Here is a 55,690-nt window from a genome sequence, read left to right as displayed (position 1 = left end):
CGCCCTCGGCGCGCTGTTCACCCCCGCCGAGCAGCGCAGCCCCGAGCAGGCCGCCCGCGTCGCCCTCGACGACGCGCTGATCGCCCAGCTGCAGTCCGCCGACGCGATCGTGCTGGGCGTGCCGATGTACAACTTCGGTGTGCCGGTGCAGCTCAAGACCTGGATCGACGCCATCGCCCGGGCCGGCGTCACCTTCCGCTATACCGAGAACGGCCCCGAGGGCCTCGTCAAGGGCAAGAAGGTGTATGTGGCCCTGGCCCGCGGCGGCGTCTACCGCGACACCCCGGCCGACTCCCAGGTGCCCTACCTCAAGGGCGTGCTGGGCTTCCTGGGCATGACCGACGTGGAATTCATCTACGCCGAGGGCCTGGCGATGGGCCCCGAGGCCGCCGACAAGGCCTTTGCCGAAGCCGAAGCCGCGATCGCCGCGCTGGCCTGACCGGCCGGCAGCCCCGGGCAGCGGCTTGACGGCCGCCCGGGGTGAAGACCTTGCAGCACGACGGGCCGCCTGCGCGGCCCGTCGGCGTTTACAGGCGGCGGCGTCGCGCCTCGTCAGCCAAACAGCTTGTTGGCCGTCTCCGCGATCAGCCGGCCCTGGTGGCGAGCGCCGTCCAGCTCGATGGCGCTCGGCTGGCGCTGGCCCTGGCCGCCGGCGATGGTCGTCGCCCCGTAGGGGCTGCCGCCGACGATCTCGTCGATGCTCATCTGCCCCTGGAAGCTGTAGGGCAGCCCGACGATGACCATCCCGAAATGCAGCAGGTTGGTGATCACCGAGAACAGGGTCACCTCCTGGCCGCCGTGCTGGGTGGCGGTGGAGGTGAAGGCGCCGCCGACCTTGCCGTTGAGCGCGCCACGCGCCCACAGCCCGCCCGCCTGGTCGAGGAAGCTGGCCATCTGCGAAGGCAGGCGGCCGAAGCGGGTCGGGCAGCCCACGATGATCGCATCGTAGTGCTCCAGGTCGGCCACGGCGGCCACCGGCGCCGCCTGGTCCAGCTTGAAGTGGGCCGGCCCGGCGATGGCCTCGGGCACCGTTTCCGGCACCCGCTTCACATCGACGCTGGCGCCGGTGGAGCGGGCCCCCTCCGCCACGGCGGCGGCCATGGTCTCGATGTGACCGTAGGTGGAGTAATACAGCACGAGGACTTTGGACATGGGGCGTCTCCTGGAAGGTTGAAACCGCGGCATCGCCCACCCGTCTCCCCTGGCGGGCACCCGGGTGGCCCTCGTCTGATAGTAGCCGCTGCTTTCCAGAGGTAAAGGACGCAGCCGGCGGGGACGGCCCCCGCCCCGCTCAGAAAGGCCGCCCGCCGGCCAGGCTGACACGCTTCAGCAGCCGGCGCTCCGACGGGTCGAAGGCGCGCCGCGAATGCAGGGTGGTCTGGTTGTCCCAGTACACGATGTCGCCCACCTCCCAGTCGTGCTCGTAGCGGTACTCGGGGCGCGCGAGGTGGGCGCGCAGGCGCTCGACGAGGCGCGCGCCGCGTTCGTCGGGATAGCCCACCACCTCGACCTCGGTCTTGTCGCTCAGGAACAGGCTGCGCCGCCCGCTCTCCGGGTGGGTGCGCACCAGCGGATGCGGAAAGCCCTGGCCGATGCGCGGCTGGTCGGCATAGCGGTAGAGCGGCCGCGGGCTGCCGTCGAAGGGGCGCAGGAAGGGGTTGTAGGTGATGAGCTGGAGCTGGTCGATCTCGCTGCGGGTCTCCGCATCGAGGTCCGCGTAGGCCTGCACGGTGTTGTACCAGCTGGTCTGGCCGCCGCTCTTGGGGATCTCGATGGCGTAAAGCAGCGAGCCGCTGGAGGGCTGGGGCGTCCATTGGTGATCCACGTGGGCGGTCAGCTCGCCGTGGCCGGTGTAGTCGCCCTGGCCCACCGCGTTGGAGACCGGCACCACGTCCGGCGGCAGGCCGGTGGCGGCCTGGCTGGCCAGCACCGGCACCTCGGCCGGCGGACGGAAGATGCCGCCGAAGTAGCTCGCGAAGCGCAGGAAAGCCTCGTCCTCGAGCTGCTGGCCCTTGAAGATCAGGATCAGGTGGTCGTGCAAGGCGCGCTTCAGGGCCAGTACCAGCTCGCCGGAGAGGGGTCGGGCGGCATCGAGGCCGGTCACCACGGCGCCGAGGGCCCCGCCGGTCGGGGTGATGGTCACGTCGGCGAGGGTCTGGGGCTGGGTCGCGACCCAGGTCGGAGCGGCGGCGAGCGCGCGGAACAATTGGGAAACATCGGTCATGGCAAGTCCTCGGGTTGAATTGAAATGAGCGCCGGAGTGGCGGCTGAGCCAATACAGCAGCAAGCGTGCCAGCCTCGAAAAATCCTTTTTATTCAACGGATTCCGCAAATTACCGGCGCGCTCGCGCGGCCCCGCTGTGCAAAACCCCGCGCCCCCCCGCGCAGGCTGCCGGAAATCACACAGAAGAAAATCGGATATCCAATTCAGGAAAATATGGTTCGCCCGCGCAATGCCGTCCGGTAAAGTGAGCCCATCGAGAGGCACTTCGGCCTTTCATCCAGCCAATAAGGAATCCGCCATGTCCATCAAATCGATCAATGTCCGCAACCAATTCCGCGGCACCATTTCGGAAATCATCGAAGGCCCGGTGCTTTCAGAAATCGACGTCGCCACGCCGTCCGGCATCGTCACCTCGGTAATTACCACCCGCTCGGTGAAGGATCTCGAGCTGGCGGTGGGCAGCGAGGTGATCGCCTTCGTCAAATCCACCGAAGTATCGCTGGCCAAGCTGTAAATAGAAGGATCCACCATGACGCAGCCCGCCGTACTCACCTTATCGGAGGAGGAAAACCTGCGCCCGGACATCCGGGCCAAGGCGCTGCTCTTTGCCGATCCGGCTTCGCTGCAATTGCTGCAGCAGGCCCGACGCATCGCCGCCAGCCATGCTCCGGTATTGATCCAGGGGGAAACCGGCACCGGCAAGGAATTGCTCGCCCGCCACCTCCACACCGAATCCGGGCGCAAGGGGCCCTTCGTCGCGGTCAATGGCGCGGCGATCACCGAAAGCCTGGCCGAGGCCGAATTCTTCGGCTTCGAGGCCGGCGCCTTCACCGGTGCCACCGGTCGCCGGGAGGGCTGGTTCGAGGCCGCCCAGGGCGGCACGCTGTTCCTCGACGAGATCGGCGACCTGCCCCTCGGCCTGCAGGTCAAGCTGCTGCGCGTGCTGCAGGAAGGCGAGATCGTGCGGGTCGGCGGGCGCCGGCCCATCCCCATCGACGTGCGGATCGTCACCGCCACCCAAGTCGACCTGGCCGGCGCCATTGCCGACGGGCGTTTCCGGCAGGATCTGTTCTACCGCCTGAACATTCTCGGGCTGCGCATTCCGCCGCTGCGCGAGCGGCCCGGCGACATCCTGCCGCTGGCCCGGCATTTTCTGGAGCGGCACGCCCTCAGCCACGGCCTCGACGTGCCGGTGCTGACGCCGGCCACCGCCAGGCTGCTGGTCGGCCACCGCTGGCCGGGCAATATCCGCGAACTCGAAAACACCCTGCTCCGCGCCGCGCTCCATGCCGAAGGCGGTGTGATCGAGGCAGACCAGCTGCAATTGCACGCCGAAACGGGCAGCCCCCGGGCAAGCGCCGCCACGCCCTCTGCCAATGACCCGGACAGCCTGTGGGAGAATATCGAAACTTCCCTCCGACAATTGCTCGAACACGCGCCGGACGACCTGTGGGCGCGCTGGGAGCAATTGCTGCTCGAAAGCACCCTCACCCGCCACCGCTACAACCAGGTGCATAGCGCCAGCCGTCTCGGCATCAGCCGGCACGCGCTGCGAACCCTCATGAAACGCCATCGACTGCTGCCCGACAATTCCCGCGGCGAAGCGCGCATTTCGGCGTAAGGGCGTTTCATTCAAATAGCCGACGCTTCCCCGGCGAGAGCATCGGCCCTTCTCTGCTTCCCATTCCAGAATCGGCTCCGCTTCACACAGGAACGGCAGGCCCCGCGGCCTGCCGTTGTTCATTTGCTAGGCGGCGACGTTCAATTCGGCCGTGGCGCCATTGGTGCCATTGGCGGCCTCCGCATTGCGCGGCGTGACGCTCAGGCTGCGGCTGAGTTCGCCGTCGACGCTCACCGGCACGTCGCCATCGACGGTCACCCGGCGCATCACCCGGTGGGCGTCGCCGTAGTCGTTGATCGCATAGTGCTGGGTCGCGCGGTTGTCCCAGATTGCCACGTCGCCAGCCTGCCAGCGCCAGCGCACGGTGTTCTCGAGGCGGATCACGTGGTTCTGCAGCACGCTGAAGAGCTGGGCCGAATCGCTGGCGTTCAGGCCCTCGAAGCGCTTGATGAAATGGCCCAGCAGCAGGTTACGCTCGCCGGTTTCGGGGTGTACATGCACCACCGGGTGCCGCGTCTCGTACACCGTGCGCCGGAAGACCTCGCGATAACCGCTGCGCTGATGTTCGTCCGGGTCCTGGTAGAAGGCCGCGTAGTCGTAATCATTGGTGTGAATCGCCCACAATTTGTCGGCCAATACCTTGAGATTCGGCGGCAGGTCGGCGTAGGCCGTGGCGGTATTGGCCCACACGGTGTCGCCACCGGCCTCTGGGACGATGATGGCGCGCAGGATTGAGGCCTTCGGATAGGCCACATCGAAAGTCACGTCGGTGTGCCAGCTATTGGCGCGGCCGCCGCGGTGGGAATCGAGTTCAAGGATGAACCGGCTGTCGGCGGCCACCGGCACCGTCGGATGGGCCACCCCGTCACCAAACAGGCTGGCGAGCGCTTCCTGGCTGGCATTGTCGAGGTGATCCTGGCCGCGGAAGAAGATCACCTTGTACTTTCTCCACGCCTCGCGGATCGCCTCGGCGACCTCGTGGGGAAGATCGGCCGACAGCTTGACGCCGCAGATTTCCGCACCGATACGGCCGGCGACGGGAACGATTTGAATCTGGCTCATTGGATTCTCCTGAAAGATTGAAAGGGGGATTTCCCTCGCCCAACGCTTCAGCAGAAACCGTGCCCGCTTTTAAAACCAAGGCTGGGCACTGTTTCAAAAGAGAAATTCGACCAATATCGATTCCCGTCCAGGACACCCTGTCGCAATCCGGACAGCCCCGCCCGCAGCCTGCCGCATCGGCGACAGCGAGATTCTGGAAAAGAATCCAATGAGCACCCCATCCGGCGCCCTGCCTTATCCAAATAAATGGATTGCTTTGGGGCACCTCGAATAACCCGAGGTTTTCAGTAAATCCCGCCGCGCAACGATGATCGCGACCGAATCTGGTTCAATTCCTTCGGCAACTCACCGCCTTCTTCGGCGGTGCCGTCCCGTTTTTGCCTCGAATCGCCTCGGGCTGCGGCGATTCGGCCCATTTCGGGCGTCAGAAGGCCTTGATTCCGGCTTTCTGGAAATAAACCAGCCGCTTCAGGTTGTAGCAGGCCGCCATCATCGTCAGCGCAAAGTTCGCCCGCGCCTGGCCGATGGTGCGAAGCAGCTTGCCGCCCATCTGGTCGATGGCCCCGAACACGTGCTCGACCCGCGCGCGTCTTGGCGATGCGCTGGTTGCGCCGCTGCTGGCAGTCAGACAGCGGCTTGTTGCGATGGCCCTTGCGCTGGATCTGGTTGCGAAAGCCGTTTTCCTTCAGCCAGGCTTCCCGCTCCGCCGACGGATAGCCCCGGTCGGCATAGACGTCCCGGCTGGTGTTGACCGTGTCGAACACGTTGTCGAAGTGCTGGCTGTCGTGGGTGCTCGCCGTGTCGGTCTCGATCTTGCGGATGATCTTGTACTTCGCGTCGACGTTGATGGAGAGCTTGTAGCCGAAGTGGCTCTTCCCGTGCTTCTTGGTCCAGGTGGCGTCCAGGTCCTTCTGGCGCCGCTTGGCGGGCTTCCAGCCGGCCGGCATTGCGCCTTGCTCGATGAGCGCCTTCTCGCCCCGACTGGTGTGCTGCTTGGGCGCCGGCACCAGGGTCGCGTCGATGATCTGCCCGCCCCGGGCGATGAAGCCCTTCTTGAGCAGCTGCGCCGAGACGCCGTCGAACAGCGCCTTCGCGCCCGCTTCGCCGATGCGGTTCTCGAAGGTCCAGACCGTGGTGCGATCAGGAATGTTCGTCGCGTTCGCCAGCCCGCAGAAGCGCTTGTAGCTCATGCGGTCGAGCAGTTGATACTCCATCTGCTCGTCCGACAGGTTGTACAGCCGCTTCAGGACCAGGATGCGCACCATCGTTTCGGTTGGATACGGCGGGCGGCCACCCTGAGGGCTGACCGGCCGGGGCGCGATGCGATCCACCTCGGCTGCCAGTGTCGCGAAGTCGATGTACGACTCGATCTCGGCGAGCGGGTCGCCCAGGGTGTCGATCTTCTTGCGGTGGTGTTCGTCGGCGAACAGGTCGGTCTTGATGGCGCTGCGCGGTTTCATCGGAGTCGGCTCGGGGCGGATTCAGAACGGTGTAAGTTTACCAAGGGTGGGCGAGTCGAGGTTTTTCGAGGTGCCCTTTGATCAAATTCCAATTGTGCGGCGCACGACAATTTGTGCGGTGCAACTGTGCAAAACCCGACAGCGCCCCACTGGAAACGCCCATTTACCCCCTATTTCCCGCCAAATCGAGCTGGCACGCGACGTGCTATTAAAAAACGGCCACCCGCAATTCCGGACTCAAACCCAGGAATTGGCGCAGATAAAACGGCTCACGCCAGCCATTACCCCAAGGGAAAATAAAATGAATACCCCGCATCGCCAGCGCCTTCTTGCAGCGCTGATCTTCTCCGCCTTCGGCGCGCCGGCAATTGCCGCCCCCAGCACCGCCGAACTCGAAAAACAGCTCAAGGCCCTGCAGGAGTCCGTGCGCAGCCTGCAAAGCCAGCTGCAGGCCGTCAAGGAGGCCCAGCCCGCCACCGCCCCGAGCACTGTCGCCGCCGCCCCCGACGAGAACGTGGCGAGCAAGGACGACATCAACGGCCTGCAGGCCGACCTGGAGAACTTCAAATACCAGGTACAGCGCGACCGGGATACCCGCACCGCCCTGTCGGCCCGCGCCCTCAACGTGAGCGGGGTGATCCAGGCCCGCTACGGCGCCACCGACACCGCGGTCAACACCAACGGCAACAGCGCCAACGCCGTCAAGGGCCGCAACAACTCCTTCGACCTGGGCGCCGTGCTGATCGGCTTCAACGGCAACCTTTACAAGGACTACGAGGACGGCCGCAACCTCGACTACACCCTGCGCTTCGGCACCTCGCCCCAGCAGGGCACCAACAACAGCTTCCTCAACCTGATCGACGCCAACCTCACCTACAACATCCTGCCGACCATCAGCGCCGACACCGGCCGGCTGTCGGTCACCTTCGGCCAGCAGCTCTTGCCCTTTGGCCAGGAGGTGCAGGCCACTGAAGACCTCAAGCCGACGATCAACAACGCGCTGTTCACCTCGCTCGGCAACCTCGACCTGGCCCGCCGCCAGGTGGGCCTGATCTTCCGCGGCGACGCCTTCCCGGTGGTGGATTACGGCTACAACTACCGCGCACCCATCCTCACCTACGCCTTCGGCCTGGTGAATGGCAACGGCCCCAACAAGTCGGACGACAACAACAACAAGGATCTGGTGGGCCGCGTCGCCCTCACCCTGCCGGCCGACTACAACTCGTGGCTGCGCCAGCTGAGCGTCGGCGCCTCGATCTACCGGGGCAAGCAGAACGTCTTCGTGAACAGCGGCGCCGACCTGGTGGACAAGGGCAAGAAGGACCGCTACGGCTTCGACGTGGCCTACAACCACCACCCCTTCGGCGTGACCTACGAATACACCGACGGCCGCGACGAATACGCCACCGGCACCAAGGCCACCTACAGCGTGGCCGAACGCCGCAGCCGCGCCCACACCGGCACCTTCTTCTACAACATCGGCGAACAGTTCGTGAAGGGCTACCGCGCCCAGGGCCGCTACGACGACTGGTGGCCGAAGTCCTACCAGCCCTTCTACCGCTACGACCGCTTCGACCCCAACACCGACGCGCCCCGCGACGCCGTGAAGGTGCACACCGTGGGCCTCAACGTGTTCTTCGCCGAGACCAGCAAGTTCCAGCTGAACCTCAACCGCACGACCTTCGAAGCCACCGACAAGACCACCAACGACCTGCTGGCCCAGTTCCAGTTCGGCTTCTGACCCCCAACACAAGGAATCGCCAAAATGACTTCACGCACCCGCCTTATCACCCGCCGCCTGATCCTCGCCGGCCTCGCCGCCTCGGTGCTGGCCCCGATCGCCGCCCTCGCCGCCGATGCCCCCAAGGTGATCCGCATCGGCCTGCCGCTGGTCGGCACCGGCAACCGCCCGGTGGGCGGCAGCTGGAACTTCGCCACCGTGCAGATCAAGGGCTCCCTCGAACAGGAGTTCAAGGCCGACGGCATCCGCATCGAGTGGAACAACTTCAAGGGCGCCGGCCCGGCCCTCAACGAGGCGATCGCCAACAAGCTCATCGACGTGTTCGCCATCGGCGACCTGCCGGGCATCGTCGGCAAGGCCAGCGGCCTGAAGACCCGGCTCGTCGCCGCCGACAACCGCCGCGCCGCCTACGCCATCGGCGTGCCGGCCGACTCCCAGGCCCGCGGCATCGAAGACCTGAAGGGCAAGAAGGTGGCGGTCTTCAAGGGCACCGCAGTGCAGCTCGGCTTCGGCAAGTTCCTCACCCGCCACGGCCTCAGCGAGAAGGACTTCAAGGTCATCAACATGGACACCAACACCGCCACCGCGGCCCTCGCCACCAAGGACGTGGACGCGGTGTTCACGGCGCCGTCCCAGCTCTTTCCGCTCGAGGACCGGGGCGTCGCCAAGGTGATCTACAACGAGCGCCAGGACCCGGCCGCCGCCGCCGACCGGGCCCAGGCCTACATGGTCGCCACCGAGGAGTTCGAGAAGGCCCACCCGGACATCCTCCAGCGCGTGGTGAATGTCTTCGTGCGCGAGGCCGCCTGGTCCGCCGACGACAAGAACCGTACCGCGTTGCTGCAGCTGTGGGCCAAGTCCGGCACGCCTTACTCCGCCTATAGAAAGGACTACGACGGCCAGGGCTTCAAGGACGCCCTCAGCCCGCTGCTCGACGAGGAGTTCATCGCCAACATCCAGCGCAACGTGGCGGAATCCCAGAAGCTCAAGCTGGTCCGCGGCAACGTGGACGCCGCCGGCTGGGTGGAGCGCAAGTACCTCGACGCGGCCCTCAAGAACAACGGCCTCAGCAACTTCTGGACCCCGCTGGATGCCGGCGGCAAGCCCAAGAAGTAAGCGATGGGCGCCATCGACTCCAGCTCCGGGCGGCGCTTCCTGGCCGGCTTCGTGACCCTCGCGGTGATCTCCGGCATCACGCTGGGCATCGCCAAGGTCACGACCACCCTCTACGCCCTCAGCCTGCAGGCCACGCCCCTCGAGCTGGCCCTGCTCGGCGCGGCGCAGAGTGTCGGCATCCTGGCGGTCAGCCTGCCGGTGGGGCTGATGGTCGACCGCTACGGGGCGCGGCGGCTGTTCGTCATCGGCAGCCTGCTGGTCACCGTGCTCTACGCGCTGATCCCGGCCTGGGGCCGGCTCGGTTTCCTGCTGGCGTGCACCACGGCGGTGAGCTTCGCGATGCCGCTGCGCTTCATCTCCCTGTCGGCGGTGTTCATGGGCGAGCTGGCGCGGATCGGTGAGGCCCGTGCCGGCTGGTTCCGCGGCGCCCACATGTCGGGAATGTTCCTGATCGGGCCGGCCCTGGCCGCCGGCATCGTCGCGGCGATCGGCTACGCCGGCAGCTACTGGCTGATCGCCGGGCTGCTGCTGCTCACTGCGGCGCTGGCGCCGCTGGCCTTCCCCGGCGGGCGCGGGCGCAGCCTGCCCGGCCCGGCCCGCCGGCTGTCCTGGCGCAGCATCGGCGGCCAGCTGGCGCTGCTCAAGACCGACCCCGCGCTGCGCGCCACCTGCGTGTCGGAGTTCTTCGCGATGGCGCTCAACATGTTCTACGCCTTCTTCATCGTGGTGCTGGCGATCGGCGTGTTCGGCTTCTCGAGCCAGGCCGCCAGCGCGCTGATCTCCCTGCAGGGCGGCGCCTTCATCGCGGCGCTGTTCTGCCTGGGCGGGCTGCTGGCCCGGCGCGGCGAAGGCTTCATCCACCGCCTGAGCGACGTGTGCATCCTCGCCGCGCTGGGGGTGCTGGGCCTGGGCCGGGACGGCCTGTGCCTGTGGCTGGGCGCGCCCCTGCTGGGCCTCGGGCTGGGGGCGCTGCAGACGGTCAACCTGTCGCGCTTCGCCCGCATCGGCCGCGAGCTCGGCCAGGGCACGGTGAGCAGCCTCGCCGCGCTGCTGGGGCCGGCCGGGGCCACCGCCGGCAGCCTGGCCGGCGCGCTGGTGGACAGCCCGGCGCAACTGCAGATGCTGTTTCTGGCCTTCTTCCCGGTGTTCGCCCTGTTTGCCTGGCAGCACCGCCGCCACGGGCAGGCGGCCCGCCTGTTCAACGAACCTTCCCTGGAGACCCTCAAATGACGACCTCCCTCAGCCTCCCCCTGCCGGGCGGCCAGGCCCTCGGGCAGGCCGGCCGCCGCCTCGCCGGCCTGGGCCTGGCGCTGCTGCTGCCCGCCGCCATCCTGTACCTGTGGCACCTGGCCGCCTTCCACGAGTGGGTCACGCCGCTGCTGCTGCCGGCGCCGGCTACGGTGCTGCAAGCCCTCGTCGACCTGCACGACAGCGGCGACCTGTGGGCCAACCTGGGCATCAGCCTCGGCCGCGTCGGCGGGGGCTACCTGGCCGGCGTGGCGCTGGGCCTCGCCCTGGGCGCCGCGATGGGCCTCTCGAAAACCGCCGAGGCCTACCTGATGCCCAGCTTCAAGGCCATCAGCCTGGTGCCGGTGCTGGGCTGGCTCCCGCTCTTCATGATGCTGATCGGCATCGAGGAGGGTCTGAAGGTGCTGATCATCGCCAAGGCGGTGATCGTGCCGGTGACGATCAACACCGTCAAAGGCATCCGCAACATCGCGCCGGGGCACTTCGAGGTGGCGCGCATCTACCGGTTCTCGCCCTGGCAGACGCTCAGCCGGCTGATCGTCCCGTCGGCGCTGCCCAGCCTCGCCACCGGGCTGCGCCTGGGGCTTGCCAACGCCTGGATGGCGCTGGTGGCCGTCGAGCTGCTGGCCGCCAGCGAGGGCGTGGGTTTCCTGATGGTGCACAGCCGCCAGCTCTTCCAGCTCGACATGGTGATGGCCTCGATGGTCGTCATCGGCGTCACCGGCTGGCTGCTGGACCGCATCCTGCAAATCGTCGAACGGCGCCTGCTGGCATGGCGCGTCACCGCCTACTGAGGAACACAGATCATGAGCTCCAACCCCTCCTCCCGCTTCGACCCGCGCGGCCTCGCGCTGCCGGGCCTGGTGCTGGCCCTGTGGTGGGCGGCCACCCACTTCGGGCTCGCCGACACCCGCATCGTCGCCCCGCCGGCCGAGGTGCTCGCCGTCGCCCTGCACGACGTCGCCAGCGGCGAGCTGCTCGACGGCCTGCTCGCCAGCCTCGGGCGCGACCTCGCCGGCTTCGCCCTCGGCAGCGCCGCCGGCCTGCTGCTGGGCGCGCTGCTGGCCGTCTCGGGCCTGGCCGACCGGCTGGTCAGCCCGACCCTCCACGCCGTCAAGCAGGTGGCCCTGTTTGCCTGGATCCCGCTGATCTCGGTGTGGCTGGGCCAGGACGAAGCGGCCCGCGTGCTGTTCATCGGGCTGGCTGCCTTCTACCCGGTGCTCTTCAACAGCCACGAGGGGATCCGCAGCGTGACCCGCGAGCTGGCCGAGGTGACCCGCGTATTCCGCTTCACTGCCCGCCAGCGCATCACCCGCCTGATCCTGCCGGCGGCAGCGCCGCAGATCTTCGCCGGCCTGCACCTGGCGCTGATCTACAGCTGGCTGGCCACCATCGGCGCCGAATACTTCTTCAAGGCCACCCCGGGCGTATCGACCCCGCTGCTCGACGGCCGCGCCGACTTCGACATGGCCAGGGTGCTGTACGGCATGGTCGTGGTCGGCCTCATCGGCGCCGCCCTCAACGCCATCGCCAGCCGCCTGGAGCAGCGCAGCCTCAAATGGCGCCGCAGCCGCTGAGCCCCCGAACCTCCGCATCGCAAAGGACACACCATGAGCCGCACATCCACGCTGAGCCTCCAGGGGCTGCGCAAAACGTATCACGTCGAGGGCCAGGCCCTGCCGGTGCTCGACGACATCAACCTCGACATCGCCCCGGGCGAGTTCGTGAGCATCGTCGGCAGCAGCGGCTGCGGAAAATCCACGCTGCTGCGCCTGCTGATCGGCCTCGAGAACAGCTTCGACGGCCGCATCCTGCTCGACGGCCAGCCGGTGGTGGGCACCGGTCTGGAGCGCGGCATCGTGTTCCAGGACCACCGCCTGTTCCCCTGGCTCACCGTCGCGCAGAACGTCGGCCTGGCCCTCGAGAACAGCCCGCGCAGCCCCCGCGAGAAGGCCGCCGCGATCGCCGAACACATCGCCCTGGTGGGCCTCGAAGGCTTCGAGAACGCCTATCCGCACCAGCTCTCGGGGGGCATGAGCCAGCGCGTGGCGATCGCCCGCGGGCTGGTCAACCGGCCGCGCATCCTGCTGCTCGACGAGCCCTTCGGCGCCCTCGACGCCCTCACCCGCGCCAACCTGCAGCAGGAGCTGCAGCGCATCTGGCAGCAGGAGAAGATCACGATGGTCATCGTCACCCACGACGTGGACGAGGCCGTGCTGCTGGGCGACCGGGTGGTGGTGATGGAGCCGCGCCCGGGGCGCATCAAGCGCATCGTGCCGGACGTGCCCCACCCGCGCGCCCGCAGCGACGCCCGCCTGGCGCGCATCCGCGACGACATCCTGCGCGACTTCACCCAGGCCGAGGCGCCGCGCCTCGCCGAACACCCCGCCGAACCCCGCTTCGAAGACTACGCCTTCGCGTGGTGAGCCCACGCCTGCAACTGGAGTAAACCATGCCCCACCGCCCCAACTTCCTCGTCATCGTCGCCGACGACCTGGGCTTCTCCGACATCGGCGCCTTCGGCGGCGAGATCGCCACGCCCAACCTCGACCGCCTGGCCCGCTCGGGCCTGCGCTTCACCGACTTCCACACCGCCTCGGCGTGCAGCCCGACCCGGGCGATGCTGCTCTCGGGCACCGACCACCACATCGCCGGCCTCGGCAGCATGGCCGAGGCGATCCGCGGCGACCAGGTGGGCAAGCCGGGCTACGAAGGCCACCTCAACGACCGGGTCGCCAGCCTCGCCGAGCTGCTCCACGACGGCGGCTACCGCACCCTGATGGCGGGCAAGTGGCACCTGGGCCTGACCCCCGACACCTTCCCGGCCCGGCGCGGCTTCGAGCGCTCCTTCGCGCTGCTGCCCGGCGCCGCCAACCATTACGGCTTCGAGGCCGACATCCCGGCCGAGCAGACCCCGCGCCTCCTCAAGGTGACCGCCGGCCTGTACGCCGAGGACGACGCCTTCATCGACAGGCTGCCGCCGGACTTCTACTCGTCCGACAGCTTCACCGACAAGCTGCTCGGCTATCTGCGGGAGGGCGAGGCCGACACCCGGCCCTTCTTCGCCTACCTGGCCTTCTCGGCGCCCCACTGGCCGCTGCAGGCGCCGGCCGAGAACGTCGCCCACTACCGCGGCCGCTACGACGCCGGCCCCGACGCCCTGCGCGCCGAGCGCCTGGAACGCCTCAAGAAGCTCGGGCTGGTGGGCAGCGACGTCACGCCCCACCCGGTCGAGGCCGGCAGCCCCGGATGGGACGCCCTCGGCCCCCACGAGCGGGCCGTCTCGGCGCGCAGCATGGAGGTCTACGCGGGCATGGTCGAGCGCCTCGACTGGAACGTCGGCCGCGTCATCGACTACCTCGAGTCCCGCGGCCAGCTCGACGACACGGTGGTGATCTTCCTCTCCGACAACGGCGCCGAGGGCGCGCTGCTCGAAGCCCTGCCGGTCTTCGGCCCCAACCTGCAGCAGGTGATCGCCGACTACTACGACAACAGCCTCGACAACATCGGCCGCGGCAACTCGTATGTGTGGTACGGCCCGCGCTGGGCCCAGGCCGCCACCGCCCCGGCGCGGCTCTACAAGGCCCACACCACCGAGGGCGGCATCCGCACGGTGGCCTTCCTGCGCCACCCGGGGCTGATCCGCCAGGGCGAGATCAGCCACGAGTTCGCCACCGTGATGGACATTGCCCCGACCCTGCTCGAGATGGCCGGGCTCACCCACCCCGGCACCACCTACCGGGGCCGCCCGGTGGCGCCCCTGCGCGGGCGCTCGCTGCTGCCGTACCTGAAGGGCCGCAGCGACAGCCCCCACCCCGCCGACCACGTCACCGGCTGGGAGCTGTTCGGGCAGCGGGCGATCCGCCAGGGGCATCACAAGGCGGTGTTCATCCCGGCGCCGATCGGGCCGGGGGTCTGGCAGCTCTACGACCTGAAGGCCGACCCGGGCGAAACCCGCGACCTCGCCGCCACCCGGCCGGACATCCTGGCCCGGCTGCTGCGCCACTGGGACAGCTACGTGGCCGAGACCGGCGTGGTGGAGTTCAACTTCAACCCGCTGCGCTGACCGGCCGGGCCACGGGGCGGCGCCCGCTCGCCGGCAGCGCGGGCGGAGCCGCAGCCCGGTCGCCGCCCACCGGGCCCGGCGCCCGCGCCGGAAAACGCGTACACTCTTGCCCCTTCGCGCAAGCCCGGTCCCACGCCATGCATCCCGTTTCCGACACCGACGCCCTCTTCCTCCTTGCCACCACGCTGGCCTCCAAGCGCCGCCCCGCCGAGCTGGTCGAGATCATCGCCGGCTTCGAGCCGCTGCTCGAACCGGTGCCCGGCACCAGCCGGCTGATCGACACCATCCGGCGCCTCACCGCCCACGGGCTGGTGGAGCTCAGCGAGGAGCGCTTCGCCCTCACCGCCGCCGGCCAGCAGCTGATGGTCGGCCTGCCCAGGCGTACCGACACCGCCGGGCTCGTCACCCATCTGCGCGGCAAGCTCGCCGCCTTCGAGGGCCCCGCCGGCTCGCCCTCGGTGCACCTGAGCCAGGCCCAGGTGGATGCCGCGGTGCTCGCCCAGCGCGCCGCCGCCAGCGCGGGTGGCAAGAACCTGCTGATGCCCAAGCCGAAGGTCGAGGAGGAAGACCTCCGCCGCGGCCCCCGGCGCGGCAAGGGCTGGCGCTGAGCAAACAGTCAGCGCACGAGCGCGTTCATGCCGAGCGGTTCGCCGTTGCGGCCGGTGACGCTGGAGAGCCCCCGGAAGGCGCTGGCCTGGACCTTCTCGGGCAGCGCGGCAAACTTCGCGTGTCGCGCCAGCGCGTCGCCGTGGCCGTAGGCCCACATGAAGAAGCGCAGCGTCCGCACCGCCCGCTCCGGCTCGGCGGCCACCTTCGGGACCACCGCATAGGTGCCCATGGTGATCGGCCAGGCGCCGTCGCCGGGCATCTGGGTGAGGCTCTCCGAGAAATCGCCGTGGGTGAACCAGCGGCTGCTCACCACCGCGTTGCGGAAGCTCACCGGTGAGGCCGCCACGTAGCGGCCGTTGGCAGCGGCGAGCTGGACCGGGGTGAGCGCGTCCTCGACCACATAGCTGTAGTCGATGTAGCCGATGGCGCCCGGCGTGTTGCGGACAGCCTGGGAGACCTCGCTGCTGCCCTTGACCGCCGTGAAGCCGGCCGGCCACGCGGGCCGGCCCACCACGCCGAAGCGCGCCTTCCAGGCCGGGCTGACCTTGCTCAGGTAGTCGGCCAGATGATGGGTGGTGCCCGAGACGTCGCTGCGGCACACCACCCGGATCGGGTCCTTGGGCAGGGCCAGCCCCGGGTTGAGGGCGGCGATCTCGGCGGCGTTCCAGACGGTGATCTCCCCCAGGAAGATCCGCGCCAGCACCTCGCCGTTCAGCTTGAGGGCGCCCCCCAGGCGACGCAGGTTGACCACCGGCACGACGCCGGACACCGCGGTCGGAAACATTACCAGCCCGTCCCGGGCCAGCTCGTTCTTCGGGACCATCACATCCACGGCGCCGAAATCCGTATTACGCTGCTTGATGCGGGCGAGGCCCGTGCCGGAGCCGACCGGGTCGTATTCCAGCGCATCGCCGCCCGCCTTGCGGTATTCCTGCGCCCAGATCCGGAACACCGGCGCGGCGGCGGACGAGCCCGCTCCGCCGATGCCCTCCGCGGCCACGGCCCACGGGCCGGCCAGCAGGGCGCCCAGGGCCACACCCAGGCCGAGGGCACGCTTCAAAAGACTTCTGTTCATGGTTTCCTGCAATGGGGCGCCCTGCCTTCCCGCCACCCGGGCGGGACGGCCGCGGGACGCCGTCTGTCGGTTGATTGATCGAGCCGTGAGCTTAGCCAGCCGCCGCGCCGCGCCCCGTGAAAAGATTGGTGACGGCATGCGAAATGCAACGGCCGCCCGCCGGCCGCGGTTCCCATTCCGGCCGCGCGCCGCCCTCCACGGCGGGCTGGCGGCGCCGCTCAGCGGACCAGCACGCTGACGGCGGTCATGCCGATCGGCTCGCCGTTCTTGCCGGTCACGCCGGAGAGCTCGCGGAAGGCGCTGGCCTGGACCTTCTCCGGCAGCGGCACGAACTTCACCTGCCGGGCCAGCGCGTCGCCGCGGCCGTAGGCCCACACGAAGAAGCGCAGCGCACGGGTGGCCCGCGCCGTGTCGGCGGCCACCTTGGGCATTGCCACGTAGGTGCCCATGGTGATCGGCCAGGCACCCTCGCCGGGCATCTGCACCAGCCCCTCCGAAAAGTCGCCGTGGGAGAACCAGCGGCTGTTCACCACCGCGTTGCGGAAGCTCTCCGGCGAGGCGCTCAGGTAGCGGCCCGCCGCGCTGCGCAGCTGGACCGGCGTCAGGCTGTCCTGGGCCACGTAGGCGTAGTCGATGTAGCCGATGGCGCCGGGGGTGGCGCGGACGGTCTTCGAGACCTCGGAACTGCCCTTCACGGCGATCACCTCGGGCGGCCAGGCGTGCTTGCTGGCCACGCCGAAGCGTGCCTTCCAGGCCGGGCTGACCCGGCTCAGGTAGTCGGAAAAATGGTGGGTCGAGCCCGAGCCGTCGCTGCGCCCGACCACCCGGATCGGCTCTGCGGGCAGGCTCAGGCCGGGGTTGAGGGCGGCTATCTCGGGGGCGTTCCAGACCGTGATCTCGCCCAGGAAGATCCGCGCCAGGACGTCGCCGCTCAGCTTGAGGGCGCCGCCGAGGCGGCGCAGGTTGACCACCGGGACGATGCCGGAGACCACGGTGGGAAACATCACCAGCCCGTCGCGGGCCAGCTCGCTCCTGGGGGCCATCACGTCGGAGGCGCCGAAATCAACCTGGCGCTGGCGGATGCGGGCCATCCCCGCCCCCGAGCCGACCGGGTCGTAGTCGAGCGCCTCGCCGCCGGCCTTGAGGTACTCGTCGGCCCACAGCCGATAGGCCGGCGCCGCGGCGGAGGAACCCGCGCCACGGATGCCGTCCGCGACGGCGGCGGGCGGACACCCCAGCATGGCGCCCAGGCACAGGCCCAGGACGCCCTTCGAAAGGCTTGTCTTCATCGTTGTCTGCTCACGGCGCCGCCTCCGCGCGCCGTCTTCTCTCTGTAAGGGGGCGTCCGCAAGTGCGCGCCGGCGGCTGTACCACCAAGCGCTGCCTTCCGGCTCGTGAAAGGAGCGGCTAGGTTAGTCACAGGCCGCCGCGGCGCATGTGAAAAGATTGGTGTCCTGCGCACAAAATGCTTGCGACGGCGGCGCTAAAGCCACATCTCACAAGCCTCGGGGGCCTGTGGGGGCCCGGTGGCCTTCATGGCCGGTGGGGCATTACAGCAGAGGAATTCGACGGTTTGATGTCAGCCGGCCGCCGACCGGCAGCGTGCCGGTCGGCGTGGGGTTTTCCCTGGGCGCGGCGGCATCCGCATGGGATGCCACCCGAAAGACCTCAGAAAACCGCCTCCCGCTCGGTTTCCGGACGCAGCGCCGCGCGCACGATGTTCTCGCCGAGGGCCGGCGAGCACAGCTCGATGAAGCGGTAGGCGAAGCCGCGCAGGAAGTGCCCCTTGCGCACCGCGATGCGGGCCAGGTTCTCGCCGAACAGGTGATCGCTGGGCAGCATGCGCAGGTTGCGGTCGCGCTCCGGGTCGAAGGCCATCGAGGCGACGATGCCGATGCCGAGGCCGAGCTCCACGTAGGCCTTGATCACGTCCGCGTCGAGGGCCGACATCACGATGTCGGGGGCCAGCCCGGCGTCGGCGAAGGTCGCGTCGATGCGGGCGCGGCCGGTGAAGCCCTGATGGTAGGTGATCAGCGGGTGCTCGGCGATCGCCTCGAGGGTCAGCGGCGTGACGCCCTCCAGCGGATGGCCGGCGGGCACGATCACCGAATGGTGCCAGCCGTAGAAGCCGAAGGAGACGCAGTCGCTGATCTCGGCCAGGCTCTCGGTGGCGATGCCGATGTCGGCGCGGCCATCCTGCAGCATGGTGGCGATCTCGTTGGGGCTGGCCTGGTGGAGCACCAGATGCACCTTGGGGTAGGCCTGCTTGAAGCGCGTCACGACCGGCGGCAGCGCGTAGCGGGCCTGGGTGTGGGTGGTGGCGATGGTCAGCTGGCCGTGGTCCTTGTTGCTGAACTGGGCGGCGATGCTCTTGATGTTGCGCGCGTCGAGCAGCATGCGGTCCACCACCACCGCCAGCTCCTCGCCGGGCTCGGTGAGCCCGAGGAGGCGCTTGCCCTTGCGCACGAAGAGCTCGAGGCCGAGCTCGTCCTCGAGGTCCTTGATGTGCTTGGAGACGCCCGACTGGGAGGTGAACAGCGCCGCCGCCACCTCGGTCAGGTTGAAGTTGCGGCGTACCGTCTCGTGCACGATGCGCAGTTGCTGGAAGTTCATCAGATCTCCCAGTTGGGCGCCTCGGGCGCCGGCGCGCCGGTGACCCCGCGCTCGAAGATGCTGAGCCGCAACGGCACCAGGCGCACCGCCTGGCCCTCGTGGAGGCCCAGCCGACCGACCTCCTCGCGGGTCAGCTCGACCTCGAAGATCTGGCCCTGGGAGCCATTGAGGCCATCCAGCTCGACCCGCGCCGTGACGCCGAACGACAGGATGCGGCTGATCCGCGCCGGCACGCCGCTGGCGTCCTCGCCGCCGACGACGATGTTGAGCTCGTGGGGCCGCGCGAAGGCGACCACCTCGGCGCCGGCATCCAGCGCCACCTTGTCGCTCGACAGGCGCTCGCCGCCCACATGCACCGCCTCGTCCTGGACGCGGCCGTGGAAGAGGTTCACCGAACCCAAAAAGCCATACACGAAGGGCGAGGCCGGGTGGCGATAGACCTGCTCCGGCGTGCCCACCTGCTCCACCTTGCCGTGGTCCATCAGCACCACCCGGTCGGCAACTTCCAGCGCCTCCTCCTGGTCGTGGGTGACGAAGATCGAGGTGATGTGCAGCTCGTCGTGGAGCCGGCGCAGCCAGCGGCGCAGCTCCTTGCGCACCTTGGCGTCGAGCGCGCCGAAGGGCTCGTCGAGGAGCAGCACCCGCGGCTCGACCGCCAGCGCCCGGGCCAGCGCGATGCGCTGGCGCTGGCCGCCGGAGAGCTGGGACGGGAAACGGTCGGCGATCCAGTCGAGCTGCACCAGCTTGAGCAGCTCGGTGACCTTGGCCTTGATCGCCGCCTCGGACGGGCGCTGGCCGCGGGGCTTCATGCGCATCCCGAAGGCCACGTTGTCGAACACGGTCATGTGGCGGAACAGCGCGTAGTGCTGGAACACGAAGCCCACCTGGCGTTCCCGCACGTGGGTGTCGGAGGCGTCGGCGCCGTCGAGCAGCACCTGGCCGCCGTCGGCCGACTCCAGCCCGGCGATGATGCGCAGCAAGGTGGTCTTGCCGCAGCCCGAGGGCCCCAGCAGCGCCACCAGCTCGCCGGTGGGGAAGTCGAGGGAGACGTCGTGCAGCGCGGTGAAACCGCCGAACTGCTTGCGGATGTTGCGAACCTGGATACTCATTTTTGCTTCAACCTCATTCTTCGCTGGCGCCGGCGGCACCAGCGCGCTTCTCGACCCACACCTTGACCGCCAGGGTCACCAGCGCCAGCAGCGCCAGCACCGAGGCCACGGCAAAGGCGGCGGCGAACTGGTATTCGTTGTAGAGGATCTCCACGTGCAGCGGCATGGTGTTGGTGAGGCCGCGGATGTGGCCCGACACCACGCTCACCGCGCCGAACTCGCCCATCGCGCGGGCGTTGCACAGGATCACCCCGTAGAGCAGGCCCCACTTCACGTTGGGCAGGGTCACGTGCCAGAAGGTCTGCCAGCCCCGCGCGCCGAGCACCACGGCAGCCTCCTCCTCGTCCTTGCCCTGGGCCTCCATCAGCGGGATCAGCTCGCGGGCGACGAAGGGGAAGGTCACGAACACCGTCGCCAGCACGATGCCCGGCACGGCGAAGATGATCTTCACGTCGTGGTCCGACAGCCACGGGCCGAACCAGCCCTGGGCGCCGAACACCAGCACGTAGATCAGGCCCGCCACCACCGGCGACACCGAGAACGGCAGGTCGATGAAGGTGATCAGCAGGTGCTTGCCGCGGAACTCGAACTTGGTGATCACCCACGCCGCGGCCACGCCGAAGACGAGGTTGAGGGGCACCGCGATCAGCGCCGCGGTGAGGGTCAGCTTGATCGCCGAGAGGGCGTCCGGCTCGACCAGGGCCGCCAGGTAGGTGTCCCAGCCCTTGCGGAAGGCTTCGACGAACACCGCCACCAGCGGCAGCAGCAGGAACACCGCGAAGAAGGTCAGCGAGACGCCGAGCAGGGTCCACTTGACCCACGCCGGCTCCCGCGTGGCGGCGTTGGCCTCGTAGCGGGTCGAGTTGTCGCGGGCTGTCTTGAGGGAAGTCGCGCCGGCCATCAGCGTTCCCTCCCGGTGCGCTTGGCGGTCCACGCCTGCAGGCCGTTGATGGCGAGCAGCAGCGTGAACGAGAAGACCAGCATGACCACCGCGATCGCGGTCGCCCCGGCGTAGTCGTATTGTTCGAGCTTGGTGATGATCATCAGCGGGGTGATCTCGGAAACCATCGGGATGTTGCCGGCGATGAAGATCACCGACCCGTACTCGCCCACCGCGCGGGCGAAGGCCATCGCGAAGCCGGTCAGCAGCGCCGGCATCAGGGTGGGAAAGACCACGTGGCGGAAGGCCTGCCAGCGGTTGGCGCCCAGGCTCACGGCGGCCTCCTCGTACTCGGTGTCGAGGTCTTCGAGGATGGGCTGCACCGTGCGCACCACGAAGGGCAGGCCGATGAAGATCAGCGCCACCAGCACCCCCAGCGGCGTGAAGGCGACCTTGATGCCCAGCGGCTCGAGGTGCTGGCCGACCCAGCCGTTGGGCGCGTACAGCGCGGTGAGCGCGATGCCGGCCACCGCGGTGGGCAGCGCGAAGGGCAGATCCACCAGCGCATCCACCAGGCGCTTGCCGGGGAAGGAGTAGCGCACCAGCGCCCAGGCCAGCATCAGCCCGAACACCGCGTTGATCGCCGCCGCCAGCAGCGAGGCCCCGAACGACAGCTTGTAGGAGGCCACCACCGTCGGGGCGGTGACCACGTTCCAGAACTGCTCGAAGCCCAGGCTGCTGCTCTTGACGAACACCGCCGCCAGCGGGATCAGCACGATCAGCGACAGGTAAACCAGCGTGTAGCCGAGCGACAGGCCAAAGCCCGGCAACACGGAATTGCTGCGGGAAGCCATCAACGTTTCACCGTGATCTGGTCATACACGCCGCCGTCGGCGAAGTGGGTCTTCTGGACGGCGTCCCAGCTGCCGAACTTCTCCTCGACCGTGAAGGTGCGGATCGCCGGGAAGCGGGCCGCGTACTTCTTGGCCACCGCCGGGTCGCGCGGGCGGAAGTAGTGCTTGGCGATGATCTCCTGGCCCTCGGGGGAGTACAGGAAGTTGAGGTAGGCGGTGGCCTGCTTGCGGGTGCCCTTCTTGTCCACCACCTTGTTCACGATCGCCACCGGCGCCGAGGCGTCGATGGACAGGGACGGATAGACCACGTCGAACTTGTCGCCGCCGACCTCGTTGTCGATCAGCACCGCCTCGTTCTCGAAGGTGACCAGCACATCGCCGATGCCGCGCTGGGTGAAGGTGGTGGTGGCGCCGCGGCCGCCGCCGTCGAACACCGGCACGTTGGCGAACAGCTTGCCGACGAACTCCCGCGCCTTGGCGTCGTTGCCGCCCTTGGAGAGCGCGTAGCCCCAGGCGGCCAGGTAGGTGTAGCGGCCGTTGCCGGAAGTCTTGGGGTTGGGGATCACCACCTGCACGCCGGCGCGGGCCAGGTCGTCCCAGTCCTTGATGCCCTTCGGGTTGCCCTTGCGGACCAGGAAGATCGTCGCCGAGGTGTAGGGCGCCGCGCCGTTGGGGAAGGCCTTGCGCCAGTCGGCACCGGCGAGGCCGCTCTTCGCGAGCACGTCGAGGTCGGCGGCCTGGTTCATCGTCACCACATCGGCCTCGAGGCCGGCGATCACCGACTGGATCTGCTTGCTCGACCCGCCATGGCTCTGGTTGACCGTCAGCTTCTCGCCGGTGGTGCGCTGCCAGTGGGCGACGAAGGCCGGGTTGATGTCCTTGTAGAGTTCGCGGGCCACGTCATAGGAGACGTTGAGGAGCGTAGTATCGGCCTGCGCGCCACCGGCGGACAGCAGGCTCACGGCGGCCAGCGCAGCCACGACGGGGCGCACGAAGAGACGGGGCGGGGACATGGCGATTCTCCATTCAAAGTCGAGAGGCGCGAGTATAGAAAAGCCGAATCCCCATCCAAACGAATAAAAAAGGCTTTGCTTATTACTTTTTGGAAATAACGACGCCGGCCGCCCCCGGCAACGCCCTGCGGAGCAACCCATGAAAGCCCTCACCCAAGCCCTCAAGACCCTTCTTCCCAGCCTCGCTGCCCTCGCCCTCGGCGCCTGCGCCCAGCTCGGCGGGCCGCCGCTCACGCCCGGGGTCAGCACCCTCGCCGACCTGGAGCGCAGCCTCGGCGCGCCGGCCATACGCTGGCGCGAAGCCGACGGCGGCGAGCAGCTCGCCTACCCCCGGGGCCCGATGGGCGTGCACACCTGGATGGCCCGCACCGACGCCGCCGGGCGGCTGGTCAGCATCGACAACGTGTTGCAGCCACGCTACTTCGCGCGCATCCAGGCCGGCATGAGCCAGGACGAGGTGCTGCGCGTCCTCGGCCCCTCCTATCCGGGCTGGACGATTTACTTCAAGGCGCGGGACGAGCTGGTGTGGGAATGGCGCTACTGCGACGACTGGTCCGAGCCGGCCCGCTTCGACGTGCTCTTCGACGGCACCAGCGGCAAGGTGCGCAGCACGCTGAGCATCACCGAGCGGATGTCGCTCCCCTTCGGCCGTGGCAACCGGCGCGACTGGTGCAGCCGCTAGGCGAAGCGGCCGCACGCTGACGGACGCCCCCGGGCCGGGGGCGTGGCGCGCGGCTCAGCCGGCGGCGGGCGGCTGCGACAGCAACACTTTGTCGACCCGGTTGCGGTCCATGTCGAGCACCTCGAAGCGCCAGCCAACCGCCTCGAAGTGGTCGGTGGGCGCGGGGATGCGCCCGAGCACGTGCATGATCAGGCCGCCCACCGTATTGAAGGAATGCTCCTCCTCGCCGGGCAGATCGTCGCCGATGTCAAGCACCGACTTGAGCCGCTCGATGCCGACGTCGCCATCCACCAGCCACGAGCCGTCCTCGCGCTGCAGCATGTCGCGGTCTTCGGGGGCCTCGGGCACCGACAGCTCGCCGACGATGGCGGCGAGCACGTCGGTGAGGGTCACCAGGCCCTGCACCTCGCCGTACTCGTCCACGATCAGCGCGAACTGCAGGCGGGCGCGGCGGAAGCTCTCGAGCAGCTGGGTGGTCGTCACCGACTCGGGCACATAGAGCGGCGGGCGCAGCAGCGCCTCGAGGTCGGCCAGCGTGACACCCTGGCCGGGCAGGGCCTTCTTGAGCAGGTCGCCGGTCTGCAGCACGCCGAGCACCTGCTCCAGCCCGTCGCGGCACACCACCACCCGCGAGAACGAGGTGTCGATGAGGCGCTGCCAGACCACCGCCTCGCCCTCGTCGAGGTCGATGATGAACATGTCGCGGCGCGGCGTCATGATCGCCGAGATGCGCTGCTCGTCGAGGCGCAGCACGTTGGAGACGATCTCCTGCTCGCTCTCGTGGAAGACGCCGGCCTCGGCGCCCTGCTCCATCAGCACCTTGATCTCGTCGTCGGTGACCGGCGGCTCGTCCTTGCGGCGGGCGCCCACCAGGCGCAGCAGCGCCGAGCAGGAGCCCGACAGGATCACCACCAGCGGGTGGGTGATGCGCGCCAGGATCATCATCGGCCGGGCCATCAGGGCGGCGATGCCCTCCGGCGCCAGCAACGCCAGCCGCTTGGGCACCAGCTCGCCGACCACCACCGAGAAGTAGGTCAGCATCACCACCGTGATGGTCAGCGCGATGCCCCGCGCGTAGGGTTCGAGCAGCGGCACGCGGGAGAACCATTCGGCCAGCGGATCGGCGATCGCCGCCTCGCCGACCGCACCGTTGAGAATACCCACCAGGGTGATGCCCACCTGGATGGTGGACAGGAAGCTTGCCGGCTCCTGGTGCAGCCGGAGCGCCGCCTCGGCCCCCAGGCTCCCGTCGTCGGCCAGGTTCTGCAGCCTGGACTTGCGGGACGAAACAACGGCAATCTCGGACATGGCGAACACGCCATTGAGAAGAATCAGCAGCAGAATCAGGACTATATCCATCAGTCAGGCCACCCTGCGCCCAGCGGGCGTGTGGCCGGGGAATGAAAAACGCCCGTATTGTAGCCGCGTCTGCGCACGATGCACGGCAGCAAAATCCGAATGTGATGGCGCAAAAAGCGGCCCGGCGTACCGGAGCAGGGTCTAGAATCGCGCGGATGCTCCACGCTCCACCCGCCCCGCGGTCGCGAACGCTCGCCGCAGCGTTTGCCCTGTCCCTGCTCGCCCACCTCGGCCTGCTGCTGATGCACGTCGAACCGCCGCCGGCCCCCGCCCGGAGCACCACCCTGGAGGCCCGCCTCGCCCCGCGTCCCGCCGCGCCGCGCGTCGACACCCGGCCGCCGGCCCAGCGCGCCGCGGCGGCGGCGGCGCCCCCCTCCCGCCCCCGCCAGGCTGAGCCGAAGCCGGCAAAGCCCGCCTCCGCCACGCCACGCATCCTCACCGCCCGCAAGCCGACCGAGCGGCGGGCGCCCCCGTCCACGCCCACCTGGAGCGTGGCCCAGAAGCAGGAGATGAACGACTTCCTCGACGAGCTCGAGCGCGAGGCCCGCACCCGGCCCGTCAAGCCACAAGCGCAGCCCGACCTGGCCGAACGCGCCCTGGCGATGGCCCGGGAGGCCGGGCGGCAGGCCCAGCGGGAGGGCAGCCGCAGCCCCCAGCATGACCCGGCCATGCTCATCGAGCGCATCCCCGGCAGCCCGCCGCCCGACCCCTTCAGCCTGGATTTCTACCTCGACTCCCTGCTCAAGAAGCTCAACCGCAGCGCCGCCTTCGTGAAGAGCGACCCGCGCAGCCGCGGCGTGCAGGCGGCGGCCATCGAGGTGCGCATCAACCCCGACGGCTCCCTGAAGAGCTTCGTCGTGACGCGGGCCGGCGACCAGCAGTCCGAGATCAACTTCGTGAAGTCAGTGGTCGAGCGGGCCGTGCCCTTCGCCGCCTTCCCGCCCGACATCGTGCGTTCGGCCCGCTCCCTGGGGCTGATGATCTGCATCCAGCCGAGCAGCGGCGGCAACGGCGGCTTCGGCTTCACCCGGCGGGCCGAGGGCAGCGGCTGCGGCTAGGCCCCGGCTGTCTATACTGGGGGCGTCATCCCTTCCGCCCGCCGCCCCATGCCCTGCATCCTCGCCCTCGACCAGGGCACCAGCAGCAGCCGTGCCATCATCTTCGACGCCGCGGGCGAGGCCCTCGCCAGCGCCCAGCAGGAATTCCGCCAGTCCTACCCCGAGCCCGGCCGGGTCGAGCACGACGCCCACGAGATCTGGCGCACCCAGCTCGCCTGCGCCCGCAGCGCCCTGGCCCAGGCCGGCCTGACCGCCTCCGACGTCGCCGCGATCGGCATCGCCAACCAGCGGGAGACCACCGTGCTGTGGAGCCGGGCCACCGGCGAGGCCCTGGCACCGGCCATCGTCTGGCAGGACCGGCGCACCGTCGGCCACTGCGAGCGGCTTCGGGCCGCCGGGCACGCCGGGCGGATCCGCGCACTGAGCGGCCTGGAGCTGGACGCCTACTTCTCGGCCACCAAGCTGGCCTGGCTGCTCGAGCACATCCCCGACGCCCGCCGCCGGGCCGAGGCCGGCGAACTCGCTTTCGGCACCATCGACAGCTGGCTGATCTGGCAGCTGACCGGCGGCCGGCGGCACCTCACCGACGTGAGCAACGCCTCCCGCACGATGCTGTTCGACATCCACCGCCAGCGCTGGAGCGACGAGCTGCTGGCGCTGTTCGACATCCCCCCGGCCGCGCTGCCGGAGGTGGTGGCCAGCAGCGGCTTCGCCGGCGAGACCGACCCGGCCCTGTTCGGCCGCCCTATCCCCATCGGCGGCATCGCCGGCGACCAGCAGGCCGCCACCTTCGGCCAGGCCTGCCTGCGCCCCGGCATGGCCAAGAACACCTACGGCACCGGCTGCTTCCTGATGCTCAACACCGGCGCGCAGCCGGTCGAGTCGCGCCAGCGCCTGCTCACCACACCCGGCTGGCGCATCGGCGAGCGCACGGATTACATGCTGGAGGGCAGCGTCTTCATCGGCGGCGCGGTGGTGCAGTGGCTGCGCGACGGCCTCGGGCTCATCGAGCGGACGGCCGACATCGAGGCCCTCGCCGCCTCGGTTCCCGACAGCGGCGGCGCGGTGCTGGTGCCCGCCTTCGCCGGCCTCGGCGCGCCCTGGTGGGACGGCCACGCCCGCGGCACCCTGCTGGGCCTGACCCGCGGCGTCGGCAAGGCCCACATCGCCCGGGCCGCCCTCGACGCCATCGCGCTGCAGACCGTCGACCTCGTGGAAGCCATGGGCCGCGACGGCGCAGCGCCGCTTGGCGAGCTGCGGGTCGATGGCGGCGGCGCGCGCAACGACCTGCTGATGCAGACCCAGGCCGACCTGCTCGGCGTGCCGGTGGTCCGCCCGCACCAGACCGAGACCACCGCCCTCGGCGCCGCGCTGCTGGCCGGCCTGGCGGCGGGGCTGTGGCAGGGCCCGGACGAGCTGGCCGGGCTGTGGCGGGCCGAGCGGCGCTTCGAGCCCACGGGCAGCGCCGACTGGCGCGCAAGCCGCATCGCCGAATGGCACCGGGCGGTCGAGCGCGCCCGCGGCTGGGCCGCCCCCTGAGCCGCGATGCAGCGCGAGCCGCTCCTCGAACGCCTGCGCACCGCGCCGCGCTGGGACGTGGTGGTGATCGGCGGCGGCGCCACCGGGCTCGGCTGCGCGGTGGATGCCGCCGCCCGGGGCTATTCGACCCTGCTGCTCGAAGCCCATGATTTCGCCCAGGGCACCAGCTCGCGCTCCACCAAGCTGATCCACTGCGGCGTGCGCTACCTGGCCCAGGGCCGCCTCGGGCTGGTGCGCGAGGCCCTCGCCGAGCGGGCGACCCTGCTCGCCACCGCGCCCCACCTGGTCTACCCGCTACGCTTCGTGGTCCCGGTTTATCGCCAGTGGGACCGCCTTGTCCTCGCCGCCGGGCTGACGGCCTACGACTGGCTGGCCGGGCGGCACGGCCTCGGCCCGAGCCGCCTGCTGTCGGCCCGGGAAACCGCCGCCGCCCTGCCCGGCCTGCAGCCGGCGGGGCTGGTGGGCGGCATCGCCTGCATGGACGCCCGCTTCGACGACGCCCGGCTGGCCATCGCGCTGATGCGCACGGTGTTCGATCTGGGCGGGACGGCGATCAACTATCTGCCCGTCACCGGGCTGCGCCACGAGGGGGGCCGGGTCGCCGGCGTCACGGCGCGGGACGGCGAAACCGGCGAAACCTTCGCGATCGCGGCCCGGGTGGTCATCAACGCCACCGGCGTGTGGAGCGACGAGGTCCGCCGGCTGGACGACCCGTCCGCGACGCGCCGGCTGGCCCCGAGCCAGGGCGCCCACGTGGTGCTGGAGCGGCGCTTCCTGCCCGGTCGCGACGCGCTGCTGATCCCCCGCACGCCCGACGGCCGCGTGCTGTTCGTGATCCCCTGGCAGCAACACCTGCTCCTCGGCACCACCGACACGCCGCGGGCGGACTGCCCGCTAGAGCCGCGCCCCTTCGCGGGGGAGATCGACTTCATCCTCGCCACCGCCGGCCGCTACCTGGCCCAGCGCCCGACCCGCGCCGACGTGCACAGCGCCTTCGCCGGGCTGCGCCCGCTGCTGGGCGGCGCGGGCGGCACGGCGCAGCTGTCGCGGGAGCACGCCATCGACGTGTCGGCGGCCGGGCTGGTCACGGTGGCGGGCGGCAAATGGACGACCTACCGGCGGATGGCCGAGGACGTCATCGACCACGCCGCCGGCAGCGCCGGCCTGCCCCCGCACCCCTGCCCGACTGCGCGGCTGGCGCTCCACGGCAGCCCCGGCGCGCCCTGCGCCGACGGCTACGGCACCGACCGGGCGGAGATCGACCGCCTGCCCGGCGCCACGCGGCGCCTGCATCCGGCCTTCACCCTGAGCGAGGCCGAGGTGCGCCACGGGGCCCGCCACGAGCAGGCGCGCGAGGTCGAAGACATGCTTGCCCGGCGCCACCGGGCGCTGTTCGTCGACGCCCCGGCGGCCATCGAGGCGGCGCCGGCCGTCGCCGCCATCCTGGCCGACGAGCTGGGCTGGAGCGCCCGCCGGACGACCGAAAGCAAAGAAGCCTTCCGCCGGGTGGCGGAAGGCTTCCTTTAAGCGCGAAGGCCGGCCGGCGCACGCCGGACGCGGTCAGGCCTGGGTTTCGGCGATGCGCCTGGCGATGTGCTCGAGGGCCTCCTCGACCTGGTCGATCAGGATCAGGCACAGGTCGCCCGGCTGCAGCTTGGACAGCGCGGTGTCGATGGCCAGGAACTCGCCGCGGATCTCGACGATGTCGCGGGTCCGCGGGGCATCCACCAGGCCCTGCTGCAGCAGGGCCAGCACCTCGCCGTCGGCGCGGCCGCGCTGGCATTCGTCCTGGTACAGCACCACGTCGTCGAACACCTTGCCGAGGATGCGGGTCTGCTCGCGGATGTCCTCGTCGCGGCGGTCGCCAGCGCCGCTGATGACCACCGAGCGGCGCTTGGCCGGCATGGTCTCGACGGCCTGCACCAGGGCCAGGATGGCGTCCGGGTTGTGGCCGTAGTCGGCGATCAGGGTGGCGCCCTTGTAGTCGAACACGTTGAAGCGGCCCGGCGCGGTGGCGGCGTCGTTCACGAAGGTGGCCACCCCCCGGCGGATGATGTCCGGACTCAGGCCCAGCCCCCAGGCGGCGGCGATGGCGGCCATCGCGTTCTCGACCTGGAAGGAGATCGTGCCGTTGCGGGTGATCGGGATGCCGGCCAGCGGCACGCGGAACTCGTTGCCGCCCTCCGCCGCGACGATGTCGCCGCCGTCGACGAACACCACCTTGCGGCCCTGCACCCGGTGGGTGGCGAGCACGTGGTTGTTGGGATCGAGGGCGAAGAACAACACCGAGCCCGGGCAGGCGCCGGCCATCTTGACGACCATCGGGTCGGCGGCGTTGAGCACCGCGATGCCGTGGGGCGCCACGTTCTGCACGATCACGCGCTTCACCACTGCCAGGTCTTCGACGGTGCTGATGTAGGACAGGCCGAGGTGATCACCCATGCCGATGTTGGTGACCACCGCCACGTCGCAGCGGTCGAAGGCGAGGCCCTCACGGAGCACGCCGCCGCGCGCGGTCTCGAACACCGCCGCGTCCACGTCCGGGTGCAGCAGCACGTTGCGGGCGCTGCGCGGGCCGCTGCAGTCGCCGGTGTCGATGCGGCGCTTGCCGACGTAAACGCCATCCGAGTTGGTCATGCCGACCCGGTTGCCGGCCACACCGAGGATGTGCGCGGTGAGGCGCACGGTGGTCGTCTTGCCGTTGGTGCCGGCCACCGCCACCACCGGGATGCGGCCGTTCTCGCCGGGCTTGAACATGTTGCCGACGATCGCCTCGCCCACCGGGCGGCCCTTGCCGTAGGAGGGCTGCAGGTGCATGCGCAGGCCGGGCGCGGCGTTGCATTCGACGATGCCGCCGCTCTGGGCCTCGAGGGGCTCCAGCACGTTCTCGCACACCACATCGACGCCGCAGATGTCGAGGCCGATGTTGCGGGCCGCGGCGATCGCGCGCTCGGCCACTTCGGGGTGGACGTCGTCGGTGACGTCGGTGGCGGTGCCGCCGGTGGACAGGTTGGCGTTGTTGCGCAGGATCACGCGCTTGCCCTTGGCCGGCACGGACTCGGCGTCGAAGCCCTGGTTGGCCAGGGTGGCGAGGGCGATCTCGTCGAAGCGGATCTTGGTGAGCGAGGTGGCGTGGCCGGTGCCGCGGCGCGGGTCGCTGTTAACGTGGTCGACGAGCTCGCGGATGGTGCGCTTGCCGTCACCGATGACCAGCGGCGGCTCGCGGCGGGCGGCGGCGACGAGCTTGTCACCGATCACCAGGAAGCGGTAGTCGTGGCCCGGCAGGTAGCGTTCGACCATCACGTCGTCGCTGATCTCGGCGGCCACCCGGAAGGCGGCCTTCACTTCTTCTTCGGTGCGCAGCTTGACCGCCACGCCCTTGCCCTGGTTGCCGTCGCGCGGCTTGACGACCACCAGGCCGCCGATCTCGCGGGCGGCCAGCCAGGCGTCGTCGGCGTCGGTGACCGAGCGGCCCAGGGGCACCGGCACGCCGGCGGCGCGCAGCAGGGTCTTGGTGAGCTCCTTGTCCTGGGCGATGGCCTCGGCCACCGCACTGGTGAGGTCGGTCTCGGCGGCCTGGATGCGGCGCTGCTTGCTGCCCCAGCCGAACTGCACGAGGCTGCCCTCGGTGAGGCGGCGGTAGGGGATGCCGCGGGCCACGGCGGCCTGCACGATGGCGCCGGTGGAGGGGCCGAGGCGCACGTCCTCGTCGAGCTCCCGCAGGCGGCCGAGGGCGTCAGCGAGGTCGAAGCCGAGCTTGTCATCGGCGGCGGCGCGGAGCAGCGCGATGGCCAGGTCGAAGGCCAGGCGGCCGACCTTTTCTTCGGTGTATTCGACCACCACCTGGAACACGCCCTTCTCGAGGGTCGGCGCGGTGCGGCTGAAGGTGACCGGACAACCGGCGCAGGCCTGCAGGCCGAGGGCGGCGAGCTCGAGGGCGTGGGCGACGGAGCTGGGGCCCTGGGGGCCGTCGGCCTCGAGAAAGCCCATCTCGGGGAAAAGGTTGCGCAGGCGCGTCTCGAAACCCGACATCTGGTCGATGTTGCACTCGTCGTCGGTGCAGGTCACGATGGCCTCGATCGCGGTATGCCGGCTCCACAGATTGGGGCCGCGCAGAGCCCGGATGCGTGAAACTTCCATGGATAACAGTCCTTGTCTCTATTTTTTGGCCGGCCCCCGGTTCGATGCGGGGGCCGGTTTCGTCAGCTCGGGCGGTGGGCGGCGGGCGTTCAGTCGCCGCGCAGCGGGGCCTTCGGGTTGTAGGGCAGCACGCCGGCGCGGATCAGCGCCGGGGAGATGTCGAGGGCCCAGGCGCCCGCGATGGCGGCCAGCAGGTTGGGCAGCACGCCCGGCCTGGCGGCCTCGCCGTCGGCCAGCATGTGGATGCGGGCGAGCGGCGCGAGCACCTCTTCGGCCTCGCCGGTGGCCAGCACGATGGCCTCGTCCTTGACGAACACGGCGCGCCTGCCTTCGGCGCGGGTGGCGACGATCGCCTCGGCGCCGCCATCGACGCCGAAGAAGATCACGTCGCCGTCGGACAGGGAGGCCATCTCGACCACCGCCGGATCTTCGGCGTTGAGCACCGCGACGCCGCTGGAGAGCACGAGGTCGACCTGGGTGCGGAAGACGTTCCAGACCTTTTCGGGGGCGTCGATGTAGAACTCGCCGAAATGCAGCTCGGGGTCGATGTTGGTGACCACCCCGACGCTGCAGCGGTCGTACACCGTGCCGTCGGCGAGGATGTCGCGGCAGCCGTTCTCGAAGACCGCCGCCTCGACGGAGCGGTTCATCAGCACGCGCTCGGCGGCGTCCCAGTTGGTGCCCTCGGGAGTCTCCACCTGGCGGCCATCGAGGAACACGCCCTCGCTGCAGGCGAGGCCGGTGTATTGGCCCGACAGGCGCGACAGATGGGCAATGAGGCGCGCCACCGGGGTCTTGCCGCGGCTGCCGGTCACGCCGACCACCGGAATGCGGGAATCCTCGTCCTTCTCGAAGAGATGGTCGACGATCGCCTCGCCCACCGGGCGCGGCTGACCGACGGCGGGCTTGATGTGCATCAGCAGGCCCGGGCCGGCGTTGACCTCGACGATGGCGCCGCGCTGCACATCCAGCGGCTTGGAGATGTCCTCGCAGACCAGGTCGATGCCGGCGATGTCGAGGCCGACGATGCGCGCCGCCAGGCAGGCCAGCTCGGCGGTGTCGGGGTGCACCTCGTCGGTGACGTCGAAGGCCATGTTGCTGGTGCGGACGATCATGACCTCCTGGCCCTTCTCGGGCACCGAGCTGCCGGTGAAGCCCTGGCGCTCGACCTCCATCTTGGCGGCCGGGAAGCGGTCGAGGCTGATCACATACAGCGGGAACTCGTGCTCGACGCCGCGGCGCGGGTCGGTGTTGATCTGGCTGTCGATCAGCTCATCGATGGTGGACTTGCCGTCGCCCTTGACCGACACCGCCTCACCCATGTTGGCGGCGACCATCTTGCCGCCGACCACCAGGATGCGGTGCTCGGTGCCCTTGATGAAGCGCTCGACCATCACCTCGGAGCCCTCGGCCGCGGCGAGCGGGAAGGCCGTCGCGACCTCCTCGGGGGTCATCACATTGACGAACACGCCGCGGGCATGGTTGCCGTCGGTGGGCTTGACCACCACCGGGTAGCCGATATCCTCGGCGGCGGCGATGGCCTCCTCGATGCTGGCCACCACCTCGCCCTCGGGCACCGGCACGCCGCAGGAGGCGAGCAGCGACTTGGTGAGGTCCTTCTCGCTGGCGATGCCCTCGGCGATGGCCGGGGTGCGGTCGGTCTCGGCCGTCCAGATGCGGCGCTGGCGGGCGCCGTAGCCCAGCTGCACCAGGTTGCCCTCGGCCAGCAGGCGGATGTAGGGGATGCGCCGGCTCTTGTCGGCGGCGGCCTCGACGATGCAGCGGGTGCTGGGCCCGAGCATGTAGTCGTCGATCAGGTCGCGCAGCTTGGCGACGGCGGCGTCCACGTCGTAGGGGCGATCCTCGATGGCGGCCATCAGCAGGTCGCGGCCCATGTTCAGCGCGGCCACGGAGACCTCCTTCTGCCAGGCCCGGATGACCACCTTGTACACCCCCCGCTCCGAGGTCTCGCGGGCCTTGCCGAAGCCCCCCGGGATGCCGGCGAGGTTCTGCAGCTCGAGGGTGACGTGCTCGAGGATGTGCCCCGGCCAGGTGCCGTCGTGCAGCCGCTTCACGAAGCCGCCCCGCTCGCCGATGCTGCAGCGGTGCTCGATGAGCGTCGGCAGCAGGGTGGTGAGGCGGTCGGGCAGCCCGGGGATGACGTTGGACGGGCAATCTTCGAGATCGTGGATGTCGACCCACGCTTCGAGGACGGACCGGTAGGTCCAGATGTTCGGTCCCCGCAGGTGGAGCACTTTGAGGAAATCGATCGTTTTGTTGGTCATGGGCAAGGGTGTGGAGTGGACGGGCCTGGTGTCGGCTGACGTCGGGGCGGACTGAATCCGCCTTTAACGCAGCAGGGCCGGGTCAGGATTACCTGCGAAAAAAATATTCCGCGAGCCGGTGCGTTCCGGCCCACACTGGGTGTACGCGCTTGTAACGAGTCAGTAAACTTCGTCCGCAATTCTGCCTCACGCAAGCCCTTTCCTGTGGCCCAATCGCGTCCATCGAAATGAATTCCCACTCAGATTCCCTTCCGGCCGCCCCGGCTGGCAGTTCTTCGGCCCTCTCCGGCGCCTACAGCGACTACCTCGGCCCGGCCGTGCCCGACACCTGGCGCCCCGCCCTCGACAAGGCCCTCGCCGGTGGCGAGAAGGTGCTCGCCAGCCTCAGCCTCGATCTGGACACCCGCCTGCAGTTCCGCCCGGGCCTGGTGGTGCTCACCAACAGCCGCCTGATGGCCTGGGACGATGGCGCGCAGGACTGGCAGTCGTGGCCCTACCGGGAGGGCATGCAGCTGCGCCACCGGGACCAGGCCGGCGTCGCCAGCCTCGACCTCGTCGACACCCGGGCCCGGCTCGCCTGCTGGCGCTTCACGCTGGCCCAGGACCCGGCCGCCCGCAACCTGGCCGACCGCTTCCACGCCCAGCTCGAATGCGTGCTGGCGGGCCGCGAGCCGACCCCGCCGGAGCCCCTCACCTGCCCCACCTGCGACGCGCCGCTGCCCGCCGGCACCGACGAGTGCCCCACCTGCGCCCGCGAGATCCACACCCCGCCGTCCACCTGGACCCTGTTCCGCCTGTGGCGCTTCGCCCGCCCGTACAAGGGCCAGCTGCTGGCCGGCTTCCTGCTCACCCTCGCCTCCACCGCCGCCACCCTGGTGCCGCCCTACCTCACCATGCCGCTGATGGACGAGGTGCTGATTCCCTTCCAGAACGGCGTGCCCATCGACCAGCACAAGGTCATGATGCTGCTCGGCGGGCTGCTGGCCGCCGCGCTGGTGGCGTGGAGCCTGGGCTGGGCCAAGACCTACATCCTGGCGCTGGCCAGCGAGCGCATCGGCGCCGACCTGCGCATCACCACCTACGAGCACCTCCAGGGCCTGTCCCTCGAGTACTTCGGCGGCAAGCGCACCGGCGACCTGATGTCGCGGATCGGCGCCGAGACCGATCGCATCACCCTGTTCCTGTCGCTGCACCTGCTCGACTTCGCCACCGACGTGCTGATGATCACCATGACGGCGGCGATCCTGATCTCCATCAACCCCTGGCTGGCCCTCGTCACGCTGGTGCCGCTGCCCTTCATCGCGTGGCTGATCCACGCGGTGCGCGACCGCCTGCGCTACGGCTTCGAGCAGGTCGACCGGGTTTGGGGCGAGGTCACCAGCGTGCTCGCCGACACCATCCCGGGCATCCGCGTGGTCAAGGCCTTCGCCCAGGAGAAGCGCGAGGTGAACCGCTTCCGCGAGGCCAACCTGCGCAACAAGCAGGTGAACGACCGGGTGAACCGCATATGGTCGGTATTCTCGCCGACCGTCACGCTGGCCACCGAGGTCGGCCTGCTGATCGTGTGGGGCTTCGGCATCTGGCTGGTGGCGGGCAAGTCGATCACCGTCGGCGTGCTCACCGCCTTCCTCACCTACATCTCGCGCTTCTACACCCGGCTTGATTCCATGAGCCGCATCGTGTCCTTCACCCAGAAGGCCGCCGCCGGCGCCAAGCGCATCTTCGACATCCTCGACCACGTCTCCAGCGTGCCCGAGCCCACCAAACCCCAGCACCTGCCGCCCGTCACCGGCGCCATCGAGTGCCGCAAGGTCGGCTTCCGCCACGGCAACCGCACCATCCTCAAGGGGGTCGACCTCAACATCAAGGCCGGCGAGATGATCGGCCTGGTGGGCCACTCGGGCTCGGGCAAGAGCACCCTGGTCAACCTCATCTGCCGCTTCTACGACGTGACCGACGGCTCGATCCGCATCGAGGGCGTCGACGTGCGCGCGGTGCCGGTGTCCGAATACCGCCGCAACATCGGCCTGGTGCTGCAGGAGCCCTTCCTGTTCTTCGGCACCATCGCCGAGAACATTGCCTACGGCAAGCCCGACGCCAGCCGCGACGAGATCATCGCCGCCGCCCGCGCGGCCCATGCCCACGACTTCATCATGCGCCTGCCCCACGGCTACGATTCGCTGGTGGGCGAGCGCGGCCAGGCGCTCTCCGGCGGCGAGCGCCAGCGCATCTCCATCGCCCGCGCGCTGCTCATCGACCCGCGCATCCTGATCCTCGACGAGGCCACCTCGGCCGTCGACACCGAGACCGAGATGGAGATCCAGGCGGCCCTCGAGAACCTCATCCGCGGCCGCACCACCATCGCCATCGCCCACCGCCTGTCCACCCTGCGCAAGGCCGACCGCCTGGTCGTCCTCGACCGCGGCCAGATCGTCGAGATCGGCAACCACGAGGCCCTGATGGAAAAACAGGGCGCCTACTTCCGCCTCTACGAAGCCCAGTCCCGCAAGCTCGACGACGGCGACCCCAAGGAACAACCGCGCGTGCCGCTGCATCGCGAACACGCCAACGCCTGAGCCCCCCCGCCATGCCCCACGCCGCCATCCAACTCGAACGCAACGCCTTCGGCCAGCTCGTCCTCATCGACGCCGCCGGCACCGCCCACCCGGTCACGCCGGTGCGCTCGTTTCCCATCGCCGCGCCCACCGAGGGCATCGGCCTGGTCAGCCCCGACGGCGACGAGCTCGCCTGGGTCGAACGCATCGACAACCTGCCGCCCGCCTCCCGCCAGGCCCTCGAGGACGACCTGGCCAGCCGCGAGTTCATGCCGGTGATCCAGCGCATCCGCAGCGTCTCCAGCTTCGCGACGCCCAGCACCTGGGAGATCGACACCGACCGCGGCCCGACCACGATGGTCCTGAAGGGCGAGGAGGACATCCGCCGCCTCGCCCGCCCGGCCCTCCTGATCGCCGACAGCCGCGGCATCAACTTCCTGATCCGCGACCGCTACGCCCTCGACCCGGTCAGCAAGAAGATGCTGGACCGCTTCCTGTAACGGCCCACCCGGGGCCGGCCTGGCCCTTCAGAAGCGCGTCGACCACACGCCCTTCAGCAGACAGCGCTCGGGCGTCTCCTTGAAGCCGCGGCCGATGCCGAGGTGGAGCGCGCCCTGGGCGGTCTCGAACTCCGTCACCAGATAGGCCGTCCGGTCACCCTCGCCGGGCCGCAGGCGATTGGCCTTGCCGCCGTCGGTGTAGGCCTCGACGCCCCAGGCGAAGCGCTCCGAGGCCTTGTGGAGCGCCTTCAGGTCGAGGTTGAGATCCGGTGCGCGCTCGACGCCCGCCCGGCCCCAGCCCCAGATCAGGTGGGGGTTGGCGGTGACCCGGTAGCGCTCCCCGTCGTAGCCGACGATCCCGCGAAACTCGGCGCTGCGCGGCGCCTCCACGTAGCGACGGGCGTTGATGTCGTATTCGGTGTTGAAGCCATAGAACCACCGCCCCGCCTCGCGGATGTGCTTGAGGCGGAACATCAGCGCGGACGCCCCCCAGGCGCCGTTGTCCGACGCCGGGCCATCCACGCCGCTGCGCATCACCGGCAGATGCACGCCCGCCTCCCAGCCCGGCGCGAGCCCGGTGGCGAACTCGGCCATCAGGTAGCTCAGGCGATGCACGGGCCAGGTGCGGCCTTCGCTGGCGCGTTGTCCCTTGAGCGTGGTGTTGGCATGGAGCGACGCCACCACCTCGCCCCGCTCGGCGAGATCGCCCTCATGGACCATGATCTCCGGGTCGGCCAGCGCCAGCCCGGGCAGCCAGGCAAGCAGGAAGCAGCAGCAACGCAGTCGTAGGGGCATGACGGTGAGGGTTTTCACTGAAAAGCCAATGATAACCATTCTCAAATAAAACGACTTGATCGAGCGCAAATCCCGGCGCCGGAGATCCGGACGTTCGCCCCCGGACGGGCGAGCCAGCAACCCGGGTCGGCCTCACCGCCCTCCGCCAGCCATCACGCCGGCTGGACATGCAGGCCCACGGACGGCGAGCGCACAAAGCAAAACAGGGACTGCATTGCTGCAGTCCCTGTTTTGCTTGTCTGGCGCGCCCGGCAGGATTCGAACCCACGACCCCTTGGTTCGTAGCCAAGTACTCTATCCAACTGAGCTACGGGCGCATAACCCAACTTTCAGCCGATTGCGGCACCGCAAGCGCAGCCGCCACATCGACCGAATCAACCGCCCCGATGACTCGGGATGATTGCTGAAACTTTGGCGCGCCCGGCAGGATTCGAACCCACGACCCCTTGGTTCGTAGCCAAGTACTCTATCCAACTGAGCTACGGGCGCACACATACAACAACCCAACGATTTTGACCAACCACCGGCTGCACTGCAACCGACATCGTGTCAATCAAAACAGGTGACTCGAAAGTCACTCTTGCAAAACTGGCGCGCCCGGCAGGATTCGAACCCACGACCCCTTGGTTCGTAGCCAAGTACTCTATCCAACTGAGCTACGGGCGCGTTGAAGAGCCGAGATTATACATGCGCTTTTCGAAATTGGAAGCCCTTTGATGCAGTTCGATGAAATTTCTTCTGGAGGCCGTGTTTCATCAGGGTAAACGAGGACCCCAGACCGGTTTGCTGCGGTGCACAAAAGCCCTACAATAAAATCTCGAGAATTTTACAAACTCGGAGGAGAGCGCTGATGAACACGCAAGCCGGCAATCGTCTGCACAGAATCGTCATCGTCGGCGGAGGCGCCGGAGGTCTCGAGCTCGCCACCCGCCTCGGCGACACCCTCGGCCGCCGCGGCAAGGCCGACATCACCCTGATCGACCGCACCCGCACCCACATCTGGAAACCCAAGCTCCACGAGATCGCCGCCGGCAGCATGGACATCGGCGACCACGAGGTCGGCTACCTGGCCCAGGCCCACTGGCACCACTTCCATTTCCGCATCGGCGAGATGACCGGGCTCGACCGCCGACAGCGCCTGGTCCATGTGGCGCCCTACGTCGACGCCGAAGGCCAGCAGGTCACCCCCGCCCGCTCCTTCCCCTACGACACCCTGATCATCTCGGTGGGCAGCCAGAGCAACGATTTCGGGACGCCGGGCGTACGCGAGAACGCGATGAAGCTCGAGACGCCCGGCGCTTCCACGTACGCATGGTGAACGCCTGCGTGCGCGCCCACGCCCAGGGCACGCCCCTGCGGCCGGAGCAGCTCCACATGGCGATCATCGGCGCCGGCGCCACCGGCGTCGAGCTGGCCGCCGAGCTGCACCACACCACCCGCGAGGTGGTGGCCTACGGCCTCGACCGGGTCGACGCCGACAAGGACATCAAGCTGTCGGTGATCGAGGCCGCGCCCCGCGTGCTGCCCGCCCTGCCCGAGCGCCTGTCGAACTCCACCGAGAAGCTGCTGCGCTCCCTCGGCGTCGATGTGCACACCAACGCCAAGGTGGCCGAGGTGCTGCCAGACGGCGTGCGCCTCGCCGACGGCCGGGTGCTGCCGGCCGAGCTGGTGGTGTGGGCCGCCGGCGTGAAGGGCCCCGAGTTCCTCACCCGCCTCGACGGCCTGGAGACCAACCGCATCAACCAGCTCCTGGTGCGCCAGACCCTGCAGACCACCCTCGACGACAACGTCTTCGCGATGGGCGACTGCGCCGCCTGCCCGTGGCCCGAGAAGAACGGCTTCGTGCCGCCCCGCGCCCAGGCCGCCCACCAGCAGGCCACCCACCTGCTCAGGCAGATCCGCCGCCGCCTGGCCGGCAAGCCGCTGGAGGACTACCGCTACAAGGATTTCGGATCGCTGGTGTCGCTCGGCGAGTTCAGCACCGTCGGCAACATGATGGGCGGGCTGGCCCGGGGCGACCTGTTCATCGAAGGCCGCTTCGCCAAGCTGATGTACACCTCCCTGTACAAGATGCACGAGCTGGCCCTGCACGGCTGGGTCAAGGTCGCGCTCGACACGCTGGCGCGGATGATCACGCGGCGCACCGAACCCCACGTCAAGCTGCACTGACGCGCGCCCCGCGGGGGTGGTTTGCGGGATAATCCCGCTCCACCCCTCTATATGAGCTATCGACCGGAGCCCCGATGAAGACCGTCCGCATCCTCGACACCGACCTCGAGTTCGTCCGCCTCGCCTCGGCCCACCCGCGGGCGGGCGCGCCGGCCATGGTGTTCCTCCACGAAGGGCTGGGCTCGATCTCGATGTGGCGGGATTTCCCGCAGAAGGTGGCGGACGCCACCGGCTGCGAGGCGGTGGTCTATTCGCGCTACGGCTACGGCCGCTCGACGCCGCGCAGCGCACCCAACACGCCCCGCTACATGCACGAGCAGGCGCTGGACGTGCTGCCGGCCCTGCTCGACGCCCTGGAGCTGGAGCGGCCTTTCCTGTTCGGCCACAGCGACGGCGGCTCGATCTCGCTGATCAACGCCGGCGGCAGCCCGCGCCCCCTGTCGGGTATCGTCGTGATGGCGCCCCATGTACTGGTCGAGGAGATCACCCTGGCCGGCATCCGCGACGCCGTCGCGGTCGCCGCCCGGACCGACCTGATCCAGCGCCTCGGCCGCTACCACGCCGACGCCGCCACGGTCTTCGAGGCCTGGCAGCGGATCTGGCTGAGCCCCGAATTCCGCGCCTGGAACATCGAGGAATACCTCCCGCGCATCGCCTGCCCGGTGATGGCGATCCAGGGCGAGGACGACGAATACGGCACCCTCGACCAGATCGACCGCATCGCCGGCCAGGCCCGCGACGTGGACCTCGTCAAGCTGGCCGACTGCCGCCACTCGCCCCACAAGGACCAGCCGGCGGCCGTCATCGAGGCGGTGGCGGGCTTCGTCGACCGCATCCTCGACACGCAACAGTAAAGAGGGCCCAAGGCCCCCGCGGGGGCCTCAGAAGATCAGGCACCAGTCCGGGTCGGAGTCGGTCACGTCGGTGATCTCCTCGACCGCGTTGATCGCATCCCGGGCCACCAGCAGCTTGTCCACGATCCCGAAGAAGACATCCACCACCCGCGGGTCGAACTGCTGGCCGCGCCGCTCGCGGATCATGTCCAGGATCTCGGCGTCGCCGCGCGCCGGTCGGTAGCAACGGTCGATCGACAGGGTATCGAAGAAGTCGGCCAGGGCCACGATGCGCCCGGACAGCGGGATCGCCTCGCCGCTCAGGCCCTGGGGGTAGCCCGCGCCGCTGAAGTGCTCGTGGTGAGCCATCGACACCTCGGCCGCCAGCTCCAGCACCGGCGCGTCGGAGCCGGCCAGAATGCTGGCGCCGATCCGCGGGTGCTCGCGCATCAGGCGCCACTCGTCGGAGGTCAGCGGCCCGGTCTTGCGCAGGATGCTCTCGTGGATGCCGATCTTGCCGATGTCGTGCATCTGGGCCGCCTTGTAGAGCATCTCGCAATACTCGTTGGGGCAACCCAGGGCCTCGGCGATCATCGCCGAGAAGGCCCCGACCCGCTGCATGTGGGCCCCGACTTCGCCGTCCTTGTGCTCGGCGGCGCGGGCCAGGCGGAACAGGGTGTCCTGGTGGGCCCGCTCGAGGGCGCGGAAGGCCTCGTCGCGCTGGTCGCGCACGTCCTGCAGCTCCCGCATCAGGCGATTGAGCTGGGCACGGGCGGCGGCGGCTTCCCGTTCGTCCGCCTGCGGAGCGCCCGGCACGGGGGCGGGCTGCATGCCTTCGGCCCGGGCATCGGGCACGACGGATTGAAATTGGTTTGCTGCGATCTTGCTGTTCATCATGCGCTCCTCGTTGAGGCCGTTTCGCCCTCGCCCGTGCACCGGACCTTCTCTGCTGGGGTCGGGGCGTGCCGGGTGCCTTCTCTCGGGTGTGGCTCGAACCACGACCGGCGGCGTCTCAAACCCGCCTTGATGTTATTTTAGTGATATTCTCATTTTTATTGTTTCTGAAAGCGTCAAAGAGCGTGTAAGAAAATCCCTTATACCGCGGGCGGACGTGCGCTCTTTCACGCCGCCGCAGGCCGGTACGGCAGTCCAGCGGGATGAAGCCGCCGAAAGAGCACAAAAAAAGGCGACCCGCAGGTCGCCTTTCTTGCCCGGACCGACCATTTCGGCGGCCGGCGGGAGCTACGGCAGGCCGTGTCAGTTCACGGCGTCCTTCAGCTTGGAGCCGGCCGAGAACTTGGGCTGCTTGGAGGCAGCAATCTGGATCTCGGCGCCGGTTTGCGGGTTGCGACCGACACGTGCGGCACGCTCGCCCACGGAGAAGGTGCCAAAACCAACGAGGGTAACGCTCTCGCCCTTCGCGAGGGCCTCGGTGATGATCTCCATCACGCCGTCAACGGCGCGGCCGGCATCGGCCTTGGTCAGACCACTCTTGCCCGCCAGCGCTTCGATCAGTTCAGTCTTGTTCATAGCTCGTCTTGTATGGATGAAAGAAATGGGTGGTTACAGGAGTCTCCACAGGTGACGCCCGGTGCCGCCTCTGCACACCACACCACCCGTATCCGATAGCTTACCCTGCCCGCCCGCGAGTGTGGCACGAATCTGGAGGTTTTCGCGGCATTTCCGCCGTACGGCAATGCCTGGCAGGGCGGATTCAATCGGATCCCAGCTCGCGCAGGCGCTCGAGGGCCTCTTCGATGCGCTCGACGGCGATCACGCGCATGCCGGGGATCTCGTGTTTGGGGGCGTTGGCCTTGGGCACCAGGGCCACCGTGAAGCCCAGCTTGGCGGACTCCTTGAGGCGCTCCTGGCCGCGGGGCGCCGGGCGGATCTCGCCTGCCAGGCCAACCTCGCCAAACACCACCAGCGCCCGGGGTAGCGGTCGGTTGGTGAGGGACGAGACGATCGCCAGCAGCACCGCCAGGTCGGCCGCCGGCTCGGCGATCTTGACGCCGCCCACCGCATTCACGAACACGTCCTGGTCGAAGCACACCACGCCGGCGTGGCGATGGAGCACCGCCAGCAGCATCGCCAGCCGGTTCTGCTCGAGCCCCACCGACAGGCGCCGCGGGCTGGGGCTGTGGGCGCTGTCCACGAGGGCCTGGATCTCGACCAGCAGCGGCCGGGTGCCCTCCTGGGTGACCAGCACGCAGGAGCCCGACACCTGCTGCCCGTGCTGGGACAGAAAGATCGCCGACGGGTTGGAGACGCCCTTCAGCCCCTTCTCGGTCATCGCGAAGACGCCCAGCTCATTGACGGCGCCGAAGCGGTTCTTGAAGGCCCGCACCAGCCGGAAGCTGGAGTGGGTGTCGCCCTCGAAGTACAGCACCGTGTCGACGATGTGCTCCAGCACCCGCGGGCCGGCCAGCGCGCCGTCCTTGGTGACGTGGCCGACCATGATCAGCGTGGTGCCGCCCTGCTTGGCGAAGCGCGTGAGCTGGGCCGCGCACTCGCGCACCTGGGCCACCGAGCCCGGCGCCGAGCCGAGGGTTTCGGAATAGACGGTCTGGATCGAATCAACCACCGCCACGTCGGGCTTGACGTCGCGCAGGGTGGCGAGGATGCGCTCCAGGTTGATCTCGGGCAGCAGCTGCAGGCCGTGGGCGTCGAGCTGCAGCCGGGCCGCCCGCAGGGCCACCTGCTCGGCGGACTCCTCGCCGCTCACGTAGAGCGCCTTGAGGCGGCCGGAGAGCAGCGCCAGCGCCTGCAGCAACAGGGTGGACTTGCCGATGCCCGGGTCGCCGCCGATCAGCACCACGCCGCCGGGCACCAGCCCGCCGCCGAGCACCCGGTCGAACTCGTCGATGCCGGTGGGCACCCGGGAGGTCTCCCGCGGGCGGATGTCGGCCAGGGTCTGCAGGCGGCCGCTGTCACCGGCCAGCGCGGCGAAGCGCTTGGCCACCGGCGCATCGGGCTCGACCACCGACTCGACCAGGGTATTCCAGGCCTGGCAGTGGGGACACTGGCCCTGCCAGCGGGGCGACTTGCCGCCGCATTCGGAACAGACGTGCACCGTCTTCGGCTTGGCCATCAGGCGGCGCGCCCCCGCACCACCACCGGCACGCGGGGCGCCAGCGCACAGAAGAGCTCGTAGCTGATGGTGCCCGCCGCCGTGGCCACCTCGTCGGCGGCGAGGCCCTCGCCCCACAGGGTGACCGGCGTGCCGACGCCCGCCTCGGGGAGGTGGGACAGATCGCAGGCCAGCATGTCCATCGAGACCCGGCCGAGGGTGCGGGTGCGCCGCCCGCCCACCAGGATCGGGGTGCCGGTGGGGGCGTGGCGGGGATAGCCGTCGGCGTAGCCGCAGGCCACCACGCCGACCCGCGTCGGCCCCTCGGCGACAAAGGTGCCGCCATAGCCGACCCGCTCGCCGGCGGCGATCTCCTGCACGCCGATGATCTCGCTGGTGAAGGTCATCACCGGGCGCAGGCCGATGGCCTCGGCGCTCTGCAGCGCGGGCATCGGCGAGCCGCCGTAGAGGATGATCCCCGGCCGCGCCACCTGCCCCAGGGCCTCGGGAAACCTCAGCAGCGCCGCCGAGTTGGCGAGGCTCACGGGGTAGTCCAGCCCGGCGCTGATCCGCCGGAAGGTGGCCAGCTGGCCGGCCACGCCCACCTCGTCGTCGGCGCGGGCGAAGTGGGTCATCAGGGTGATCCCGCGCACCGCCGGCAGGGCCCGCAGGCGCGCCAGGGCCGGCGCGAAGGTGTCGGCGGTGAAGCCGAGGCGGTTCATGCCGGTGTTGATCTTGAGCAGCACGTCGAGGGGCCCGGCCAGCGCCGCCCGCTCCAGCATGCCGAGCTGGGCGTCGTTGTGGATCGCCGGCGTGAGGCCCAGGGCCAGCACCTCGGCCAGGTCGGCCGGCTCGAAGAAGCCTTCGAGCAGCGCGATCGGCGCCGTGACGCCGGCGGCACGCAGGGCCCGCGCCTCGGCCAGATCGAGGAGCGCGAAGCCATCGGCGACATCGGCGAGGGCCTCGATCGCCCGCTCGAGCCCGTGGCCGTAGGCGTTGGCCTTGACCACCGCGAAGGCCCGGGCGCTGCCGGCCCGCTGTCGGGCGAGAAGATAGTTGTGACGCAGGGCCGCGAGGTCGATGGTGGCGCGGATCGGACGGGGCATGGGGAGACCTGGAACTAGGGTTTTCTGTCGGCCGACAGGCGGGCGATCTCGCTGATGGCGAAAGCGGCGAAGGTGTCGACCAGGCGGGAGCGGAACTTGTCCTTGAGCACGATGACTTCGAGGGGAGTATACAGCGGCGGGTCGAGGGGCACGCCCACCAGCGTGCCGGCGCGGATTTCGCCGAGGATCGCCGCGCGGGAGGCGATGGCGAAGCCGAAGCCCTGGGCCACCATGTGCTTGACGGTGTCGAGGCTGCCCACCTCGGCCGTCACCTTGACTTCCTCGGCCGACACCCCCGACGAGGCGAAGAACTGATCCACCAGGTCGCGGATCGCGTTGCCCGGATCGCGGTGGATCAGCGGCAGGCCGGCCAGTTGCGACGCCTTCACCGACGCCTCCCCCGCCAGCGGGTGGCTGGGCGGCACGATCAGCAGCAGGTCGTCCCGGCCGGCCTCGCGGCGCTCCAGGGTGGGCTCGTCGGTGACGATCTCGATGAGCCCCACGTCCAGGCCGCGGTCGATCACCCGGTTCTCGACGAACTGGGAGTTGCCCACCGACACCCGCGGCACCACCCGCGGGTAGAGCCGCTTGAACCCGGCGATCAGCCACGGCAGCCAGTAGGCGCCGATGGTCGTGCTGACGCCCAGGTGGAGCACGCCCGACAGCTCGTCGGTGAGCTCGGAGACCCGCATCTCCATCTCGTCGGTGAGGCCGAGGATGCGCTCCGCGTAGGCCATCACCAGATCCCCCGCCGGCGTGAGGGTGACGCGGCCGTGGCCCCGGTCGAACAGGCGGGCATTGAACTGCTCTTCCAGCTGCTTGATCTGGAAGGTCACCGCCGGCTGGGTCATGAACAAGGCTTCGGCGGCCCGCGTGAAGGAGCCGTGGCGCGCCACCGCGTGGAAAACCTGAAGGCGACGATCGGCCATAGGTTATAAAAGTGATTTATGGATGGTTATATTGGACCATAACATTGACCCCGTCGCCAGAAGCGCGCATAGCCTTCGTGGTATAAAGCGCGGTCCGTCAAATTCACCGAGCCCCGTCCGCCCGCGATGCCCTTCGGTTTTTACATGATCATGGCGGCGCAGTTCTTTTCTGCGCTGGCCGACAATGCCCTGCTGATTGCATCCATCTACCTGCTGCGGGAGATGCAGGCGCCCCAGGAGTACGAACCGCTGCTGAAGCTCTTCTTCACGGTTTCCTACGTGGCCCTGGCGGCCTTCGTGGGCGCGTTTGCGGACTCGATGCCCAAGTGGCGGGTGATGCTGATCAGCAACACCATCAAGATCGCCGGCTGCTCGCTGATGTTCTTCGGGGTGCATCCGCTGGCCGCCTATGCGGTGGTCGGCCTCGGCGCGGCGGCCTATTCGCCGGCCAAGTACGGCATTCTCACCGAATACCTGCCGGCCCGCCTGCTGGTCGTCGCCAACGGCTGGATCGAGGGGCTCACGGTGGGCGCCATCATCCTCGGCACCCTGGTCGGCGGCGTGCTCATCAAGCCGGCCATCGCCGACACCCTGCTGTCCCTCAATCTGCCCTACGTCGACACCGTGCCCGAGATCGCCCTGTGCGTGATCGGCACACTTTACGTCATCGCCGCGCTGTTCAACCTCAAGGTGCCCGACACCGGGGTGGACCACAAGGCCCTCAAGTCGAACCCCCTCTACCTCATCCACGACTTCAACCACTGCCTCAAGCTGCTGTGGCGGGACAAGCTGGGGCAGATCTCCCTCGCCACCACCACCCTGTTCTGGGGTGCCGGCGCGACGCTGCAGTTCATCGTGATCAAGTGGGCCGAGCAGGCCCTCCACCTCGACCTCTCCAAGGCCTCGATGCTCCAGGGCGTGGTGGCGGTGGGCGTGGCGATCGGCGCGGTCATGGCGGCGCGCATGGTGTCGATGCGTTCGGCGGTACGGGTGATCCCGCTGGGCATCGCGATGGGCATCATCGTCAACGTGATGATCTTCGTCACCGACATGTCCGTGGCGATGGTGCTGATGGTGCTGATCGGGGCCCTCTCCGGCTTCTTCGTGGTGCCCATGAACGCCCTGCTGCAGCACCGCGGCCACATCCTGATGGGCGCCGGGCACTCCATCGCGGTGCAGAACTTCAACGAGAACCTGTCCATCCTGGTGATGACCGGGCTGTACGCCTTCCTGATCCGCTCGGGCTTCTCGATCAACACCGTCGTGGTGGCCTTCGGCCTCTTCGTGGCTGGCACCATGTACCTCGTCAAGCTGCGCCACGAAGCCAACCAGCGCGAGTTCGACGCCGTCGCCCAGCTCGAAGACATCCGCCACTGACCCGCCCGCCGCGCGCCGCGCGCCCGGCCCCTCCCCTCCGGACACCCATTCAATGCACGCCATCATCGAGCCCGCCGCCACCGCACTCCACTGCCACCTCGACGGCGCCGACGCCAGCCTGCACCTCGACCGTGCCGACGCCCTCGCCCGCCTGCAGGCCTGGGGCGAGCGCTGCGGCGAGGCCGTGACCGCCAATGACGACGCGGCGCTCCTCGCCATCGGCCGCGAACTCCACGCCTGGCTCGACACCCCGGCGTGGATCAGCCAGTGGGCCCGCGACGAGGCCGTGCAGCGCCTCGAGATCCGCGCCCCCGAGCCCGCCGAGCCCCTCGCCGCCGCCCTCCTCGCCTGCCCGTGGGAGTTCATCGCCGACGAGCAGGGCTTCATCGCCGCCACCCGCGCCACGCCGCTGCACATCATCCGCGTGCGCGGCGAAGCCTCCGCCGACGACATCGAGGCTGCCGCCCGCGCCGTTGCCCGCCGCAGTGAAGCCGACGCCATCGCCGCCGCCGGCCAGCTCGACGAAGCCCTCGAGATCCTGCGGGGCGAGGTGCTGAGCGTCTTCGAGCGCCTCGAGGACAGCCGTGAGAAGGCCATCACCCAGGGCCGCATCGCCGACGTGCTCCTCGCCGCCGGCCAGCTCGACGAGGCCATGGCCCTGCAGCAGGAACGCCTGCCGGTGGTCACCGCCCTCGGCGACCCGGAAGGCCTCGCCCACATCCGCTACTCGATGGCCAACATCCGTCTTGCCCGCGGCGAGCACGAGAGCGGCAACCTGCAGCAGATCTACGAGGAGCTCACCGAGGCCTTCCAGATCAGCTGCCAGCAAGGCCACCCCGACGCGGTCGGCGGCATCGGCCTGCTGCTGGTGCAGGTGCTGGCGATGGGCGGCCTGCGCGACGAGGCCATCGAGACCCTCGACACCACCGAAGACGCCTTCACCACCCTGCGCGACCTCGACGGCCTGGCTCAGGTCAAGCAGCTGCGCCAGATGCTCGGCATCTGAACACTCCAAAGGCCGGGCGCCTCCCGGCCCGCCCCCCGTGGGGGGCAAGGACACTTCGGGCGGCCCCAGCTTTCCTTCAGATGCCGCCTCCCCGCATCAGCCCAGCCGGGTGTGGATGCGGACTTCCCCGGTCAGCAGGCGGTGCATCGGACAGCGGGTAGCGATGCGCAGCAGCTCGGCCCGCTGGGTGTCGTCCAGCTCGCCCTCCAGCAGCAGCTTCAGCGCGATGTCGTTGCCCTCCGCCGGCCGGCCCTCGGGGTTGAGCGCCAGCTCCACCCGCAGCCCCGCCAGCGGCCACTGCTTGCGGGCGGCCACCATCTTCAGGGTGATCGCGGTGCACGCCGCGAGGCTGCCGAGCATCAGGCGGTCCGGCGCCGGGCCCACGTTGGCGCCGCCCAGGTCGGCGGGCTCGTCGGCCCTCCACACATGCCCGAGATCGTCGGACAAGGTCACGAGATACGGGGTGTCCCCCAGAACGGCGGTGACGGCGGCGCTTCCTGACATGCTGGCTCCCATGGTCTGAATGATCGTCCCGGCGCGGCGGGCCTCTGCCGGCGCCGGTGTTGCCGCTCAAGTGTGCCGCAAAGGGACGGCCCCGGCGAGGGGCGCCGCAGACCACGCCCTCTTGCCGCACCAGTGTGGCCAGCCGCCGCCCCCCGCCGAGGGACTATGCCTCCCGCCCCCGCCCGTTGCGCCGGCCCCGCCCGGCCGCGATCCGCTTGACGTTTCCATCGGCACACATTAAATTAATAACCATTCTCATTTGCATTGATCGAGCGATGGCTCCGCCAGCACGGCCCGACGGGCTCGCGCCCCCGGACACCCCGCCCGCTTCAATGCCTCAGCCAGCCAGCGCCGCCCCCGGGCATGCCGCCAGCCAGCCAGGACACCGCCCGTCTGGAGCTCGACATGACCGCTGCCCTCTCGCCACGGGGCCTTGCCGCGCCGGCCCTGCCCGCGCCCTTCCTGGCCCTCTCGCGGCCACGCCCGACCAGGCCGGTGCGCCGGAGCCTGACCGGCGTCGGCATCGCCGTGCTGTGCCACGGCGCCCTGCTGGCGGCGATCATCGGCGCCGTCGGTGAGGAGCGGCCGCCCGTCGTCCCGCCCCAGCCCTACATGACGGTGAGCCTGCTCACGCCGCCCGGCCCGACGCCCGAACCCCCACGCCCCCAGGCCCCGCCGCAGCAGCCGAAGGAAGCCCGGCCCACGCCGCAGCCCCAGGCCGCGCCGTCCCCCAGCCGCAAGCCTGCCGAGCGGCCGACGCTCACCTCCGCCGCCACCGCCAGCAACGCCGCCGAAACCTCCGCGGAACCTCCGGCGCCCCCCGCAGCGCCGACCCCGGCCGCCGCGCCGATGCGCGAGGCCCCGGTCGCCATGGTGCCGCCGCGCTTCGACGCGGCCTATCTCTCCAATCCGGCCCCCGCCTACCCCAGCGCGTCCAGACGCATGGGCGAGGAAGGCCGGGTGCTGCTGCGCGTGCAGGTGGGGGCCGACGGCCGCCCCACCGACGTGAGCATCGCCAAGAGCAGCGGCTTCTCCCGCCTCGACGACGTCGCCCGCGAAACCGTGCTGCGCAGCTGGCGCTTCGTGCCCGCCCGCCAGGGCGACCAGGCCGTGGCCGGCACCGTCAAGGTGCCCATCGACTTCACCCTCAGCCCCTCCTAAGGAAACCCTCCATGACCGAATCCACCTTCAGCCTTGCCCAGATCTGGGCCCAGGGCGATGGCGTCTCCCATGCCGTCGCCATCATGCTCGCCCTCATGTCGCTGGCCTCCTGGTCGGTGATCTTCGTGAAAGCCTGGAGCCTCGTGCAGCTGCGCCGCATGAGCGGCGGCGCCAAGCAGTTCTGGCACGCCACCAGCTTCGAGGCCGGCATGGTGGCCCTCGCCCCCGCCGGCAACAACCCCTTCCGCGACCTGGCCGAACGCGGCACCGAGGCGGTCAGCCACCACACCCACCACCGGGACGAGCTGCACGGCGTGCTGGGCCTCAACGACTGGCTCACCAGCACCCTGCGCCAGTCCATCGACGACACCACCGGCCGCCTGCAGTCGGGCCTGTCGATCCTCGCCTCGGTGGGCAGCACGGCACCCTTCATCGGCCTCTTCGGCACCGTGTGGGGCATCTACCACGCCCTCGTCGGCATCGGCGCCGCCGGCCAGGCGACCCTCGACAAGGTCGCCGGCCCGGTGGGCGAATCCCTGGTGATGACCGCCGGCGGCCTGGCGGTGGCGATCCCGGCGGTGCTCGGCTACAACGCCCTGGTGCGCGGCAACAAGGAGATCCTGGCCAGCCTCAGGCACTTCGCCCACGACCTGCACGCCTACCTTGTGACCGGCGGCCGGGTGAAGAAGAACGCCCCGGCCAACGTCCATCCCCTCCCCCGCAAGGAAGCGCCATGAGCTTCGGAAACAGCCCCCTCGACGACGACGGCGAGGTGATGTCGGAGATCAACATGACGCCCCTGGTGGACGTGATGCTGGTCCTGCTGATCATCTTCATCATCACCGTGCCGGTAATCAACCACGCGGTGAAGCTCGACCTGCCCAAGGCCAGCAGCCAGGCCGAGGAGATCAAGCCCGAGAAGATCAATCTGTCGATCAAGGCCGACGGCAGCCTCGGGTGGAACGGCGAGGGCGTGGCCGAGGAGAACCTCGACGCCCGCCTCGAGGCCGCCGCCGCCCGCCAGCCCCAACCCGAGCTGCACCTGCAGGTGGACAAGCGCACCGAGTACGACCACGTGGCGCGCCTGCTGTCGGCAGCCAGCCGCCACGGCCTCGGCAAGGTGGCCTTCGTGACCGAACCGGCCCGGTAGCGCCCCCGGCGCAGCGCGCAAGAAAACGGCAACGAGGCGCGCCTTCGTTGCCGTTTTTCGTTCCGGTGCGTGACCCTAGGCCCCGGCTTCCGCCTCTGCCCCCACCGAGCGGGCACCGGACCACACCGACACCCGGTTACGGCCGCTCTTCTTGGATTCGTAGAGGGCGTTGTCGGCCTGGTCGATGAGCTCGGGTGCGTCCTTGGCCCCCAGTTTGATCGAGGCGACGCCGAAGCTGGAAGTGATGCGCAGCCCCGGGATGTCGCGCACCGCCGCGCCGGCCTGGGTCTCGATGCTGTGGCGCAGGCGCTCGGCCACCTCGGTGGCCTGCTCGATCGTCGAGCCGGGCAGGATGAAACAGAACTCCTCGCCGCCGTAGCGGCACAGCAGGTCGCCCTCCCGCAGGCCGGAGCCCATGCACTTGGCCACCGACTTGATGACCAGGTCGCCCACCGCGTGGCCGTAGCGGTCGTTGAAGGACTTGAAGTGGTCGATGTCGCCCATGATGCAGCACACCTCGCCGCCCTCGGCCAGCAGCCTGGCGTAGAGCGGGTCGACGGCGTCGAAGAAGGCGCGGCGGTTGAGGCAGCCGGTCATCGGGTCGCGGGTGGCGAGGCGATGCAGTTCCTCGTTCTGGCGGCGGATCTCGTCCTTCGAGGCCTCCAGCTCGGTGAGCGTCACCAGCAGCTGGTCGTTGATGCGATGGAGGATGGTCACGTCCGAGAAGTTGACCAGGCAGCCCCGCAGATGGCCCCGCCCGTCCTGGATCGGCAGGCAGCCGACGATGGCGCGCAGCGGCTCATCCTCGCCGGGGCGGGCGATCTCCACCGTCTCGCCGCTCACCGTGCTGCGGGAGCGCATCGCCCGGGCCCAGGGGTAGTCGTCGGGGGTGCCATGGAAACCGCTCACCAGCCACTGCAGCGCATTGGCCGGGGTGCCGGTGGCGAGGCTCCGGGCATCCGGGTGAAAGTTGCGGAACGCGTTGTTGGCGAGCATCACCCGGCCCCGCTCGTCGAGCACCATCACCCCCTCGGCAAGGGTGTCGAAGGCGGTGCGCACCCGGTCGGGCACGGCCTTGGCCGGGTCGAGGTATTCGAGCACCCGGCGCAGGTAGAGGTAGAACGCGCCGAAGGCCATCACGCCGATCACGCCCAGCACCACGAAGGGCGGATAGGTGAGCCACTCGACGAGGGATTCGGGCAGCACCGGACGGAACGCCAGCTCGACCTCCCCCCACGGCCGGCCTTCGGAGAACACCGGCACCCGCACCTGGGTGAGGGTGGACGAACCGTCCTCCGGCGGGTGCCAGTATTGCGGGTGATCGCCCGCCTGCACGAGCACCATCCCGCTGCGCTGGCGGACGGCCACCGAGCGCAGGTCGCGGTTGCGCTCGAGGACCTCCTGCAGGGTGGGGTGGAGGGCCGCCAGGTCGCCGGTCTGCAGCTGCGCGGTGGCCTGCACGGCCAGGCTCTCGCTGAGCTGCTGGCGCACCTGCCGGGCGATCTCGGAACGGTCCGGCAGCAGGCCGAACACCAGGTCCACCGCCATCAGCAGCGAGATCAGCAGCCCCACCAGCCCCAGCGCGATGCGCGCCACCGGGCTCAACCCGAGCGCGAGCCGGCTCATGGCCGCACCTCCATTCCTGCGTCGAACACTTCGGCAATGCCCATTTCGTCCTGTACCGCCTGATCGTCCATCACCCCCGCCCAGTCGCGGTCGTTTTCGTCTTCGGGGCCCAGCACCATCAGGGGGTCGAAGTTACGCCAGGCCGGCACCGAAACCAGCAGGCTGGCAACGAGCGCGCCGGCCCGGGTGGCCCACCACACGGCTCCCACCGACAGGGCGACCCCGGTCAGCTCGATGGCCTGCAGCACCACCCGCACATCCACCTCGCCATCCCGCTCCTGCAACGCGTCCCGCTGACCGCCGTCGCCCATCCGCAGCGCGGAGCCCGCACTGCCGGTGCTGGCCACGAGGCCGTCGCCCCGCAGCAGGAAATCCATCAAGGGGCCTTCGACCCCACCGCCCAGGCTCAGCTGGACCGGCGCGCGCTCGAGGCGCGGCGGGCCGCCGAGGATCTGATTGCGCACCCGCGAGGCCGGATCGGCATTGCCCGCGCCGTCGCGGCCCAGCCTCACCACCCCGTCGCCGGCGGACGCCGGATTGGGGGCCGGCGCCAGCCCTTCCAGCACGCCCGGGCGGCTGGGGAGGAAGGCGGGCATCTTGGTGGCCTTGTCGGCCTCCGCCGGCTTGGGCGCCGCCGGCGTGACGGTCGTCACCGGTGGCTGCTGCGGGTTGGCGGTCGGGCTGGTGGACGCGCCCGGGGCGCTCACCTGCAGGGAGATCGCCGCGCGGACGGCGCCGCTGTCGGCCTGGCCGTCGCTGGCACGGATCACCACCAGGGGCGCCGCCGCCCCGTCATGGACGAAGACCACCCGACCGGCGCTCAGTTCGGCCTGGGAGAAGGCCGCGATCGCCTCACCGGGGGCGCCGAGCAGCTCGAAATGCCCGCCGGTGGCGGTGTCGACGATGTAGCCGAGGCTCGCCAGCGCCGAGTCCACGTCCGCCGCCACGATCGCATCGGCGCCGAGGACGATCCGGCTCCCCGCCGGCAGCTCGAAGGCCACGCGGGTGATGACCGGCGCATCATTGACCGCCGCCACGTCGATGTGCAGGGTGTGGCTGGCCGCCTCCGTGTCGACGCCGCCATCGGCGGTGCCGCCGTCGTCCCGCACCCGGAAGAGCAGGGTCGCGTAGTCGTGGCCGTTCGCGTCGGGCGCCGGCTGGTAGGTGAGCCGCCCGGCGGCGATGTCGCTGGCCGCCACCCACTCGCCGGCCTCGACCGCCCGGCCGGCCAGCTGCAGCGCGCCCTGCCCCGGCAGCACGACGATCTGCACCGCAGCCAGCTGGTTGGGAGCGCTGTCCAGCACGTCCCGGAAACCAAAGTCGGCCAGCGTGAAGACATGGCTGCCGTCCTCCGCCATGTCGATGCGCCCGTCGCTGCCAGCGGGCATCTCGTTGCGGTTGGCCACCGTGACGGCCAGCGTCTGGCTCGCCGTGGCGAAGCCGTCGGAGACCTGGACGATCAGCTCGTAGACATTGTCTGCATTGGCATCCGCCGGCGCGTCGAAGTCGGGCGGGGCGATGAAGCGCAGCACGCCGCTGGCCGCATCGACGGCAAACAAGGCCCGGTCGGCGCCACCCACGATGCTGTATTGGAGGGCCTGGGCCGGGCGGTCCACATCGGTGGCGGCGAGCGTGGTCACCGCGGTGATGTTTTCCGCGACGTCGACGGCCAGGGCGTCGCCGCCGGCCAGCACCGGCGCGTCATTGACCGGGGTGACCTCGATCGCGACCCGGGCCGTCGCGCGGTCGCCGTCCGCGTCGGCCAGCGCGTAGCTGAAGCTGTCGCTGCCGTGGAAGTCGGGGTCGGGGGTGTAGCGGAAGCTGCCGTCGCCGGCCAGCACGAGGCTGCCATGACTCGGCCCGGTGACCAGCGTCCACCTGTTGCCGCCGTCGCCGCTGGGGCTGTCGTTGTCCGCCACCGAGCCGGTGAGCGCCTCGTCTTCGCGCGTCGTCCAGGCGTCGTCGGCCGCCTGGGGCAGGTCATCGACGGGCGTGACGGTGACGCTGACCCGCGCCGTGGCAGAGCCGCCCTGCCCGTCGCTGACGACGTAACTGAAGCTGTCGGCGCCGTGGAAGTCGGCATCGGGCATGTAGCGAATCGCGCCATCGACCACGCTCACGCGGCCATGGGCGCCCTGGGTGACTGCGGCGACGATCAGCACGTCGCCATCCACGTCGCTGTCGTTGGCGGTGGGGTCGAAGGTGAGGGGCGTGTCTTCGGCCGTGCTCACGCTGTCGGCCAGGGCGACCGGGTCGTCGTTGACGTTGGCAACCGTCAGGTCGAAGCGGGTGCTCGCCTGCGCGCTGCTGGCGTCGGTGGCGGTGACGGTGATCGATACGCGGCCCACGTCGGCATTGGCCGGGGTGCCGCTGAAGGTCCGGGTGGCGGCGTCGAAGCTGAGCCACGCGGGCAGACCGGTGGCGCTGTAGCCGAGGCTGTCGCCGGTATCCACGTCGGCAAAGCTGCCGGCGGGCAGCGTGAAGCGGAAGGCGCTGTCCTGGGTGGCGCGCTGGCCGGCGATGGGGCTGGCGACGGTCGGGGCGTCGTTGGTGCCGGTGAGCGTGATCGTCACCGTGGCGCTGCCGCCGTCGGTGGTCGCAACGTTGAAAACGTCGCTCACCACCTGACCCGCAGCGAGGGCGTCGAGGGCCCCGGCCGTGGCGTAGGTCCAGGTACCGCTGGCGTCGATGCTGAAGTGGCCGTAGGTGCCGAGGGTGTCGCTCTGGGCAACGACGCTGGCCGCCACGGCATCCGGATCAGTGAGCGTCAGGGAGCCCCCGATGGCCTGGGACAGGTCGGTCTCGGTGATGAAGCCTGCATCGCTGCCCAGGCTGGCAATGTCGTTGCTGCCGGTGATCGTCACCGTGACCCGCCGCGTCGTGCCGTCGGCGGTGCTCGCGGTGAAACTGTCGGTGTAGGTGGTGCCCGCGACGAATTCGTCATGAGCGCTGGACATCGTGTAAGACCACCCGCCACCGGCATCGAGGCTGAACGTGCCGTAGCCATTGCTGCCGGCGACCGCGCTCTGGACGACGAAGGTGGCCGGGCTGTCCACGTCGCTGACGGTGAGCGTGCCGCCGGTGCTCTGGGCGGCGTCGGTCTCGGTGAGGTCGGCCGTGTCGCTGCCGCCAATCTGGGCGGCGTCGTTGCTGCC

Annotated in this window: 47 protein-coding genes, 3 tRNA genes and 1 pseudogene (1 of these 51 cut by a window edge); 25 read left to right on the top strand and 26 right to left on the bottom strand. The window is 69.7% G+C overall.

Going from position 1 to position 55,690, the window contains the following annotated elements:
* Window positions 1-439, top strand: partial view of an FMN-dependent NADH-azoreductase gene (locus tag ACE3OU_RS10705; protein ID WP_374241548.1) — the 3' portion only. The gene continues 158 nt to the left of window position 1, outside the view; 439 of the gene's 597 nt are visible here — the last part of the coding sequence; the start codon falls outside the window, past its left edge; it ends in the stop codon at window positions 437-439.
* 113 nt (window positions 440-552) lie between these two features.
* Here ACE3OU_RS10705 and wrbA read toward each other — a convergent pair whose 3' ends face one another.
* Window positions 553-1,152, bottom strand: coding sequence for an NAD(P)H:quinone oxidoreductase (wrbA, locus tag ACE3OU_RS10700; protein ID WP_374241547.1), 600 nt, complete (start codon window positions 1,150-1,152; stop codon window positions 553-555).
* Between the two features lie 139 nt (window positions 1,153-1,291).
* Window positions 1,292-2,224, bottom strand: a complete 933-nt coding sequence (locus ACE3OU_RS10695) for a TauD/TfdA dioxygenase family protein (protein WP_374241546.1) — start codon at window positions 2,222-2,224, stop codon at window positions 1,292-1,294.
* A 298-nt stretch (window positions 2,225-2,522) separates the two neighbouring features.
* Here ACE3OU_RS10695 and ACE3OU_RS10690 point away from each other — a divergent pair, with 298 nt between their 5' ends.
* Together ACE3OU_RS10690 and ACE3OU_RS10685 are read left to right on the top strand one after the other, a co-directional pair.
* Window positions 2,523-2,738 carry a molybdopterin-binding protein gene (locus tag ACE3OU_RS10690; protein ID WP_374241545.1) on the top strand — a complete coding sequence of 72 codons (216 nt, stop codon included), beginning with the start codon at window positions 2,523-2,525 and terminating at the stop codon, window positions 2,736-2,738.
* 15 nt (window positions 2,739-2,753) lie between these two features.
* The gene (locus ACE3OU_RS10685; RefSeq protein WP_374241544.1) at window positions 2,754-3,845 is read left to right on the top strand and encodes a sigma-54 interaction domain-containing protein; all 1,092 of its coding nucleotides are present in this window, start codon (window positions 2,754-2,756) and stop codon (window positions 3,843-3,845) included.
* 126 nt (window positions 3,846-3,971) lie between these two features.
* On the opposite strand, the gene ACE3OU_RS10680 is transcribed toward ACE3OU_RS10685, so the two are convergent.
* Both ACE3OU_RS10680 and ACE3OU_RS10675 read right to left on the bottom strand, forming a co-directional pair.
* Window positions 3,972-4,907, bottom strand: coding sequence for a TauD/TfdA dioxygenase family protein (locus ACE3OU_RS10680; protein WP_374241543.1), 936 nt, complete (start codon window positions 4,905-4,907; stop codon window positions 3,972-3,974).
* A gap of 424 nt (window positions 4,908-5,331) precedes the next feature.
* A pseudogene (locus ACE3OU_RS10675) lies at window positions 5,332-6,367 on the bottom strand (IS5 family transposase).
* A 301-nt stretch (window positions 6,368-6,668) separates the two neighbouring features.
* On the opposite strand from ACE3OU_RS10675, the gene ACE3OU_RS10670 reads away from it, so the two are divergent.
* The 8 genes from ACE3OU_RS10670 (at window position 6,669) to ACE3OU_RS10635 (ending at window position 15,146) form a co-directional block, all read left to right on the top strand.
* Window positions 6,669-8,108 carry a hypothetical protein gene (locus ACE3OU_RS10670; protein ID WP_374241542.1) on the top strand — a complete coding sequence of 480 codons (1,440 nt, stop codon included), beginning with the start codon at window positions 6,669-6,671 and terminating at the stop codon, window positions 8,106-8,108.
* Window positions 8,109-8,132: 24 nt separating this feature from the next.
* Window positions 8,133-9,224: an ABC transporter substrate-binding protein gene (locus ACE3OU_RS10665; protein ID WP_374241541.1), complete on the top strand. Its 1,092-nt coding sequence runs from the start codon at window positions 8,133-8,135 to the stop codon at window positions 9,222-9,224.
* A gap of 3 nt (window positions 9,225-9,227) precedes the next feature.
* A complete protein-coding gene (locus ACE3OU_RS10660; protein WP_374241540.1) occupies window positions 9,228-10,454 on the top strand; it encodes an MFS transporter in 1,227 nt (408 codons plus the stop codon).
* Window positions 10,451-11,266 carry an ABC transporter permease gene (locus ACE3OU_RS10655; RefSeq protein ID WP_374241539.1) on the top strand — a complete coding sequence of 272 codons (816 nt, stop codon included), beginning with the start codon at window positions 10,451-10,453 and terminating at the stop codon, window positions 11,264-11,266. The genes ACE3OU_RS10660 and ACE3OU_RS10655 overlap by 4 nt, the downstream gene beginning before the upstream one ends.
* Before the next feature lie 12 nt (window positions 11,267-11,278).
* A complete protein-coding gene (locus ACE3OU_RS10650) occupies window positions 11,279-12,049 on the top strand; it encodes an ABC transporter permease (RefSeq protein WP_374241538.1) in 771 nt (256 codons plus the stop codon).
* Window positions 12,050-12,082: 33 nt separating this feature from the next.
* Window positions 12,083-12,898, top strand: a complete 816-nt coding sequence (locus ACE3OU_RS10645) for an ABC transporter ATP-binding protein (protein WP_374241537.1) — start codon at window positions 12,083-12,085, stop codon at window positions 12,896-12,898.
* A 26-nt stretch (window positions 12,899-12,924) separates the two neighbouring features.
* On the top strand, window positions 12,925-14,538 hold the full coding sequence (locus ACE3OU_RS10640) for an arylsulfatase (protein WP_374241536.1): 1,614 nt from the start codon (window positions 12,925-12,927) through the stop codon (window positions 14,536-14,538).
* A 137-nt stretch (window positions 14,539-14,675) separates the two neighbouring features.
* On the top strand, window positions 14,676-15,146 hold the full coding sequence (locus ACE3OU_RS10635; protein ID WP_374241535.1) for a hypothetical protein: 471 nt from the start codon (window positions 14,676-14,678) through the stop codon (window positions 15,144-15,146).
* An 8-nt stretch (window positions 15,147-15,154) separates the two neighbouring features.
* Here the strand turns inward: ACE3OU_RS10635 and pstS (ACE3OU_RS10630) are convergent, their stop codons facing one another.
* The 7 genes from pstS (ACE3OU_RS10630) to ACE3OU_RS10600 all read right to left on the bottom strand — a co-directional run bounded on the left by pstS (ACE3OU_RS10630) (window position 15,155) and on the right by ACE3OU_RS10600 (window position 22,691).
* On the bottom strand, window positions 15,155-16,222 hold the full coding sequence (pstS, locus tag ACE3OU_RS10630; protein WP_374241534.1) for a phosphate ABC transporter substrate-binding protein PstS: 1,068 nt from the start codon (window positions 16,220-16,222) through the stop codon (window positions 15,155-15,157).
* 218 nt (window positions 16,223-16,440) lie between these two features.
* Window positions 16,441-17,511, bottom strand: a complete 1,071-nt coding sequence (gene pstS, locus ACE3OU_RS10625) for a phosphate ABC transporter substrate-binding protein PstS (RefSeq protein WP_374241533.1) — start codon at window positions 17,509-17,511, stop codon at window positions 16,441-16,443.
* A 379-nt stretch (window positions 17,512-17,890) separates the two neighbouring features.
* The gene (locus tag ACE3OU_RS10620; RefSeq protein WP_374241532.1) at window positions 17,891-18,835 is read right to left on the bottom strand and encodes a CysB family HTH-type transcriptional regulator; all 945 of its coding nucleotides are present in this window, start codon (window positions 18,833-18,835) and stop codon (window positions 17,891-17,893) included.
* On the bottom strand, window positions 18,835-19,944 hold the full coding sequence (locus ACE3OU_RS10615) for a sulfate/molybdate ABC transporter ATP-binding protein (protein ID WP_374241531.1): 1,110 nt from the start codon (window positions 19,942-19,944) through the stop codon (window positions 18,835-18,837). Before ACE3OU_RS10615 ends, ACE3OU_RS10620 begins: the two co-directional genes overlap by 1 nt.
* Before the next feature lie 13 nt (window positions 19,945-19,957).
* A complete protein-coding gene (cysW, locus tag ACE3OU_RS10610; protein ID WP_374241530.1) occupies window positions 19,958-20,845 on the bottom strand; it encodes a sulfate ABC transporter permease subunit CysW in 888 nt (295 codons plus the stop codon).
* Window positions 20,845-21,678: a sulfate ABC transporter permease subunit CysT gene (gene cysT / locus ACE3OU_RS10605; RefSeq protein WP_374241529.1), complete on the bottom strand. Its 834-nt coding sequence runs from the start codon at window positions 21,676-21,678 to the stop codon at window positions 20,845-20,847. Before cysT ends, cysW begins: the two co-directional genes overlap by 1 nt.
* On the bottom strand, window positions 21,678-22,691 hold the full coding sequence (locus ACE3OU_RS10600) for a sulfate ABC transporter substrate-binding protein (protein ID WP_374241528.1): 1,014 nt from the start codon (window positions 22,689-22,691) through the stop codon (window positions 21,678-21,680). Before ACE3OU_RS10600 ends, cysT begins: the two co-directional genes overlap by 1 nt.
* A 139-nt stretch (window positions 22,692-22,830) precedes the next feature.
* Here ACE3OU_RS10600 and ACE3OU_RS10595 point away from each other — a divergent pair, with 139 nt between their 5' ends.
* Complete coding sequence (locus ACE3OU_RS10595; protein WP_374241527.1) at window positions 22,831-23,373, top strand: hypothetical protein; 543 nt, start codon at window positions 22,831-22,833, stop codon at window positions 23,371-23,373.
* A gap of 54 nt (window positions 23,374-23,427) precedes the next feature.
* Here the strand turns inward: ACE3OU_RS10595 and ACE3OU_RS10590 are convergent, their stop codons facing one another.
* Window positions 23,428-24,732, bottom strand: coding sequence for a hemolysin family protein (locus tag ACE3OU_RS10590; RefSeq protein WP_374241526.1), 1,305 nt, complete (start codon window positions 24,730-24,732; stop codon window positions 23,428-23,430).
* Window positions 24,733-24,887: 155 nt separating this feature from the next.
* Between ACE3OU_RS10590 and ACE3OU_RS10585 the strand changes: the two genes are divergently transcribed.
* Genes ACE3OU_RS10585 through ACE3OU_RS10575 form a run of 3 tightly spaced genes read left to right on the top strand, consistent with a single transcriptional unit; the run spans window position 24,888 to window position 28,856 of the window.
* Window positions 24,888-25,790 (top strand): hypothetical protein, encoded by a 903-nt coding sequence (locus ACE3OU_RS10585; protein ID WP_374241525.1) that lies wholly within the window; start codon window positions 24,888-24,890, stop codon window positions 25,788-25,790.
* A gap of 48 nt (window positions 25,791-25,838) precedes the next feature.
* Window positions 25,839-27,329: a glycerol kinase GlpK gene (glpK, locus tag ACE3OU_RS10580; protein ID WP_374241524.1), complete on the top strand. Its 1,491-nt coding sequence runs from the start codon at window positions 25,839-25,841 to the stop codon at window positions 27,327-27,329.
* A gap of 6 nt (window positions 27,330-27,335) precedes the next feature.
* Entirely contained in the window at window positions 27,336-28,856 is a 1,521-nt protein-coding gene (locus tag ACE3OU_RS10575; protein ID WP_374241523.1) for an FAD-dependent oxidoreductase, read from the top strand.
* 33 nt (window positions 28,857-28,889) lie between these two features.
* Here the strand turns inward: ACE3OU_RS10575 and cphA (ACE3OU_RS10570) are convergent, their stop codons facing one another.
* Both cphA (ACE3OU_RS10570) and cphA (ACE3OU_RS10565) read right to left on the bottom strand, forming a co-directional pair.
* Window positions 28,890-31,469, bottom strand: a complete 2,580-nt coding sequence (cphA, locus tag ACE3OU_RS10570; RefSeq protein ID WP_374241522.1) for a cyanophycin synthetase — start codon at window positions 31,467-31,469, stop codon at window positions 28,890-28,892.
* An 89-nt stretch (window positions 31,470-31,558) separates the two neighbouring features.
* Window positions 31,559-33,754, bottom strand: coding sequence for a cyanophycin synthetase (gene cphA / locus ACE3OU_RS10565; protein ID WP_374241521.1), 2,196 nt, complete (start codon window positions 33,752-33,754; stop codon window positions 31,559-31,561).
* A gap of 227 nt (window positions 33,755-33,981) precedes the next feature.
* Here cphA (ACE3OU_RS10565) and ACE3OU_RS10560 point away from each other — a divergent pair, with 227 nt between their 5' ends.
* Together ACE3OU_RS10560 and ACE3OU_RS10555 are read left to right on the top strand one after the other, a co-directional pair.
* Complete coding sequence (locus tag ACE3OU_RS10560; RefSeq protein ID WP_374241520.1) at window positions 33,982-36,330, top strand: ABC transporter ATP-binding protein; 2,349 nt, start codon at window positions 33,982-33,984, stop codon at window positions 36,328-36,330.
* 11 nt (window positions 36,331-36,341) lie between these two features.
* Window positions 36,342-36,809: a DUF1854 domain-containing protein gene (locus ACE3OU_RS10555; RefSeq protein WP_374241519.1), complete on the top strand. Its 468-nt coding sequence runs from the start codon at window positions 36,342-36,344 to the stop codon at window positions 36,807-36,809.
* 27 nt (window positions 36,810-36,836) lie between these two features.
* On the opposite strand, the gene ACE3OU_RS10550 is transcribed toward ACE3OU_RS10555, so the two are convergent.
* From ACE3OU_RS10550 to ACE3OU_RS10535, 4 genes are all read right to left on the bottom strand, one after another.
* Window positions 36,837-37,604, bottom strand: coding sequence for a hypothetical protein (locus ACE3OU_RS10550; protein WP_374241518.1), 768 nt, complete (start codon window positions 37,602-37,604; stop codon window positions 36,837-36,839).
* A 240-nt stretch (window positions 37,605-37,844) separates the two neighbouring features.
* Window positions 37,845-37,921 (bottom strand) — tRNA-Arg (locus ACE3OU_RS10545).
* A 95-nt stretch (window positions 37,922-38,016) separates the two neighbouring features.
* Window positions 38,017-38,093, bottom strand: a tRNA-Arg gene (locus tag ACE3OU_RS10540).
* A 100-nt stretch (window positions 38,094-38,193) separates the two neighbouring features.
* Window positions 38,194-38,270, bottom strand: a tRNA-Arg gene (locus ACE3OU_RS10535).
* A gap of 184 nt (window positions 38,271-38,454) precedes the next feature.
* On the opposite strand from ACE3OU_RS10535, the gene ACE3OU_RS10530 reads away from it, so the two are divergent.
* From ACE3OU_RS10530 to ACE3OU_RS10520, 3 genes are all read left to right on the top strand, one after another.
* On the top strand, window positions 38,455-38,922 hold the full coding sequence (locus ACE3OU_RS10530) for an FAD-dependent oxidoreductase (protein ID WP_374241517.1): 468 nt from the start codon (window positions 38,455-38,457) through the stop codon (window positions 38,920-38,922).
* A complete protein-coding gene (locus ACE3OU_RS10525) occupies window positions 38,916-39,773 on the top strand; it encodes an NAD(P)/FAD-dependent oxidoreductase (protein ID WP_374241516.1) in 858 nt (285 codons plus the stop codon). The genes ACE3OU_RS10530 and ACE3OU_RS10525 overlap by 7 nt, the downstream gene beginning before the upstream one ends.
* 74 nt (window positions 39,774-39,847) lie before the next feature.
* The gene (locus ACE3OU_RS10520) at window positions 39,848-40,627 is read left to right on the top strand and encodes an alpha/beta fold hydrolase (protein ID WP_374241515.1); all 780 of its coding nucleotides are present in this window, start codon (window positions 39,848-39,850) and stop codon (window positions 40,625-40,627) included.
* Between the two features lie 27 nt (window positions 40,628-40,654).
* Here ACE3OU_RS10520 and ACE3OU_RS10515 read toward each other — a convergent pair whose 3' ends face one another.
* From ACE3OU_RS10515 to ACE3OU_RS10495, 5 genes are all read right to left on the bottom strand, one after another.
* Window positions 40,655-41,500, bottom strand: coding sequence for an HD-GYP domain-containing protein (locus ACE3OU_RS10515; RefSeq protein WP_374241514.1), 846 nt, complete (start codon window positions 41,498-41,500; stop codon window positions 40,655-40,657).
* A 363-nt stretch (window positions 41,501-41,863) separates the two neighbouring features.
* Complete coding sequence (locus tag ACE3OU_RS10510) at window positions 41,864-42,154, bottom strand: HU family DNA-binding protein (protein ID WP_374241564.1); 291 nt, start codon at window positions 42,152-42,154, stop codon at window positions 41,864-41,866.
* Window positions 42,155-42,320: 166 nt separating this feature from the next.
* Entirely contained in the window at window positions 42,321-43,697 is a 1,377-nt protein-coding gene (gene radA / locus ACE3OU_RS10505) for a DNA repair protein RadA (RefSeq protein ID WP_374241513.1), read from the bottom strand.
* A complete protein-coding gene (alr, locus tag ACE3OU_RS10500; protein WP_374241512.1) occupies window positions 43,697-44,782 on the bottom strand; it encodes an alanine racemase in 1,086 nt (361 codons plus the stop codon). Before alr ends, radA begins: the two co-directional genes overlap by 1 nt.
* A gap of 14 nt (window positions 44,783-44,796) precedes the next feature.
* The gene (locus tag ACE3OU_RS10495; RefSeq protein ID WP_374241511.1) at window positions 44,797-45,711 is read right to left on the bottom strand and encodes a LysR family transcriptional regulator; all 915 of its coding nucleotides are present in this window, start codon (window positions 45,709-45,711) and stop codon (window positions 44,797-44,799) included.
* A 126-nt stretch (window positions 45,712-45,837) separates the two neighbouring features.
* Between ACE3OU_RS10495 and lplT the strand changes: the two genes are divergently transcribed.
* Entirely contained in the window at window positions 45,838-47,088 is a 1,251-nt protein-coding gene (lplT, locus tag ACE3OU_RS10490; RefSeq protein WP_374241510.1) for a lysophospholipid transporter LplT, read from the top strand.
* 52 nt (window positions 47,089-47,140) lie between these two features.
* On the top strand, window positions 47,141-48,094 hold the full coding sequence (locus ACE3OU_RS10485) for a hypothetical protein (RefSeq protein WP_374241509.1): 954 nt from the start codon (window positions 47,141-47,143) through the stop codon (window positions 48,092-48,094).
* A 96-nt stretch (window positions 48,095-48,190) separates the two neighbouring features.
* Here ACE3OU_RS10485 and ACE3OU_RS10480 read toward each other — a convergent pair whose 3' ends face one another.
* Window positions 48,191-48,598 (bottom strand): OsmC family protein, encoded by a 408-nt coding sequence (locus ACE3OU_RS10480; RefSeq protein ID WP_374241508.1) that lies wholly within the window; start codon window positions 48,596-48,598, stop codon window positions 48,191-48,193.
* Window positions 48,599-49,003: 405 nt separating this feature from the next.
* On the opposite strand from ACE3OU_RS10480, the gene ACE3OU_RS10475 reads away from it, so the two are divergent.
* The 3 genes from ACE3OU_RS10475 to ACE3OU_RS10465 are packed head-to-tail and all read left to right on the top strand — an operon-like array spanning window position 49,004 to window position 50,909.
* A complete protein-coding gene (locus ACE3OU_RS10475; protein ID WP_374241507.1) occupies window positions 49,004-49,759 on the top strand; it encodes an energy transducer TonB in 756 nt (251 codons plus the stop codon).
* A gap of 11 nt (window positions 49,760-49,770) precedes the next feature.
* On the top strand, window positions 49,771-50,496 hold the full coding sequence (locus ACE3OU_RS10470) for a MotA/TolQ/ExbB proton channel family protein (RefSeq protein ID WP_374241506.1): 726 nt from the start codon (window positions 49,771-49,773) through the stop codon (window positions 50,494-50,496).
* Window positions 50,493-50,909: an ExbD/TolR family protein gene (locus tag ACE3OU_RS10465; RefSeq protein WP_374241505.1), complete on the top strand. Its 417-nt coding sequence runs from the start codon at window positions 50,493-50,495 to the stop codon at window positions 50,907-50,909. Before ACE3OU_RS10470 ends, ACE3OU_RS10465 begins: the two co-directional genes overlap by 4 nt.
* Before the next feature lie 75 nt (window positions 50,910-50,984).
* On the opposite strand, the gene ACE3OU_RS10460 is transcribed toward ACE3OU_RS10465, so the two are convergent.
* Both ACE3OU_RS10460 and ACE3OU_RS10455 read right to left on the bottom strand, forming a co-directional pair.
* Window positions 50,985-52,535, bottom strand: coding sequence for a diguanylate cyclase (locus ACE3OU_RS10460; RefSeq protein ID WP_374241504.1), 1,551 nt, complete (start codon window positions 52,533-52,535; stop codon window positions 50,985-50,987).
* The coding region (locus ACE3OU_RS10455; RefSeq protein ID WP_374241503.1) for an Ig-like domain-containing protein at window positions 52,532-55,690 on the bottom strand (3,159 nt) is incomplete at its 5' end. The genes ACE3OU_RS10455 and ACE3OU_RS10460, both read right to left, overlap by 4 nt.

This window comes from Zoogloea sp., assembly GCF_041908905.1.
Lineage (GTDB): Bacteria > Pseudomonadota > Gammaproteobacteria > Burkholderiales > Rhodocyclaceae > Zoogloea.
Note: the sequence above shows the minus strand (reverse complement) of the source record. Positions and strands in the feature narration are given on the sequence as shown.

What these genes read in the sequence shown, in the direction of transcription:
- wrbA (WP_374241547.1), bottom strand. Translation starts at nt 1,152, where the DNA reads ATGTCCAAAGTCCTCGTGCTGTATTACTCCACCTACGGTCACATCGAG.
- ACE3OU_RS10695 (WP_374241546.1), bottom strand. Translation starts at nt 2,224, where the DNA reads ATGACCGATGTTTCCCAATTGTTCCGCGCGCTCGCCGCCGCTCCGACC.
- ACE3OU_RS10690 (WP_374241545.1), top strand. Translation starts at nt 2,523, where the DNA reads ATGTCCATCAAATCGATCAATGTCCGCAACCAATTCCGCGGCACCATT.
- ACE3OU_RS10685 (WP_374241544.1), top strand. Translation starts at nt 2,754, where the DNA reads ATGACGCAGCCCGCCGTACTCACCTTATCGGAGGAGGAAAACCTGCGC.
- ACE3OU_RS10680 (WP_374241543.1), bottom strand. Translation starts at nt 4,907, where the DNA reads ATGAGCCAGATTCAAATCGTTCCCGTCGCCGGCCGTATCGGTGCGGAA.
- ACE3OU_RS10670 (WP_374241542.1), top strand. Translation starts at nt 6,669, where the DNA reads ATGAATACCCCGCATCGCCAGCGCCTTCTTGCAGCGCTGATCTTCTCC.
- ACE3OU_RS10665 (WP_374241541.1), top strand. Translation starts at nt 8,133, where the DNA reads ATGACTTCACGCACCCGCCTTATCACCCGCCGCCTGATCCTCGCCGGC.
- ACE3OU_RS10660 (WP_374241540.1), top strand. Translation starts at nt 9,228, where the DNA reads ATGGGCGCCATCGACTCCAGCTCCGGGCGGCGCTTCCTGGCCGGCTTC.
- ACE3OU_RS10655 (WP_374241539.1), top strand. Translation starts at nt 10,451, where the DNA reads ATGACGACCTCCCTCAGCCTCCCCCTGCCGGGCGGCCAGGCCCTCGGG.
- ACE3OU_RS10650 (WP_374241538.1), top strand. Translation starts at nt 11,279, where the DNA reads ATGAGCTCCAACCCCTCCTCCCGCTTCGACCCGCGCGGCCTCGCGCTG.
- ACE3OU_RS10645 (WP_374241537.1), top strand. Translation starts at nt 12,083, where the DNA reads ATGAGCCGCACATCCACGCTGAGCCTCCAGGGGCTGCGCAAAACGTAT.
- ACE3OU_RS10640 (WP_374241536.1), top strand. Translation starts at nt 12,925, where the DNA reads ATGCCCCACCGCCCCAACTTCCTCGTCATCGTCGCCGACGACCTGGGC.
- ACE3OU_RS10635 (WP_374241535.1), top strand. Translation starts at nt 14,676, where the DNA reads ATGCATCCCGTTTCCGACACCGACGCCCTCTTCCTCCTTGCCACCACG.
- pstS (WP_374241534.1), bottom strand. Translation starts at nt 16,222, where the DNA reads ATGAACAGAAGTCTTTTGAAGCGTGCCCTCGGCCTGGGTGTGGCCCTG.
- pstS (WP_374241533.1), bottom strand. Translation starts at nt 17,511, where the DNA reads ATGAAGACAAGCCTTTCGAAGGGCGTCCTGGGCCTGTGCCTGGGCGCC.
- ACE3OU_RS10620 (WP_374241532.1), bottom strand. Translation starts at nt 18,835, where the DNA reads ATGAACTTCCAGCAACTGCGCATCGTGCACGAGACGGTACGCCGCAAC.
- ACE3OU_RS10615 (WP_374241531.1), bottom strand. Translation starts at nt 19,944, where the DNA reads ATGAGTATCCAGGTTCGCAACATCCGCAAGCAGTTCGGCGGTTTCACC.
- cysW (WP_374241530.1), bottom strand. Translation starts at nt 20,845, where the DNA reads ATGGCCGGCGCGACTTCCCTCAAGACAGCCCGCGACAACTCGACCCGC.
- cysT (WP_374241529.1), bottom strand. Translation starts at nt 21,678, where the DNA reads ATGGCTTCCCGCAGCAATTCCGTGTTGCCGGGCTTTGGCCTGTCGCTC.
- ACE3OU_RS10600 (WP_374241528.1), bottom strand. Translation starts at nt 22,691, where the DNA reads ATGTCCCCGCCCCGTCTCTTCGTGCGCCCCGTCGTGGCTGCGCTGGCC.
- ACE3OU_RS10595 (WP_374241527.1), top strand. Translation starts at nt 22,831, where the DNA reads ATGAAAGCCCTCACCCAAGCCCTCAAGACCCTTCTTCCCAGCCTCGCT.
- ACE3OU_RS10590 (WP_374241526.1), bottom strand. Translation starts at nt 24,732, where the DNA reads ATGGATATAGTCCTGATTCTGCTGCTGATTCTTCTCAATGGCGTGTTC.
- ACE3OU_RS10585 (WP_374241525.1), top strand. Translation starts at nt 24,888, where the DNA reads ATGCTCCACGCTCCACCCGCCCCGCGGTCGCGAACGCTCGCCGCAGCG.
- glpK (WP_374241524.1), top strand. Translation starts at nt 25,839, where the DNA reads ATGCCCTGCATCCTCGCCCTCGACCAGGGCACCAGCAGCAGCCGTGCC.
- ACE3OU_RS10575 (WP_374241523.1), top strand. Translation starts at nt 27,336, where the DNA reads ATGCAGCGCGAGCCGCTCCTCGAACGCCTGCGCACCGCGCCGCGCTGG.
- cphA (WP_374241522.1), bottom strand. Translation starts at nt 31,469, where the DNA reads ATGGAAGTTTCACGCATCCGGGCTCTGCGCGGCCCCAATCTGTGGAGC.
- cphA (WP_374241521.1), bottom strand. Translation starts at nt 33,754, where the DNA reads ATGACCAACAAAACGATCGATTTCCTCAAAGTGCTCCACCTGCGGGGA.
- ACE3OU_RS10560 (WP_374241520.1), top strand. Translation starts at nt 33,982, where the DNA reads ATGAATTCCCACTCAGATTCCCTTCCGGCCGCCCCGGCTGGCAGTTCT.
- ACE3OU_RS10555 (WP_374241519.1), top strand. Translation starts at nt 36,342, where the DNA reads ATGCCCCACGCCGCCATCCAACTCGAACGCAACGCCTTCGGCCAGCTC.
- ACE3OU_RS10550 (WP_374241518.1), bottom strand. Translation starts at nt 37,604, where the DNA reads ATGCCCCTACGACTGCGTTGCTGCTGCTTCCTGCTTGCCTGGCTGCCC.
- ACE3OU_RS10530 (WP_374241517.1), top strand. Translation starts at nt 38,455, where the DNA reads ATGAACACGCAAGCCGGCAATCGTCTGCACAGAATCGTCATCGTCGGC.
- ACE3OU_RS10525 (WP_374241516.1), top strand. Translation starts at nt 38,916, where the DNA reads ATGGTGAACGCCTGCGTGCGCGCCCACGCCCAGGGCACGCCCCTGCGG.
- ACE3OU_RS10520 (WP_374241515.1), top strand. Translation starts at nt 39,848, where the DNA reads ATGAAGACCGTCCGCATCCTCGACACCGACCTCGAGTTCGTCCGCCTC.
- ACE3OU_RS10515 (WP_374241514.1), bottom strand. Translation starts at nt 41,500, where the DNA reads ATGAACAGCAAGATCGCAGCAAACCAATTTCAATCCGTCGTGCCCGAT.
- radA (WP_374241513.1), bottom strand. Translation starts at nt 43,697, where the DNA reads ATGGCCAAGCCGAAGACGGTGCACGTCTGTTCCGAATGCGGCGGCAAG.
- alr (WP_374241512.1), bottom strand. Translation starts at nt 44,782, where the DNA reads ATGCCCCGTCCGATCCGCGCCACCATCGACCTCGCGGCCCTGCGTCAC.
- ACE3OU_RS10495 (WP_374241511.1), bottom strand. Translation starts at nt 45,711, where the DNA reads ATGGCCGATCGTCGCCTTCAGGTTTTCCACGCGGTGGCGCGCCACGGC.
- lplT (WP_374241510.1), top strand. Translation starts at nt 45,838, where the DNA reads ATGCCCTTCGGTTTTTACATGATCATGGCGGCGCAGTTCTTTTCTGCG.
- ACE3OU_RS10485 (WP_374241509.1), top strand. Translation starts at nt 47,141, where the DNA reads ATGCACGCCATCATCGAGCCCGCCGCCACCGCACTCCACTGCCACCTC.
- ACE3OU_RS10480 (WP_374241508.1), bottom strand. Translation starts at nt 48,598, where the DNA reads ATGTCAGGAAGCGCCGCCGTCACCGCCGTTCTGGGGGACACCCCGTAT.
- ACE3OU_RS10475 (WP_374241507.1), top strand. Translation starts at nt 49,004, where the DNA reads ATGACCGCTGCCCTCTCGCCACGGGGCCTTGCCGCGCCGGCCCTGCCC.
- ACE3OU_RS10470 (WP_374241506.1), top strand. Translation starts at nt 49,771, where the DNA reads ATGACCGAATCCACCTTCAGCCTTGCCCAGATCTGGGCCCAGGGCGAT.
- ACE3OU_RS10465 (WP_374241505.1), top strand. Translation starts at nt 50,493, where the DNA reads ATGAGCTTCGGAAACAGCCCCCTCGACGACGACGGCGAGGTGATGTCG.
- ACE3OU_RS10460 (WP_374241504.1), bottom strand. Translation starts at nt 52,535, where the DNA reads ATGAGCCGGCTCGCGCTCGGGTTGAGCCCGGTGGCGCGCATCGCGCTG.